The sequence below is a fragment of the Vreelandella sp. 162(4c) genome (assembly GCF_058152265.1).
The window spans coordinates 2,241,343-2,298,294 of the sequence record NZ_CM176981.1; the positions used below are offsets into that span (position 1 = coordinate 2,241,343).

The following is a 56,952-nucleotide window of genomic DNA, read 5'->3' on the forward strand; positions in this document are numbered from 1 at the left end:
CGCCAGCGCTGCCTCCAGGTAGGCAAAGCTGCTGAAGAACGCTAAATAGTGGCCTGATTTGCGCTGATACTGCTGCGCCATGGTCGCGACGATAGGATCGATAGAGGCGTCCCGATCCCGAAAACGCGTGGAGATATCCGTGCGTATACGCACCTCTAACTGACACGCGGTAAAGGGCGATGCCACTTCCCGCCATACCGTGTTTTCCGGCAAGCCCAGCAGGTCCCGGTAGTAGTGGGCAGGGTTTAACGTCGCCGAAAACAGCACCACTGAGTGCGCCGCGTTAAACCGTGCGGCCAAAAAATCGGCGGGTATCAGATTGCGTAACCCCAACACCGCCCGACCGCGCCCATAGCGGGTAAGATCACACAGGGAGTGCTCACCAAAGCGCTCCGCCAGGCGGCAGAATGCCAGCGCTTCAAATAACAATTCCTGTAGTTCCAGGCTGGCATCTTCGGGGTGCTCACCCAGGTGGTCGGTGATGGCGGCGCCCACCTGTTGGGCAGCGATGACTAGCTTATCGGGCAGTGCCGTAAGCAGCCGGTAGGCCGGTTTCCTGGGGTCGCCCTCCTCTTCCAGCCCTGCTTCTTTAATCACCGCTTGCCATTGGCGGGACAAACGACCCAGGGGCCGGGAGAGCGCTTTGGGCGCAGCACGGCGAACCCGGTTGAAACGCTGCTGATCGAGCTCGGCGCTGTACATGCCGCGGGCGCGCTCAATCAGATTATGCGCTTCGTCGACCAGCACGCCCGTTCGCCAATCGTTGGCCTGGGCCAAACCGTGCAGCAGGGCGTGGCTATCGAACCAGTGATTGACGTCACCGACGATCACATCCGCCCAGCGCGCCAGCTCCTGGCCGAGATAATAGGGGCAAACATCGTGGGCCAACGCCACTTCGCGCAGCGCGTCGCGATCCAGCCATCCCTGATCCACCGCCGCTTGGCGTGCTGCAGGCAGGCGATCGTAAAAGCCGGCGGCCAATGGGCACGACTCGCCGTGGCAGGCGCGATCAGGGTATTCGCAGGCCTTCTCACGCGCCACCAGTTCCAGCACCCGCAGAGGAAGTGTTTCATCACTAGTGCGCAGTGTAGCCAGGGCATCCAGCGCCAAACGGCGGCCAGGGGTTTTCATGGTCAGAAAGGCGATCCGATCGAGCTGCTGGCGGGGCATGGCCGAAAGCATTGGAAACAGCGTGCCCATGGTTTTACCAATACCGGTGGGCGCCTGGGCGAGCAGGCAGCGCCCGGTACTGGCAGCTTTGTAAACATCTTCAGCGAGTTCGCGCTGGCCGGGGCGAAACGCAGCATGGGGAAAGCGCAGGGTCTGCAGGCCACTATCGCGATCCTGACAGTGAACGGCCTCCTGTTCTGCCCAAGCAAGGAAGCGTTGGCACTGCTCGGCAAAGAACGCCTGGAGTTCGTCGGCAGTGGCTTCCTGGCTGATCAGGGTCTCTTTGCCGCTGGCAATATCCAGATAAACCAACGTCAAGGTAATCTGTTCCAGCGCACGCTCAGCACACAGCAGCGCGCCGTAGACTTTTACCTGCGCCCAGTGGAGGGCGCGCTGATTATCCGCCATGCGCTCCAGGCTGCCACGGTGGGTTTTGATCTCCTCCAGGCGGTTGGCCGTGGGGTCGAAACCATCGGCGCGGCCGGTAACTATCAGCCCTTCAAACTTCCCCGACAGGGGCAGTTCAGCGAGATAGTCTTCTCCCCGGCGGCTGGTCACCAGCGTATGCCCTTCCATCCCTTCGCGCGCACTGGGCGCCGGGGTAAAGCGGTGATCGAGATCCCCCTGCCGAGCAGTGAAGTCGCACAGCGCGCGCACTGCCACGCGATAGGTCGCGCTCATGGTTCAGGCTCGTCGCCAGTCGACCAGCTCACGTAACACACCGCCACGGGCATGGCATGGCGGTGAAAAAACGTAAGCCAGCGGCGCTGGTTATCCTGCAGCCGATCGCCGGGGCCTTTGACCTCAATCATCCGATAGCGTGGCTCGCCAACGGGCGCATCGGGCATAAATTGAATTAAATCCGGTAGCCCGGCCCGGTTGGCTTTCAGATCCCCCAGCAACCGCTCAAAGCACAGGCGTAGGTGCACGGCGGGAATGCACGTCAACGCCAGCTCAACCAGCGGTTCATCGACAATCGCCCAGTGCACAAAGGGAGATGCCAGGCCGTGTTTCTCCCGCCAAGTCGTCCGAATCACCTCTTGATAGCTGCCGTCGTTCAGGTGTGCCAGGCAGGCATCGAAGGTGTCTTGCCGCCGCGCCACAAAATCGTCGCGGTATAAATCCGCCGGGCCATTGTGGAAAGGATGGAAAAAGGCCCCTGGCAGTGGGGCGAAAATCGCTGGCCAACAGAGCAGACCAAACAGCCCGGTCAGCAGCGCGTTTTCCACGTAGTAGACCGGCGTCCCAGGCTCGCTGAGTGCCTCGACCACGGCGCGTTCGACCCACTGCGGCCCAGGCAATGATAAGTCCCAGCGCTCATGAGTGGGTTCGGGGTCGCTCGGCTCAGCAGGCAATTTAAGCCGCCGCCGTAAGCGGGGCAGAATCCGCGCCAGCGCCTGGTGCTCGGTTTCGTTGGGGCTGCTATTAAGGGCTTGGGTCGCCAGCTCAAAGGCCGCGGTGTGTTCGCCTTGGCGCTCCAACACACGTAACTGCCGAATGCGAGCTTCGCTACTGGCGGACTCGCGATACAGTCTCAGCGCTAGCGCTGCGTCTCCGCTACGCTCTGCCTCACGGCCCAACTGGAGCAGTAACCGCGCGCGCCGTGTGGCTAGCCAGCGGTTATCCGCAGGCGGTGGCATTTCAGGGAATAGATCGGCGGGCAGCTCGCCGTCGTCCAGACGTTGGCGCAGACGATGGAGCGCTAAATACGTATCCACTTCATGGCGCGACTGGAAAGCGCGGGACTCTGGCGTGAAGGGCACACTTTCAAAACGCTGGAGGCCAAGCTCGGTTAACACGAACTCGGCCCAGTCCTGGCGCAGGTTGCCAAAGAACATCAGGCGCAGGCGGTCGCAGGTTTCCATGACTGTTAGCCGCAGAACTGGATCGTTTGCCTCGGGCCACCACTGGCATAACCGCTTGGGTTCATTGAGTTGGCTCGCCAGCGTGTCGTAGAGCACGGTTTTAGCGCTTGAGGCGCTCAGCCCGGCAGCGCGTATCTCCGCTACCAACGCCAGGCGCAGTTCGGCCAAGCGTAGCTGGTTAAACAGCTCATCAACGCTAAGCACCGATTCACTATCGACCCAACCTAGCGACATCAAGGGCGCCATGGCGCTGGCACTGTCGCCAACCTCGGCGTAGCTTAATTTGCTGAGCCGAAACAGCTCGCCCTTGCGCATCACCATGCGCACCAGCAGCGCTTGGGAGGCTTGCGGTAAGCTCTCAAACTGTTCAAGAAAAGCGAGCTCGTCTGCCGCGAGCAGATCAGCGTGGCGCTCCCCCACCCAGGCCAAAACGAAGCGGAAGTTCGTTAAGTAATAGAAGGGGTCATCAAGGGAGGCAGTAGGTGTCGCGAAAGCACTGTTCATTTATCCATTGTATCAGTGCGATGCTATTTTGACAGTCTCGCCGTCATTGAGATTAAGCAGCACTATGTCAGTTGCCAGTCTGCAAGCTCTGACTACTCAAGCTTAATAACTCGTTACTGTCATTCCTTCGGCACAAGGTCAGCCGTGTTCTGCTGGTACTGGCGTGGCGTCATGCCCTTTAGCTCACGAAAGTGACGGTTGAAATTGGAGAGGTTGTTATAACCAACCTCGAAACATATATCGGCGATGGACTGCTTACCTTCAAGCAACAGCCGACAGGCATGACCAATGCGGATCCTCCTGAGAAAGGCAACGAAGGTGTCGCCGGTGGCATGCTTAAAAAAACGCGAAAAGGTGGAAGGCGTCATGCCGTTATTCTCAGCCATTGTCGACATGCGCAGCCCTTCATGAAAGTGGTCGTGGATATAGAGCAGTATGGCATCGACCTGCTCGGAAGAGGCGCCCTTGGCATCCAGGCCGTACTCTCGACCGGCCAGGGTATGGTATTCGCTTTGCGAGAGCCTGCGCAGAATGGTCAACATGGTCAGTAGCCTGCCAGCATTATCCTGCTCGCCCATCCTGATGAGCAGTTCGGCACAGCGTGCCGCTTCTTCCCCCTTGAACTCCACTCCCAAGGCCGAGTCCTCGATGAGCGTCGACAGGCAGTTGAGCTCCGGGCAGAGCGCCATCATGTGTTCCAGCCACTCGCCCTTGAACTGGAGGACAACGTCACGGCCCTTGATCACCGGTTGCACGTCATCGAGCTCGCTAAACCAGGCGTGCGGAATATTCGGTCCCACCAGCACTAAATTACCGGGTTCGAAGCGGCCAATATAATCCCCTACAAAATAATGCCCTGCCGAATAACGGATGAGATGTAACTCATATTCGGGATGGTAATTCCAGCGGGCAATAGGGGCGGGGAAATCATGGCTGTGCCAGTAGAAACTAAATTTCGGATCCTGACTGATGCACTCGAAAACAGGCGCACCAAGAGGAGTATCGTTGAGATGCGAAGTAATCATAGTTTATCAGTGCCTCTTTCAGCTATCAGCGATGTCTGGATAAGACGCCCATGCCTGATCTCTTACTATCCTGAATTAAAGTGAGCCGTTGGCCTTTTATACTTTGGTCACAAAAAGTCTTTCGTCTTTCCAACAGCACCACCCAGGCATTATGGAAAGTGCCATTTAAAACAGACCATTACCTACCACGCTAAGAAAGCCTGCAAAAAAGTATCAGTCCCAAGCAAATTATAGCCTAGCGGTTTTTTCCACATGGCGCGTAGATTTGTTTCAAGCCTGAAGCGAGGTTAACTAGACCAAAAAAAGGCCGGTTCTCGCCCCTTTAAATACAATTCGAGAATAGCGTCATGAAAGCAAAAGCTCTGGTGCTGGAGAAGAAACGCGAGCTGTCGTTACGAGAGATCGAGCTCCCTGACCAGCTCGGCCCGGAGGACGTTCGCGTGCGCATCCATACCGTCGGCATCTGCGGTAGCGACGTGCATTACTATACCCACGGCCAGATCGGCCCCTTTGTAGTCCGTGAGCCAATGGTACTCGGCCATGAAGCATCCGGTGTAGTGACTGACGTCGGCCGAAACGTAAGCCATCTTCATGTGGGCGATCGGGTGTGCATGGAGCCTGGTATACCCAACCCCAGCTCGCGCGCCGCCAAACTAGGCGTCTACAACGTCGACCCGAGCGTAAGGTTTTGGGCCACGCCACCCGTGCACGGTTGTCTGACGCCCGAAGTCATCCACCCAGCAGCATTCACCTTCGCACTTCCCGATTCGGTGTCCTTTGCCGAAGGCGCCATGATTGAGCCGTTCGCGATCGGCATGCAGGCGGTCATTAAAGCGCGCATGCAGCCAGGCGATATCTGCGTCGTGACCGGCGCAGGGCCGATCGGCCTGATGGTTGCCCTGGCCGCGCTTGCGGGCGGCGCCAGCGAGGTGCTGGTCTCCGACTTGGTTGAGGAAAAGCTGGCAATCGCGGCTCGTTATAAGGGCATCACGACTGTCAATGTTTCGCGGCACTCCTTGCGAGAAGCCGTCGACAGGTGTTGCGGCCACGAGTGGGGTGTCGATGTGGTATTCGAGGCCAGTGGTAGCCCCAAAGTCTACGACGACATCTTGGCCTGCGCCCGACCTGCCGGCACGATCGTGCTGGTTGGTATGCCTGTCGAGCCGGTCACCTTCGATATCGTGTCGGCGCAAGCCAAGGAACTGCACATCGAGACCGTGTTCCGCTACGCCAACGTTTACGACCGGGCGATCGACCTGATCGCTTCGGGTAAGGTAGACCTCAAACCATTGATTACCGAGACCTTTGATTTCGAACACAGTATCGATGCGTTCGAGCGTGCCGCAAGCGCACGGCCCAATGATGTCAAGCTGCAGATCACGCTTGATACCTAACCCCGCCAGACCTGAACCCAAGAGAGGAAAACAACAATGACCCAGTTCAAGCGTCGCGACATATTAAAAGGAATGGGTGGACTCGCCAGCCTGTCGTTGATGGGCGCAGGCCCACTGCGCACGGCCCTGGCCCAAGGCATGGCCAGCGATGAGGCCTGGAAGCAAGCCAGTGGCACCACCATCCAATTCATCTCCGAGAACACGCCGCCGACCACCGCCATCGCCGCCAACCTGGCGTCTTTCCAGGAACTCACCGGCATCACTGTCAACATCACCGAAATGCAGTTGGGTGCCTTGGTACAGAAAGTTGCGTTGGACTTCGGCGCTGGGCGCAGCGCCTTCGATGTGATCTATGCTGATCCTTACCAAGTACTCGCGCCATATCATCGTGGCCTAGTGGATCTCAATACCTTCATCAACGACGACCAGCAGCTGGTCGTGCCCCAGGGCATCGAGGACTTCATCCCCTCGCAACTGGCCGCCGCGGGCCGTTTCAAAGACAGTGAAAGCCTGTACACCCTGCCCTACGACTGCCCGACGATGATCTGGATCTACCGGCGTGACCTGTTCGAAAAATACCACGACCAGATGCAACAGGATCTCGGCTTCGACCCGACCCCCTCGGACAGCACCACCTGGGAGCAGTACTACCAGATCGCCGAGTGGTTTAGCCAAGGCAACGCCAGCGAGGTTCAGTACGGAACCGGTCATCAGGCTCAGCAGTACGATTCACTGATGTGCGACTTCTCCAACGTGCTGTTCGCCTACGGCGGCGATTACTTTGCCAACGGCCAGCAGGTCGGCCTACTCGGCACCGACTCCCCTGGCGCCTGCCAACTGACCAGCGAGCCCGCGCTGGAAGCTGCGCGCTTCTATCAGAAGCTGCTCAAGGTCGCCCACCCCGGCAGCACCAGTTGGGATTGGACTGGTGTCGCCAACGCATTCCAGAACGGCGAGTTCGCGATGATGCCAGAGTGGCACGAGTTCGCCGGCTCGCTGGAAAGCTCTCAGCTACAAGGCAAAATCGGCTACGCCCCGCTGCCCAAGGGGCCAGCACGCAGCGCCAACCTGTGGGGCGGCACCGGGATCGGCATTAACGCCAACGCCTCGGCCGAAAAGCAGAAAGCGGCCTGGCTATTCCTAGTCTGGGCGACCTCACCACAGACCCAACTGATGGGGCTAAGAAGCGAGGTCGGTGGCGGCACACCGACACGCCAATCGGTTTACGACATGCCTGAGGTCAAGGCCGCCAGCACCCCACCCACCGACATGCCCAACATGCTCACGGCGGACACCATGCTGACCGCCTGGCAGGACGACCACATCGGTCTGAGGCCCAAGATCGCCCAGTGGAACGAGGTCGACACGGTCATCTTCACCGAGCTTTCCAAGATGTTGGCGGGGCAAATGTCCCCCGAGGAAACCATGCAGAGCGCCAAGCAACGCATCGATCGCATCGTTGGGGCGTAACCCATGGCGCTGACGACCAGAAAACCCTCGGCGCGGCGACAGGGATTCGAGCTGGCGATGATGTCGCCAGCGCTTTTTCTGCTCGCCCTGATCACGCTGGTCCCGTTCTTCTCGATCATCTGGATGAGCTTCAACGACGTCAGCCTGATGGGCGGACTGGCCTTCGAGTTCTCGGGCCTCGATAACTGGCAGCGGGTGTTCACGGACCCGGACATCCGCTCCAGTTGGCTGATCAGCCTGGTCTATTTCCTGGCCACGGTGGGCCTGGAAATGGTCATCGGCACCGTGATGGCGCTGCTGGTTTATAGCCTAACGCGGGGCAGCAACATCATCATCTCGCTGCTGTTGATCCCGATGTTCATCGCCCCGGTGATCGTCGGGCTACTGGGGCGTTTCATGCTCGACCCCAGTCATGGCCTGTATGCCTGGCTGCTCAATGAAAGCGGTCTGTTCGACGGCAACATCCTGGGCAGCGTAGGCTCCGCGATGGTCGCAGTCATCCTCATGGATGTCTGGGAATGGACGCCGCTGGTCGCGCTGATCGTCCTGGCGGGGCTTGCTTCAGTACCCGAGGACACCCTGGAAGCGGCCGAGATGGACGGCGCCAAGTACGGCCAGAAACTTCTCTATATCATCCTGCCGTCTATCTCCAATATCCTGCTGGTGGCGCTGCTCATCCGCGCCATGGACGCGATTCGCTTCTTCGCGATCATCTTCATCACCACCAACGGCGGGCCCGCGGATTCCACCAAGATCATCCCCATTAGGCTCTACGACATCGCCTTTCGTTTTTTTGATCTGGGCTATGCCGCCGCCGTGGGCATCACCATGCTGGTGTTCTCGATCATGGTGGCTACAGCGTTTACGAAACTGCTCAAACGCCAGGAGACGAGTTCATGAATACCTCCAAACGCTGGCTGCCCCACACGTTAAAAATCGCTCTGTTAACGCTCCTGCTGTTATGGACGCTGATACCGATTATCTGGATGGTGCTGTCCTCTTTCAAGTCGAACGACATCATCACCGCCGGTACGCCGCGAGTCTTCTTTACCCCTACCCTGGAGCATTACACCTCGTTGTTCAGCAGCGGCAACAGCCTCTGGCCTTACCTGCTCAACAGCCTGTTCATCGCTGGGGTCTCGACGCTGATCGCCGTAGTGCTCGGCTGTATGGCCGGCTTCGGGCTGTCGCGGATAAGAATCAAGGGCAAGCAGCATCTGGCCTTCTGGATCATCAGCACCCGTATGGCGCCGATCGCCGCAGTTATCGTGCCGCTGTACCTGCTGTTCCGTTACCTCTACCTACTCGACACCCACGCCGGCCTGATCGTCGCCTACCTGAGTTTCAACCTGCCCTTCGCCATCTGGCTGATGACCGCATTCTTCGACGACCTGCCACCTGACCTGGAGGAAGCGGCGATGATCGACGGTGCCACCAAGCTCCAGGCGTTCCGCTACGTCGTGCTGCCACTGATGACCCCTGGGCTGGTGACCACCGCTATCCTGTGCTTCATCTTCGCCTGGAACGATTACGCCTTCGCCCAAACGTTTTCCGGGCCCAGCACGCAGACCATTCCCATTGCCGCAGCGCAGTTGCTGACCCAGACCGGCATCGATTGGGGCAAGCTGCTGGCGATCGGTACCATCGTGGTCTGCCCAATGGCGATCGCCGGACTGCTGGTCAAGCGCTGGCTGGTCCAAGGGCTGACCCTGGGCGCGGTGAAATGACTGGCCCTAAGACAACGGATCTACGGTAAAGGCCCCGACAATAACGGCTCTACAATAAAAACAGGGAGAAAACCATGAACGTGATGTCACAGTTCGATCTCAGCGGCAAGGTCGCCATCGTCACCGGCGGCAATGGCGGGCTCGGTGAGGCATTCGCCCATGCGCTGGCCGAGGCCGGTGCCCAGGTCGCCATCGCCGCCCGGGGGCACGCGCGCAGCCTGGAAGTAGTCAAGGCCCTGCAGGACGCCGGGCATCGCGCCATGGCGGTGGAAGTCGACATTACCCAACCCGAAGCGGCTGACACCCTGCTCGACGAGGTCGAGGCCACCCTCGGCCCGGTCGATATCTTCCTCAACAACGCCGGCGCCTGCCAGCACGCGCCGGCGCTGGATGTCACCCCGGAGCGCTGGCAGGACATCTTCAATATCAACGTCCACGGGCTCTGGTACTGCGCCCAGGCCGCCGGACGGCGGATGCAGTCGCGCGGCGGCGTGATCATCAACATTGGCTCGATCTCGGCGATGATCGTCAACCGCCCACAGATGCAGCCCGCCTACAACGCCTCCAAGGCCGCGGTGCATCAACTGACCAAGTCGCTAGCCGCGGAGTGGGCCCCCTACGGCATTCGCGTCAACGCGCTGGCTCCCGGCTACGTCAAGACCAGCATGGCGCCGGTCGACGACCCCAGATTCAAGCCACGCTGGATCGACGACGCGCCCATGCAGCGCGCCGCCACTCCCGAAGAGCTCGGCCCCACCATCGTCTACATGGCCAGTAATGCATCGAGTTTCATGACCGGCTCCATCGTCGTGGTGGATGGCGGTTACACCCTCTGGTAACCACAATTCGAGTATCCGCCCGACCCGCAAGGAACCCGACATGGCAACGCTACAACTCAACAATATCGTCAAAGACTTCGGCGGCACCCAAGTCATCAAGGGGGTCAATTTAGAGGTCAAAGACCGCGAATTCGTGGTCTTCGTCGGGCCTTCGGGCTGCGGCAAGTCGACCTTGATGCGGATGATCGCCGGGCTCGAGAGCGCCACCAGTGGCGACATCTCGATCGATGGCAAGCGCATCAACGACGTTGGCCCGGCCGACCGTGGCCTGGCGATGGTCTTCCAGAGCTACGCGCTTTACCCGCATATGACCGTCGAGGACAACATGGGCTTTAGCCTGCGCCTAGCCAAGGTGCCCAAGGCCGAGCGTCGCGAGAAAGTCCTCGCCGCCGCGCGCATCCTGCAACTCGAAGAACTTCTCGACCGCAAGCCCCGTGCGCTGTCCGGCGGCCAGCGCCAGCGCGTGGCGATCGGCCGGGCAATCGTGCGCAACCCAAGCATTTTCCTATTCGACGAGCCGCTCTCGAATCTCGACGCGGCGCTGCGCGTACAGATGCGCATTGAGCTGGCGCGGCTGCACGAGGAGCTCGACGCGACGATGATCTACGTCACCCATGACCAGATCGAGGCCATGACCATGGCCGATAAGATTGTTGTGCTACAGGGCGGTGTAGTCGAGCAGATCGGTTCGCCGATGGCACTCTACCACCACCCGCGCAACCGCTTCGTGGCCGGCTTCATAGGCTCGCCGAAGATGAACTTTCTGGATATCGAGGTTCGTGGGGCTGACACCGAGGGGGTCGATGCTGTGCTGCCTGGCGGCGATTGTCGAATACCGGTGGAGGGCGACGGTATCAGCACCGGCGACACGCTGACGCTGGGCATCCGCCCCGAGCACCTCAAACTCGATGATCAGGGACCGTTGACGGGTAAAATTTTGGTCATCGAGCGACTCGGCGGAGCCACCTCACTGTATCTAGAGAACGGTGACAGCCAATGGATCCTGGTAGCCGACGGCGATGTCGCTCACCGGGTGCACGATCAAGTACGCTTTTCCTTCAATCCGGCCTGCGCGCACCTTTTCAATGGCAGCGGCGAGGCACTGCCCCACCGACACCGCCATCCACTGGTCGCCATTGACCGTAAGGAAAACCGTGCACCGCCAGCCTGAAGATTTCTACTGGCCCTACCCCACCCGATGCTGCTTGAGCACGGTGAGGCTTCTCTCTTCCTCGCTTTGCGGCTGGGAAGGTGCTTGACGGGTGCCGACCAGCACGTACCACTCGGCCTCTGAAAGGTAGGTTTGGCACCAGCGGCCAAGGTCGGCTGCGCTCTCTTCGCGGCTAGAATCGCCGCAGCGGTAGTCGTTCGCCAAATGAAGGAGGTCTTGACGGGCGGTACGCGCACGGGCGTTGCCACCGTGTACTTTTACCAACGGGCAGCGCCGGTCATAGGCGGCGTTGGTTAACGCATTAAGCCAACGCTCCAATTCATGTGCCTGAATTCCACCATACACTGCCACGCTTGAGCTCCCTGCCCCGTTTAAAGGGCAATAGCCTGCCCGATTTAGGGGCCGCTGTCACGGTTAACCTTTACCCTTGTTAAGATGCAGTTCCAGACCTTTTTATAGCGCCTGTTCAAAACCTTGTAACACGTTGACTACATTGACACCTATTTCATCTACCGCATAGCCCCCTTCCATCAGAAACACGCTGGGTAGGCCTGCTTGGGCCAGGCGCTCACCTAACGCTGTGAAATCTGCGCTGGTAAAGGTGAAGGCACTTATCGGGTCACCTTCGAAGATATCGACCCCTAGCGATACGATCAGGCACTCACACTCCGCAGCTTTAATTTGCGCCAAGGCTTGTTCAAGTGTGGCCATCCACGTGGTAACGCTAGTGCCCGGCGGCAACGGGTAATTGACGTTAAAGCCCTCGCCTTGCCCTTCACCGTTTTCATCAGCGTAGCCCAAATAGTAAGGAAAGGTGACCTCAGGGTCGCCGTGCAGTGAGATAAACAGTACATCGTCACGCTGGTAGAAAATCTGCTGCGTGCCGTTGCCGTGGTGAAAGTCGACGTCAAGAATGGCGACCCGGCGTTTGCCTGCATCCAGCGCGCGCTGGGCGGCAATGGCGGCATTGTTAAAGAAGCAGTAACCGCCAAACTGATCAAACGCGGCGTGGTGGCCTGGCGGCCGGCATAAACCAAAACTGGGTTCGCCGGTTTGTAACGTATGCTCTACCGCGCCTAACGCCACGTCTTTGCTCGCCATGGCGGCTTCAAAGGTTCCTTCTGAGATCGATGTTTCCGCCGCCAAAGCATAGTAGCCTAGCTGACCGCTAACCGATCGCGGGATGCGGTCACCACGCATGGTTCGTGCGGGCCAAATATTGGGAATCGCCTCCCCCTCGTGCCCAGCCGCCTGCCACTCTTGCCAACAGTTGGCTAGAAACCCCACGTACTCTTTGTCGTGCACCGCTAATACCGGCGCTAACCCATAGGCGCTAGGAGTACGAATATCCCCAAGCCCGGACTGACGAAGATGCTTCAGCACTAGATCAAGGCGTTCGGGGCACTCAAACGGAGTCACCAAAGCGCCATCGTGCAACTCCGTGCGCGCTTGGCGTAAACGGCTATCCTCTGAATAAAACGTCAGCATGTGGGTTCCTTAATCTACGCCTAACGGTAAAGATACTAGTTAGCTTCTAATTGTACAGGCCACTGCTTGGCCCAGCGGCGCTTTTGGCTCGGCGATTGTTGCTTTAACTGATATTCAGCCCGGCTTGCAGCGGCGCGGTCTTCAAACGGTTCGGCACCCAACAGCGCAACGGGCGGATTCGCACGAGTATAACGCGCCCCTTTGCCGGTGCAGTGCGCTTGATAACGCTTTGCCAGGTTATTGGTAATGCCGGTATAGGTGCCGCGCTGGCACTCCAGCAAATAGAGATACCATTGCGGTTCGGCTTTGTGAGGCTGAACGATGCCACTATTCACCGCAACATACCTTTAATTTACGCCCACTACCACATAAGCACGGGTCGTTGCGGCGTGGTTTCAGGCGGGTAAGCGTGGGTGTTCCGTCTATATACCACCAGCGTTGCTGGTCTTTAACGAAGCGAGAGGCCTCTTCTAATACATGCCAGCCTTTTTGCACTCGCCCCCTTTCATAAAAACAGGCACGAAAATGCACGTAACCGATATTGTCGAGCGGCGGTTCTGCGGAGACGATAGATAGCGACTTCCACTCAGCGTCAGGATCAGGCGCAAGCTCTGCAGGGCGGGTAGAGGGGTACCATGTCGCCAACAGGTAGTCGCTACGCCCTAGCACAAAAGCCACATAGCGAGAGCGCATCAAAGCTTCAGGCGTGGGGGCAAGCCCGCCTTGGTGATAACGGCCACAGCACTTATCAAGCGTTAATAAGCTACCACAGGGGCAACTTGGATTAGTTGTGGAGGTCATAGAAAAGCTCGTTAGTCACATCTTTTATAGCCTAACCGATACGCCCTATGCGCGTCGCCCGACGCGTATCACTATTGTTCGATATTTATGCTGCGTTAGGTATATAGTAGTGGGGCAATACATTCAGACGATGGGGTACGAAACACGATCGATCATTCTTTCCAAAATTTTTGGAGGTTCTCCTATGAAGGTCTTTAAACCGGAATGGCAGTGCACGTTTAGCGTAAACGAAGGCGCGGAAGAATCAGCAACTTGGAAAGAGAAAATCGCGTGGCGGCTCAGGGGAGTTGCGGATCGGCTGGAAGGTGGTGGGCGCACGGTAAAAATCGATTACCGAGTGACGCCAGCGGTTAGCCAACAGGAAGTCGACACTTGCTTAGGCAAGGGCTTCGAAGTAACTCAACGCCTGCTAACGCAGTTAGCCCAACAGCAGGCGTGCGAAGATGTGATGCGCCATGCCAAAGCTGAGCTGTTTGAACAACATCCTCAGCACTGAAAAAGCGATATGGTATGAAAGCACTACAAAAAATCCCACCCCATTAACCGGGTGGGATTTTTTTGGGCAGTTATTAGCTAGTTAGACAGTCTTCTCTAACGCTTTACCCATCTTCGTTAGAAAATCCTCGCACGCTTCAAGCTGCTCAATATCGACATATTCATCGGGCTGATGCGCCTGGGCGATGCTGCCTGGGCCAAGAATTATTGTCTGCAAGCCCTGGCCCTGGAACTGCCCCGCTTCCGTGGCGTAAGCCACCGCGTGGTCGCAGCACCCTGCTGGCAAATGGTCTTTGGCTAAGCGAAGTACCTGGTCGTTTTCGCGGTCGGCCAAACCTGGCACTGTCACGTTTAGCGGCTCAGTGGTGATTTCAACGTGCTTGCCTTTGGCCTGCAGCTCAGCGCTTAGCTGAGCGCAATAGGCCTCAAAGCGCGCGTATATTTCGTCGAAGGTGTCCGTGGGCAGATGGCGAATCTCCCATTCGAACTGGCACTCCCTGGCCATGATATTGATCGCCGTACCGCCTTTTATTTTGCCAACGTGCAGGCTGGTGTGCGGCACGTTAAAGGCTTCATCAACGCGGCCCTCTTCTACCAGCGCCGCCATGATGTCCTCTATAAAGGTGACTAGCCTTGCCGCCACATGAATCGCCGAGGTGCCCTGATTAACCTGACTGCTGTGGGCTTCGCGGCCAATCACCGTGGTGCGTAAATTGGTTGCGCCTTTCTGCGCCACCACCGGCTGCATGCTGGTGGGCTCGCCGACAATCACATGGGCGGTGGTGGAGTAGTGCTCGTAGAAGCGCTTAATCAGGCTCGGCGCACCCACGCAGCCGATCTCTTCGTCATAGGAGAAACCCAGATAAATCGGCTGCTGCAGAGGCGCTTTCGTCCAAGTGGGCACCATCGACAATACGCAGGCGATAAAGCCTTTCATATCGCAGGTGCCGCGCCCGTATAAGCGGCCATCGCCACCATCGCGCAGGGTGAACGGATCGCTCGACCAGGGCTGCCCTGCCACCGGCACCACATCGGTATGCCCAGAAAGCATCACACCGCCCGGCGCCTCTGGGCCAATTCTTGCGATCAAATTGGCCTTGGTGCCACAGGGACTCATCACCCGCTCGGCGCTGACGCCGTACTCGGCCAAATAGCCTTCCACATACTCAATCAGCGCCAGATTGGATTCACTGGAAGTGGTATCGAATGACACCAGCTTCGTCAGTAAAGTGGTCACGTCAGTCATACTGCTCTCGTTAGTTGGACTCTTCCTATCACACTATCATCGCCCTCTTCCTTTTCCTACTCAGTAGGCCTGCTGGCAGCGCAATGTTGACTGTCACGGCAGGTTCATCGTGCATTCACTAAAACGTCATCTACACTTCTTAATGTTCAGTGCATCTAAAAATCTCAACAAACGCATTGCACGCCTGACTAAGTTCAGGCCTATAAGGAGCTTGTTATGTCTCGTTTCACACTGCACGCGCTTGCCGTAGGGGTGGCGACGGCCAGCCTAAGCCTGTCTGCTCAGGCGGCAACAGAGATTAGCTGGTGGCACGCCATGGGCGGCCAACTGGGCGAAATTCTCGAAGAGATGACCGAAGAGTTTAACGCTTCACAGGACGACTACCACGTCACACCCAGCTACCGCGGCACTTATACCGAAACGATGACAGGCGCAATCGCTGCCTTCCGCGCCAATGAGCAGCCGCATATTCTGCAGGTGTTTGAAGTCGGCACCGGTACCATGATGAACGCCAAAGGCGCCATCTACCCAGTGTACGAGTTGATGGAAGCGCATGGTCGCGCTTTCGATAACGAAGCTTTTCTGCCCGCCGTCGTGGGTTATTACACTGATACCAACGGCAATATGCTGTCGTTCCCGTTCAACTCCTCTACGCCCATCATGTATTACAACCGCGACATGTTTGAGGAAGCGGGCCTGGATCCCGAGCAGCCCCCCGAAACATGGGAAGAAGTGGCCGATTTTTCACGCCAAATCGTCGAGTCTGGTGCGGCCAGCTGTGGCTTTACCACCTCCTGGCCTAGCTGGGTGATGCTGGAAAACTTCTCCGCTTGGCATAACGTGCCGCTAGGTACGCTGGAAAATGGCTTTGGCGGTATGGAAACCGAGTTTACCTTCAACAATGAGCTGGTCGCTCGCCACTGGGACAATCTCCACGACTGGCAGGAAGAGGGTGTCTTCAAATGGGGTGGCCCCGGTTCTGGCCCCGACTCTGAGCCGATGTTCTACTCCCAGGACTGCGCGATTTTCTTCGGCTCTTCTGCTTCACGTGCGGATGTCGCCGCCAATTCAGAATTTGAAGTGGGCTTTGGCATGCAGCCCTACTACGACGACGTAGACGGCGCACCGCAAAACTCGATTATCGGTGGCGCCACCCTGTGGGCACTGCAGGGCCATAGCGACGAAGAGTACGAAGCCGTTGCAGCGTTCTTTGAGTACCTCTCTCAGCCCGAAGTACAGGCACAGTGGCACCAGCAAACCGGCTACCTGCCCATCACTCAGGCCGCTTGGGATCTGAGCAAAGAGCAGGGCTACTACGATGAGAATCCCGGTGCAGATATTTCGTTGAAGCAGATGACCCTCAACGAGCCGACCGAGAACTCCAAAGGCCTACGCTTTGGTAACTTCGTGCAGATTCGCGACATCATCTCCGAAGAGATGGAAGCGGTGATGACCGGCGATAAATCGGGTCAGGAAGCAGCAGATGACGCAGTGGAACGCGGCAATGATCTGCTCCGTGACTTTGAAGCTGCCAACCAGTAAATAAGCACTTACTTCGCCGCCTGCCCACTTGGGCAGGCGGCGATGTTGTTTATTGATGCTTATATTTACTCACCATTCGCAGAGCTGCCCATGCAAACCAAACGCATGACTTACCCTGGTCGCTTTTTGCCCTACGCCCTGCTGGCGCCCCAGGTGATTGTAACGCTGATTTTCTTTATCTGGCCTGCAGGTCAGGCGCTGTATCAGTCGCTGTTGCGCGAAGATGCCTTTGGACTTAAAACGACGTTTGTAGGCCTTGAGAACTTTGCTCGCCTGTTCCGCGACGGTAGCTATCTCAACTCTCTGTCGGTCACCGCGGTATTCGCCATCGGTACCACACTGCTGTCAATGACGGTGGCACTTTTAATGGCCAGCACCGTCAATCGAATGATTCGCTCACGCAGTACCTACACCACCCTACTGGTGTGGCCCTACGCCATTGCCCCCGCGCTGGCGGGCGTGTTGTGGTGGTTTATCTTCAACCCCTCCATCGGCATTGTGCCCTACATGCTGGAAATGGTGGGTTACCGGTGGAACCACCGTAACTCCGGCAGTGATGCCATGCTGCTGGTAATTTTTGCCGCCGCCTGGAAGCAGATCTCCTATAACTTTTTGTTTTTCCTGGCGGGCTTACAGTCCATTCCGCAATCGCTGATTGAAGCCGCCTCCATCGATGGCGCCAGCCCAACGAAGCGCTTTTGGACGATTATTTTCCCACTGCTCACGCCGACCACTTTCTTCTTGCTAGTGGTTAACGTGGTGTATGCCATGTTCGACACCTTCGCGATCATCCACGCCACCACCGCAGGCGGCCCAGCTCAGGCGACCAATATTTTAGTGTACAAGGTCTACGCCGATGGTTTTGTGGGCCTCAACCTCGGTTCCTCGGCAGCTCAGTCGGTGATTCTGATGGTGATTGTGGTGGCATTAACGATGATTCAATTCCGCTTTATTGAGCGCCGAGTCAATTACTAAGCCTTAGGGAGAACGTTAATGGTTGAAAACCGCCCTTGGGCTAACCTGATAGCCCATATTGTTTTGATCTCTGGTGTCGCGCTGGTGGTTTTTCCGGTGTATGTCGCGATCATCGCCTCTACCCACTCCCTCTCGGGCTTGCTGCAGGGCACGCTACCACTGCTGCCCGGTGGCCACGGGATCGAAAACTACACGCGCATGTGGCAGTCGGGCGTCTCCAATGCCGGCGCACCGCCGGCCGCCCTGATGCTGTGGAACAGTTTTATCATGGCCATGGCGATCACGGTGGGTAAGCTGTCTATTTCGCTGCTTTCCGCCTTTGCCATCGTCTACTTCCGTTTCCGCTTTCGGATGTTCTTCTTCTGGGTGATCTTTGTCACGTTGATGCTGCCCGTAGAAGTGCGCATTATTCCGACTTTTCAGGTCGTTGCGGATCTTAAAATGCTCAATAGCTTTGCCGGGCTATCGATCCCGCTGATTGCCTCGGCTACCGCAACCTTCTTGTTCCGCCAGTTCTTTATGACCATTCCCGAAGAGATGCTCGAAGCCGCCCGGGTCGATGGCGCCGGGCCACTGAAGTTTTTTAAAGACATCTTAATGCCGCTGTCGGTGACCAATATCGCCGCGCTGTTTGTGATCATGTTTATCTACGGCTGGAACCAATACCTCTGGCCGCTAATTATCACTACCGACCCTGATTATTACACCATCGTGATGGGCATTCAGCGCATGACCTCGGAAGAGAACCCACAGTGGCAATTAGTGATGGCCGCGGTGGTCATGGCAGCGCTGCCGCCTGTATTAGTGATTCTGTTTATGCAACGCCTATTTGTGAAAGGCCTGACCGAGACGGAGAAATAAGATGGCCAGCATTACCTTGGAAGGGCTAAAGAAAACCTATAGCGGCGATGTTCATGCCGTCAAAGGCATCAACTTACAGATTGAAGATGGCGAGTTTGTGGTGCTGGTGGGGCCTTCCGGCTGCGGCAAATCTACCCTACTGCGCATGGTGGCGGGGCTTGAAACCATTACCGAGGGCACGCTCAAAATCGGTGACCGGGTGGTCAATAAGCTGGAGCCCGCCGAGCGCGATATCGCCATGGTATTCCAGAACTACGCGCTCTACCCGCATATGACGGTGTACAACAACCTAGCTTACGGCCTCAAGAACCGCGGGTTTAACAAAGAAGATATTGAAAAGCGCGTGCGAATTGCCGCCAAAATGCTCGAGATCGAAGAGTTTCTGGAGCGCAAACCGCGCAAGCTCTCTGGAGGTCAGCGCCAGCGGGTAGCCATGGGCCGCGCGTTGGTGCGCGACCCGGCAGCCTTTCTATTCGATGAGCCGCTTTCCAACCTGGATGCCAAGCTGCGCGTGCAGATGCGCGTGGAGATCAAACAGCTGCAGCGGCGCCTGAAGACTACCAGCCTGTATGTGACCCACGACCAGCTGGAAGCCATGACACTGGGTGACCGTTTAGTGGTTCTTAACGCCGGGCAGATTGAGCAAGTGGGCACACCCATGGAAATCTACGCCCGCCCCGCCAGCATGTTTGTCGCCGGGTTTATCGGCTCCCCCGCCATGAACATGCTGCCAGTGGATTACTTGAACGAACAAGGCGCCAACGGCCTGCTGGATAACCTGCCCGACGGCACCGATGTCGTCGGCATTCGACCGGATGATATGCATCTAGCGCCGCCGACCGCGCCTCACCTAATTGTCGACTCAACGCTGGCGCTGTTTGAAGCCGCGGGGGCCGAAAGCCACCTTTATGTGACCCTCGCCGATAGCGACCAGCCTACAGTCATCCGCGTTTCGGGGCAGCCGCCCGTTGCCGAAGGCGAAACCCTGCGATTTTTTGTGACCCGCGACGCCCTGCATCCTTTCAACAGCGCCACGGGAAAACGCACCGGGGATTGAATACCTATCCCCCGAAAGACAAAACAAGAAAAACAAGAAAAACAAGTCAACGGAGAAACCATGCGCTACGTTTGAGATAAAGCTTACGGATCTCCCTTGATGAGTACTGAACCTTCATACGTCGATGACCTGTATCGTGAGCACTCCCGGCGCGTGCAGGCGACGCTGATACGCCTGCTGGGGGATTTTGAACTAGCCGAAGAAGCCATGCAGGATGCCTTTGTGGCGGCGGTTCAACAGTGGCCGGTTAACGGCAAACCTGACAACCCCACGGCATGGCTAATTCGCACCGGCTACCACTGCGGAATAGACCAAATTCGCCAACGCAGTACTGCTCGCCGTCGGGCTCACTTGCTATTACCCACAGATGAAGCGCTGGATCTTGAGCCCACCACCATCGAAGATGACGCCTTGCGGCTGCTATTCACCTGCTGCCACCCAAGTTTGAGCATGGAAGCACGGATTGCCCTGACGCTTCGCGAGATGTGCGGTTTGACCACTGAGCAAGTAGCCAGCGCGCTACTGATGAAGCCTACGACGCTGGCACAGCGTATCGTACGAGCCAAACGCAAAATTCGCGATGCGCATATCCCTTATGCCGTGCCTACCCAGGAAGAGCTGCCCGAGCGTTTACCCGATGTGCTCCAAGTCATCTATCTGGTCTTCAACGAAGGCTACTCGCGCAGCACGGGCGCCAGCGTGGTCGATATCAGCCTAACAAAAGAAGCCATGCGACTGGGTAATGAGCTGGCGCGGCTACTGCCCCAGGGGGAGGTATTTGGGCTGATGGCTTTGATGCTGCTTAATGATGCCCGCCGGGATGCGCGCCAGGATAGCGACGGTGAGCTGGTAACCCTGGATGCTCAGGACAGACGCCTATGGCGCCAAGAGGATATCCAGGTCGGAATAACGTGGCTAGAACAGGCGCTGGCGCTCACCCCCACCGGGTACTACACCCTTCAGGCGTCGATTGCCGCCGTACACGCCCAGGCTAGCCACGCCGAGCAAACAGACTGGGGGCGTATCGTCAGGCTCTACGATGCTCTCTGCCGACGTTTTCCATCGCCGATTCTGGCGCTGAACCGTGCGGTGGCCATTGCTATGAATGGTGCACCCGACACCGGCCTGAAGTTGCTCGACGACATCGCGCATCACCCGCAACTATCCCGCTATCATCTGTTCTATGCCGCTAAAGCGGATTTACTGCGGCGCCAAGGTCAGCATGAGGCCGCGCGCAGTGCCTATCACCAGGCGCTGCAATTGGTCACCCTGGATCCAGAAAAACGCTTTTTGCTAAAGCGGTTAAACGAACTAGAGCCAGCTCCATAAACATTCATTAGCCCCGCATAGAGATCGACATGTCGCCATAGATATTTGCCTGAACCGCCGGGCGCCGCAGGTACTCATGGGGAAATCCTAGAGGCACCGCGCTGACCTCGTCGAGCCGTGCCAGTTGGTCACCTGTCAGTTCCAGTTCGAGTGCAGCCAGATTGGCGTCAAGCTGACTTATCGATCGCGCTCCAATGAGCGGTGCAGCCATACCAGGACGGGTGAGCAGCCATGCTAAAGCCACAGTGGCAGGTGATGTATTTTGTTCCATAGCGACCTGTTTCACTTCGTCAATAATGCGAAAGCTACGTTCGGGGACGGGCCCCGCCTCGGTCGCGATGGCGGCACGGCTGCCGCTGACCACATTTTCGGGTGCGAGTTCGGCACGGTTGTACTTCCCCGTCAGGAGTCCACTCGCCAGCGGTGACCAGGGCATGATACCCATCCCCATTTCACGCGCCATCGGAACCAAGTCACCTTCCACGCTGCGCTCAATCAGATTGTATTCCAGTTGCATTGCAACCATTGGCGACCAGCCCCGGAGATCGGCGATAGCCTGCATCCGTGAAGCCTGCCAGGAAGGGATATCCGACAGCCCCAGATAAACGACCTTTCCTGCTGCCACCAAATCATCCATGGCGCGCAGAATCTCTTCCACGGGAGTGGTGAAATCCCAGGCATGCAGATACAGCAGGTCGATATAGTCGCTGCCCAGGCGCGTCAGGCTGTCTTCTACCGAACGAACCATACTACGTCGACTGTTGCCTCCAGAGTTGGGGTCATCACCGCGCATCGGCAAGGTGTATTTTGTGGCAATGACCAAGCGATCCCGTTTCCCCTGGGCGAAACGGCCGACAAAGGACTCGGAAGTGCCACCCGTATAGTAATTCGCCGTATCAATGAAGTTGCCGCCGTGATCGACGTAGCGATCAAAGAGCGCGCGGGAGGTCGACTCGTCGGCGCCGAAGTTCCATTCCGTACCGAAAGTCATGGTGCCTAGCGCCATCGGCGATATTTTCAGGCCCGAGCGGCCCAGCAAGCGGTAATGGTCGAGCTGCATGGGATTCTCCCTAAGCTGTTGGTTTCCGCAATGGTAGGCTTGTTCTTAAACTGACAGAATACACCGATATATTCATGGACTATGAAGCTGAAATGAACAATGAAAGGTAGCGATGTGGCGGAATTGGGTGCCTTCGTGGCAATCGTTGAACATGGCAATTTCGCACGAGCGGCGGGATGGCTCGGTGTTTCGCCCTCGGCACTCAGTCAGACGATCCAGCGGTTAGAGGCACGCTTAGGACAGCGCCTTTTGAACCGAACCACCCGAACCACGCGGCCAACGGAGGCGGGCCAACAGTTGTATGAGCGAGTTCGGCCCGCTCTGGAGGAGATTTCAGCGGCTCAAGCGCAGTTGCTGGAGCAACAGGACGAGCTTGGCGGACGGTTGCGAATCAATGCGTCGCGCGCTGGGGCTGCTTATGCGCTGGCACCACATCTGGCTAGCTTTGCCGAGACTTACCCTGGAATTGAAGTCGAGATCGTCGTCTCTGATCGTTTGGAAAATGTGGTGGCTAGTGAGTGTGATGCCGGGCTGCGGCTCGGTGAGAGCCTGGAACAGGATATGGTGGGAGTGCCAATGAGCGAGCCGCTACGTTGGATTGCGGTGGCATCGCCGCTCTATCTGGCTCGGGCAGGGACACCGGAGCATCCCGCTGCTTTGAAGGAACACACCTGTATCAATATGCGCTGGCCCAGCGGAGGACATCTGTTCCATTGGGAATTCGAGTGCGAAGGTCAGTCCGTTCGGGTGGCTGTCACCGGCCCGCTGTGTACCAACGATGTGGCAACGCGACTGCGTGCGGTCAAGGATGGACTTGGTATTGGTTATTTCCTTGAGCCGGAGGTGAGGGGCCTGCTATCGGCCGGCGATGCCGTTGAGGTGCTGGCGTCTTGGTGTCCAAGGGAACCAGGTTTCTACCTCTACTACCCAGGCAACCGGCTGGTCACTCCGCAACTTCGGGCTTTCCTCGATCATGTCATGGCGCGGCGTCGGAAAGTCGTTGCTACGTAATAAGATCATTTAACCTGCATCCGATGGCAGAAGGAAATCAACCAGATATGCCGATTACCAAAAATAATATCTAGGCTGTGTCGATTCGTGAGCACGTCAAACGACTACAGAGAGTTACTACCCTGAACAACCAGGAGGCTCTCAATGAAATTCATGCTGATACGCCGTGCCGATGCCAACACCGAGAATGGTGCTATGCCATCCCAGGAAATGTTTGCCGCCATGGCTGCTTATAACCAGCGCATGACCGAGGCAGGCGTGTTTTTGAGCGGCGATGGCTTACATCCGACCAGTGACGGGTGTCTGATCCGTTTCAAAAACGGTGAGCCCACCATCATCCCCGGGCCTTTGTCTCCAGCCAGTGAGCGTATTGCTGGCTATAGTGTGCTCGAAGCCCCTTCCCTGCAGGCGGCCATTGAGTGGGCCCAGCAGTGGCCCACCCAGGATGCCGATGGCAACGTGACCCTTGAATTACGGCGCTACTTCTCGCTGGAGGATTTTGAGCCCGGTGCCGGAATTGAGCAGCACCGTAACCTTGCTCGTATACCGGATGCCATGAACGTGCACGTTGCCTTTCCCGGCACCTGTCGGGAGGCCATGCAGTTCTATGCCGATGTCACCGGAGGGCATTTGGAGTGCCTGTTGACCTATGCTGACACACCCGCCGCTGAACACACGCCGCCCGACCTTCATGACCGCATCATCCATGCCTCACTGAACCTGCGTGGACGCCGCTTGATGGGTGCCGATATGGCGGCTGACTGCTATACACCACCGCAAGGGATAGAGGTTCAATTGGAGTATCAGGATATCGAGCAGGCCGCACGAACCTTTGCTCAACTAGCGGAAGGTGGAAAGATGATCATGCCGTTCGAAGCGACCTTCTGGTCACCAGGGTTCGGCATGACGGTAGATCGTTTTGGCGTCGGCTGGATGGTAAACGTTCCGTCAGACAACTGCCCCTTGGCCACAGAAGGAGACTCCCCATGAAGTACGTTGCGCTGGTCTATTACCAGGAACAGATTATCAACGCCATGAGCGAACAGGCGTGGCACGACCTCAACCAAGAATGCATTGCTGGGGTTGAGCGCCTGAGCGCCAGCGGCCACTACCTGGCCGGGCAGCCATTACAACCGACGGAGACCGCCACCACCGTACGCGTGCGCGATGGCGAGACGTTAATCTCCGATGGTCCCTTTGCGGAAACCAAGGAGCAGTTGGCCGGTTTCTACCTGCTCGAAGCCCACGACTTGAATGAGGCGCTGCAGCTGGCTAGCCGTATTCCACCAGCCCGGCTGGGCAGCATTGAGGTACGCCCCGTTCGAGAACTCCCCTCTAAAGCAGAATAAAACAGTAATAGGAGAACAGCCATGAGCAAGCTTACACACCCTTATGTAGATGGTTTCGTCGCTGCCGTGCCCAGCGCTAATAAAGATGAGTTTATTGAGCATGCCCGTGCCGCGGCCGTTGTTTTCAAGGAACACGGCGCACTGCGGGTCGTGGAGTGCTGGGGAGACGATGTCCCCGAAGGGGAAGTGACCTCCTTCACCATGGCGGTCAAGCGCAAGGATGACGAAAGCATCATCTTTTCCTGGATAGAGTGGCCATCGCGCAGCGTGCGCGATGAGGCCATGCCGAAAGTCATGCAAGACCCGCGCTTGCAGATGGACGTTAACCCGATGCCCTTTGATGGCAAGCGGCTCATCTTTGGCGGCTTTGAAAGCATCATTGATGAGTAAGCGCTACCCGTGGCCCGGAACTCACTACGACGCTTCCTGGGCCACATCCTCTGGCACCACACCTTCTTGAGCTACATCAGTAATCCGCCCTTCCACCTGGTAGAACACCTCTTTACGTTCCACCATATAGTCGCGCAGCATCTCCCAATCCGTATTGCCGACGATGGTGTTGCGCCCATCTTCATAGGCAGCGCCAAGTACCGTATGACCGTCGCCGCCAGCAGCGGTAAAGTTATTGGTGGCGATGGTGTAAGTACGCTCGGGGTCAATCGCCTGCATTGCGCCTTCCTGGGCAACGCTTAGGCTAACCACCCGCTCGCCCGACGGCTCGCCGCTGTCGTATATCAACTCAACGCCTGCCGACACCTGCAGAAAACCGCCGTCTTCGCCGGGTGCATTAGCCAGGGCGATCTCGAAGGTTTCCAGCAGCTCGGCGCCGGTGACATCAAGCAGCGTCAGGCGATTGCCAAATGGCTGCACGGCGATCAAATCACCCACAGACACATCACCACTCTCAATCGCTTCACGGATGCCGCCGCTATTCTGAATCGCCATAACCGTGTCGGGTGCCACCTGCTGCGCAGCATGCAACTGGGCATCGGCGATTAAATTGCCCAGCGCTGTTTCATTGGCACGCACGCTCCGTTCATCGCCACGCCCGTGGCGCGGGTTGGGTAGCGTGGAGATTACCTTGGCGCCGACCTGGGTATCCCGCAGTGTCTCAATCTCTGCGGTGTAGGATTCAAGCCGCTTGGCGGCATCAGCGTCCGCTTCCCGATCGTCGGCAGCGAGCAGTTCACCGCTGGCATCCACCACCACGCCGTTTTCGTCGAAGGTGACCTGCATAACGCCCAGATGCTGGCCATACTCGCCTGCCTGGCCAATCACCGTCGGTGATAGGAGCTTCTCTCCAGCGCGGCTCTCGCTCAGCAGCCTGGGGGGCGACACTTGAGTATGGCTGTGGCCACCAATAATAATGTCGATGCCTTCGACATGCTCTGCCAGCAGCAGGTCATTACCTACGCTGGGGTCACTGTCGTAGCCCAAGTGGGTAAGGGCAATAATCTTGTTAACGCCCTGCTCTTCAAAGCTTGCCACCATGGCTTCAGCCGCTTGGCGATAATCGCTGATGGTGACGTGGCCAGGGCTGGAAATCGTCTCACTGTCCTGAGTGCTTAACCCAAAGATGCCGATTGGCTCGCCGTTATGCTCAACGATCATGCCGTCATAAAGCGTCCCCGCCTGCGGCTCAGCGCTGACTGAATCACCCAACATGTCAGCAAACTCCGGGCCTGCGGAGAAGTCCAGATTCGCCCCTAAAATAGGAAACTCGGCGCCTGCGAAAAACGCCGCTAGCGCTTGGTGCCCCTGTTCCGGGTCACCCAAATCGAACTCATGGTTGCCGGGCACAAAGGCGTCGTAGCCCATTAAATTCATAAATTCGAGGGCATCCTGGCCTTGAAACTCTGTGAAGTAGAGCGTGCCTGTAAAGATATCACCGGCATCCAGCAGCAACCCTTCGCCAAAGCGCTCCTGCGCCTCATTCAGCGTGGTAATTAGATAGGGGTACTGATCGGTACGCCCATGTAGATCGTTGGTGTGAAATAGCGTCAGGGTGTAGTTATCAGCAAAGGCAGGAGGAACGGTGGCAAATAGCGCTGTCCCTAGCGCCAAGCCATAGCGGTGAAAACGCATTTAAATGACTCCTTTCATAACAGTGTTCAGACACTTTAGCAGCAAAGATAGCCTACCAGCGACATTTCGTCTCCATGGTAAAAGTATTGCCTTACCCCCCTCTCCCTAAATTTATATTGAGAGGAATAACTCACCGAGAAAAAGAGCGCCTCTTTTAAGGCAGGCAAGTAAAGCATAAAATATAAAAACGCTAAAAACCGGTGTGGAATTATCCACACCGGTAAAGATCGAAACATGCGAGCTAACTAAAAGCTAAAGAACTAATGCAAAAAACTAATGCAACACTACCGCTAACATCACTCTATTAATTAGAAGTGATAGCGAGCGCCTAATGCGTAGTACATATCTTCTTCGAAGTCATTAACAGCATCCAGGTTACGATCGTTCAGCTCAAGGAACATATCGAAATTGCTAGACAGCTTGTACATTGACCCTAGCGCCCAAGCGTTACGCTCATCGCTAGCGCCGTCTACGTCGATGTTGTAGTAATCGGCGAAGAACTTCCAGGAATCGATGGCGTACGTAGCACCAACGCCGATTTTATCGAAACCACCACCGTTAACATCGTCATCACCGCGGGTTTCATAACCTACACGAGCAGCGAAAGCATCTGTAACAGCAAACTCGCCCGTAGCGCCATAACGCACTTCACCGTTACCGCCACCACGTACCGTATCTTCCACATAGCCAAGCGCTAAACGAGCTGGGCCTGTTTCGTAGACAACACCACCCTGAGTGGCGATAACGGATCCTTCGGAAGTCTGCTCGGCTTCAGTCAAACCACGCTCAGAGAAGTGCTTGGCAGAAATAACCGCCTGAAAACCACTCATTTTAGGCGTTTTATAGCCAATAGAGTCGCCGCGTGCCTGGGTACCACCACCCGCAAACTCGTAGCCGCGCTCAACGTAAACATCGAACGGCGTCATCACGTAGTTATCGTAGAAACTGTTGTAGTTCCCGGCCATAAAGGTACCGAACTGCTGGCTTTCCAGGCCTAGGTAGCTGTTACGTACCTCATCGAAACCAGAGGATGTATTACGCTCATCACCCGTAAAACGCCACTCTACACGGGCGAATGCACGCAGGTCAGAGGAAATCTGGTGGCCAGCGGTAATCCGTAAACGCGAGCCGAAATTACGGAACTCTTCGCCGTTATCAACACCGTTGTCAACACCACCGCCTTCAAGACCCATAGCGATGCGACCATAGATTTCGAGATCGGTACCGTCTTGGTCATAAACGGTTGCTGCTTGTGCTGCAGAGGCTGCCAATAAACCGCTAACGGCTAGGGCCAGTGTCGTTTTTTTAAACATGATCGTTCCCATTGAAGTAGTTAATGCTTGCGCTTGCGAAGGCACAATGAAGGACGAATAACGCCTCAACACAGGGAACCTTAAAGGAGTTATGTTTCATTAATCTTAAAGTTTTATTTTTTGGGAACTTATTTTTTTATGCGATATTAAATAAAACTGCCATCCAAATTTAACATTGAACTGATATTAGAACAGATGGCTGTAGCACTTTGTCTACTAGCCTATTTATTTAAGCGTGTCATCACTTATTCACCTGTTTGTCTCGGCAGTGTCATTCACCCCACCCACACTGTACGAAAACGTGATAAAGGGATGAATCGCTCATGCGGCTCTGCATCGTTAGTGAGACATGGTCACCGGACATCAATGGCGTTGCCCATACGCTGAGCCGGTTAAGCTATGAACTTAACCGGCAAGGAGTGCCGGTGGATGTGATCCGCCCTCGGCCACGATCTGCGGGTAATGCAACCGGTATTAACCGCGAGCTACAGGTGCAGCGCCTTGCCCTACCTGGCTACACCGATGTGCAGGTAGGGCTGGTTAGGCCCGTTACACTGCGCCGCTTTTGGCGCCAACATCGCCCCGATATCATCTATGTAGCGACCCAAGGCCCTCTCGGCTGGGCGGCACGCCAAGCGGCACGGCAACTCAATATCCCCCTGGTAGCGGGCTGGCACACCAACTTTGACCACTACTGTGAAGATTATGGCGTCAATTGGTTGGCCTCGACCACACGCCGCTACCTGCGCTACTTCCATAACGGCTGTGACCTAACGTTAGTGCCTACTCATCAGCAGGCTAAAGCACTGCAGCGTCAAGGGATTCGGGGGGTTCATGTGCTGTCACGCGGGCTGGATGGCGAGCGCTTTTCACCTGCCCACCGTGACCCTTCATTACGCGAACGCTGGGGAGTTAGCGAGCATCAGCCGGTGGCCCTTTACGTTGGCCGACTAGCCGCAGAAAAAAATCTCACCTTGCTCCATGAAAGCCTTCAAGCCATGCGTGAGGTGCGGCCCGATATCGCCCAAGTGATCGTCGGCGATGGCCCCGCACGGGCACAGTTGGAAAAGGCGCTGCCCGACGCCCACTTCACCGGCTTTGTGGGGCAGGGATCGCTTGCTCGCCACTATGCCAGCGCCGACCTGTTTATTTTCCCCTCGCTTTCAGAAACCTGGGGCAATGTGGTGGCGGAAGCCATGGCCAGCGGCTTAGCCGTGGTGGCCTATGATCATGCAGCCAGCGCTGAGCTCATTAGCAGCGGCCACAACGGTGTCACCGTACCCGCTGGCAATAGCACCGCTTTTCAACAGGCAGCAGTTGAGTTGTGCCAACACCCAGCTGACTACGCTCGTTTAGGCCGAGTAGCGCGTTTACGCGCCCTTGAGCAGAGTTGGACAGGTATTGCCGAGCAGTTTTTGCGTTACTTACACCAAGCCCAGGAGGCTCATCATGCGCCCGCGTCCGCTTGTCGTATTCGATCGTCTTGACCTGCTGGAGTGGCAGTTCTGCCAGCGCATTGCGCGGCTATCGATCTACCGCCCCTGGCGAATCACGCTTCAGGCCGCCAGCCGCTTAGGCGATTGGCCTATTTGGGTGCTGCTGATTCTCGCCCAGCCCTGGCTTCAACCCAATGGCGCCTGGCGCGTACTGCAGTACAGCGTTATCGCTCTATTTGCCGTGGCGGTTTATCGACTGGTGAAAACTCGCTTATGCCGTGAGCGACCCTTCATTACCTATAGTGAAGGCATCGAGTGCTGTGAACCTGCCCGCGACCGTTACAGTTTTCCCAGCGGCCACACCATGCACGCGGTGATGTTTAGCGTCTTGGTCGCCGCCCACACGCCCTGGCTACTACCGGTGGTATTGCCATTAACGCTTCTAATAGCGGTCTCACGGGTAGGCTTAGGGCTGCACTATGTCAGCGATGTACTGGCAGGGGCAGCGATGGGCTACGCTTTTGCCTTGGCCAGCCTGTATTGGATGGGGTAAAGCGCGTCCTGCCCCCTTAATAGACAACCCTTTGATGGACAGCCAGCGCAAAAACGCCCGCATAAGCGGGCGTTTTACTTTCAAGGCAGATAGTTAAACGTCGGGCGGCATGTCATCGCGTTCATCAATACTGGCCGTAAACGATGTCTTAAACATCATATACACGCCCACGCCTGAAAACCCTAAGAACAAAACAAACATGCATAACATCAATGCCATCGCCATAATCTTGTCCCTGATCGTGCGCGGTCGTTACGTTGACGTTTTCTAACCGCTGCATTTTGGTTTCATCGAAGGATAGACCAAAATCACACTTTTTTCTGTACAAAAGCTGTGCAAAAACCAGAGCCTTATAGAAAGTACTTATCTATCAAATAATTATTTAAATCACACATGCGAAAAAACCACCTCACTTGCATGAGATGGTTGATTCGCATCGGTCCGCTCCCTGGTTTGATGAACAGCGCCTCCTTACGCTGCAACCAGTGAGTGGGCTAATTGTCCCTTAAACATCCTGTTCGTTTTTCGGCTTCCTGCCTTCCATTTTGCTGTTAGCCCACTCACTCAGTTACTGGTGAAAAATGTTAACTCGACTAGCGTTAAGTGACTGAATTTAAAAATGACTTACTTTATTCATTTGCGAGTATTTACTTGGTTTCTTGCTGGATTCTACTTAGTAACTGCAGGCAATGAGCCAAACCATGCCAATAACGAATATAAACATTAAAAAACAATTACTTAAAACAATAAAAAGTGAATGACAAAGCACTCTCCACCTCTATTTTCCATGTATAGAAGTGGCACATGCGACATAAACATACGGTTTCGAGGCACACTGCTATGCTTCCTTGTGTTTAAACGTATTGAAAACCGTAGCGTATCGTCACGACAGAGGGTATTTTTGCTTTCTACTCCTTTCACTAACGGTATGCCTTCGAAGGAGGCTTTTATGAAACGCACTATCGCCCTCGGCTTCGTGATGGTGGTGACCCTGATGCTGGTCAGTGGCTGTAATACCATTCGCGGTGCGGGTGAAGACCTTCAACAGGGTGGCGAAGCTATCCAGCGTGCAGCGAGCTAACCGTTATGATGACCGTTTATCTATCCCATGGCCTTGAGAGCGGGCCAGGCGCACTGAAAACCCAGGCAATGAAAGGTGTTGCGCAAAAGCTGGATGACTGTGAGCCGGTGGTCATGGATTATCGAGGCATAGCAGAGCCACAGCAACGCCTTGAATACCTGCTGAGAGTATTAGCCGAGCGCGGAGATGATCCTGCCCAGTGTGTGCTGGCAGGCTCAAGCTTGGGGGGTTGGCTAAGCGCGGCAGTTAGCGCTCAGCAGCCGGTGTTGGGCTGCTTTCTGCTGGCGCCTGCGTTGGGACTTGCCGACTATCCGGAAACGTCACCGGTTATTCAGGCGCAGCACAGCCATATTATTCACGGCTGGCGGGATGATGTGGTTGCCCCTGAACCGGTGATCGAACGTGCTCGTCTTCAGCGCCTATCGCTGCGGATGGTTGACGACGATCACCGCCTGCACGCGAGCCTGGAGACTATTTTATGTGATTTTGAGCGCTTCTTATGCCAGTGCGCCACGCCTAATCACTACGATTAGCAAGGCTAGTTAAAGCAAACATTCGACACGAGCACTTCAATCCTATACAAATAGTGTACAAGAGACATTGATAGCGAGGAGATTGCTCATGTTAGGTATGTTTAAGCGTGACCCCAAAAAGAAGCTTCAACAAGAGTATGAGCGCAAACTACAAGCCGCCATGGAGGCTTCACGCAATGGCGATATGCGTGCCAATGCCACACTTACTGAAGAAGCAGAAGCGTTACTTGCCGAAATCAGGCGCATTGAAGCGACACAATAACTGCCATAGACAACGCTGTTGCTGCCCAGCGTCACTTCGGCAGCCTACCCAAGCCCAGGGTAGTGGTGGCAGGATGAGCAGCCACTCACCAGTAGCGACTGCACTTTGCCCAACCCCACCACCCTAGCCGATGCGGTATATATACTCGCTGGCGACTAGGAGCCTGTCTGGCTTGGCCGATCGTCGCGAGAAGCACGAATTTTGAGCCAAATTTATCGATCGATTGAGGCGAATAGCGTGCTATTTAACGAAATCGATCGAATAAAGTTGGCCAAAATACCGGGATTCGCAGTAGATCAGTGTTAAGCCAGACAGGCTCCTAACGTTTACTCGTCAGCGAGTGCCGGTAGCAGTGTTTTCAGTTTACGCGTGAGCGTATTGCGCCCCCAGCCCAGCAGCTCGGCGGCTTCCCCTTTGCGCCCGCCGGTATGTTTTAGCGCTGTCTCAATCAGAATCCGCTCAAAATCGGGCACCGCTTCTTCCAGTAGATGGGTATGGCCTTCGGCCAGGGCATGATCCGCCCAGTCACGAAACGCCGTGCGCCAATCGCCGTGGGCGCTGCTTTCAGAAGCGCTGGGTGAACGCAGCTCCGGCGGTAGATCTTCAACCAGAATCTCACGCCCTGATGCCATCACGGTGAGCCAACGGCAGATATTTTCTAACTGCCGCACGTTGCCGGGCCACGGCAAACGCGTTAGGTGGGCTTCCGCTTCGCTGGTCAGCACCTTGATATCGGTCGTCAGCTCTTTCGCCGCTTCAGCTAAAAAGTGCCGCGTTAAACGAGGGATATCTTCGCGGCGCTCGGCAAGCTTGGGCAGGTGAATACGGATCACGTTCAGGCGGTGGAACAAATCCTCCCGGAAGCGGCCGTCATCCACCAACACTTCTAGGTTTTGGTGGGTGGCAGCAATAATGCGCACATCCACTTTGACCGGCGTATGCCCGCCAACGCGATAGAACTCTCCATCGGCCAGCACGCGCAGTAGCCGCGTTTGGGTTTCAGCGGGCATATCGCCTATTTCGTCTAAAAATAGCGTACCGCCGTTGGCTTGCTCAAACCGCCCCTGGCGCTGCTGGGTCGCCCCGGTAAAAGCCCCCTTCTCGTGACCAAACAGCTCAGACTCAATCAAATCACGGGGAATCGCCGCCATATTGAGGGCAATAAACGGCTTGCCCGCACGAGGGCTATGCTGATGGAGTGCCTGGGCAACGCGCTCTTTGCCGGTTCCCGACTCCCCATTAATCAACACCGTGATGTGGGAGTGCGAGAGGCGACCAATGGCACGGAACACCTCCTGCATGGCGGGCGCTTCACCGATAATTTCGGCGTTCAAGCCTTCCGGCACGGTCACCGGACGCTGGCGTTCACGGGCGTGAGCCACGGCGCGACGTACCAGCGCCAGGGCCTCGTCAACATCGAACGGCTTGGGCAGGTATTCAAATGCCCCGCCCTGATACGAGGCCACGGCGCTGTCCAGGTCGGAGTGCGCGGTCATCACGATCACCGGCAGGTCAGGATGCGCTTCGCGTACCCGGGACATTAGATCCAGCCCGTCGATACCTGGCATACGAATATCGGTAACCAGCACGTCGGGTGGGTTTTCCAACAAACGTGTCAGGGCAACGTCGGCGCGCTCGATACACTCAACGTCAAGGTCGGGTTGCGCCAAGGCGCGCTCCAGCACCCAGCGGATAGCGCGGTCATCATCGACAATGACCACCCGCGCAACATCATTACGTGCAGCCTCAGTCATGACGCTTCTCCGGTGAAATTAATAACCATGGGAATCAGTAAACGAAATTCGGTGTGTCCAGGACGTGAATCGCATTCAATCAATCCTTGATGTTGGTGCAAAATCGACTGGGCAATAGAGAGCCCAAGGCCGCTGCCTTCCGCGCGTCCCGACACCATGGGATAAAACAGTGTTTCCTGCAGCGTATCGGGAATGCCGGGGCCGTTATCGATCACGGCGACTTCACTGACCAGCCGGTGACGTTCGGCGCCAAGCGTAAACTGGCGACGGGCACGGGTGCGTAGTATTAAAGTGGGCTCCGGCGTTTGTGCATCGCTCATGGCCTGTACCGCATTGCGCGCCACATTGAGCACCGCCTGAATCATTTGCGATTCATCGCCGGAAAGATCGGGCAAGCTGGGGTCGTAATCACGGCTGATTGTCACACTAGGGTGTTCGGCAATCAGCAGCGCCCGCACTCGCTCCAGCACCTTATGGATGTTGACTGGCTCGTGTTTAAGCATCCGGTTAGGGCCGAGCATGGAGTCGACCAGGTCGCGCAGCCGATCCACCTCTTCAACAATGATATGGGTATATTCGCGCAGCGCCGGGTCGTCTAGATCACGCTCTAGTAGCTGTGCTGCCCCGCGAATGCCACCCAGCGGGTTTTTGACTTCATGGGCGAGCCCGCGGGCGAGCACCTTGATGGTCTCCTGGCGTGTGGTTAGCGCCTCTTCTCGGGAGATCTGCATCAGCCGATCCCGCGGCTCTACTTCCAGTAACAGCTCATCGTCGGATAAGGGCGTCACCGTGTAGTCCACCGTGAGCGGTTCGCTATTCAACGGGGTAATGCGTGCTTCACGCTGGGTATAGGGGTGAAACGCATCCCGCGCCTTGGCCAATACTTCGTCAATGCTTACATCCCCGCCAAGTAGCGTATCCAGGCTGATGCCGTGAACACGGCTAAGGCTGACCGCTAACAACGCTTCAGCGGCAGGGTTCATCCATCGCACACGCAGTTCGCCGTCTAGCAGCAATACCGCTGTGGTGAGATGCTCAAGCAAACGCTGATGCATGGTGGTGTCCTGAAAAATCGCGTCTTCCATCGCCGATACAGACCTACAGGTGGATGATCAATGAGGGAGCTGCAAAAAGCGCGCCAACTATACGTTTATGTCCATTTGCACGGCTTGCGGGCATCGCAGCGAAAGAGCGCGAATCGTTTTAGCGCACTTGCCGTGCCAAATGCTCCTGCTCATGCACCACTTTAGTGCACCCAGGTTTTGGTAGGTAATACTTAGGGCTGTTTTTTTGATCGCGTTTATTAAAGCGCTCTTAAGGAACCGTAATCGTCACCGCTGCCGTGCGGTGCTGTAAACGCTGGCTGCTCTCCAGCATTCTGCCTGGATCTCGTGCCCCCTTGCGGCAGGCACGTTAACCAGAAGACATCGCTGTGCGCGCTTTCTGGCTAATCTCGCCATTCACCAACAGCCGTACCTGATGGTCGTCGCGCAACGGTGGCGCAATAACCACCTCCACCACGGTCATTCCCTCTTCCACCTGTGCGCCTTGCTGGGGCAGAGCGATGGAAAAGTGGTCGCAGGGCATAAAGGGCTGCTTGGGTTATCGGTAAAGGTAACGTTGCCGTGCTGATCGGTCACCCGATACACCGCCTGCCCGAACGCCGTGCCACCCACTCCCCCACGCCCAAGAGAGCTACCAGCACACTGCTCATCGCCCCTCTGGCACGCTTCTCAGCCTCCCAGCAATAAAAAAACCCCGCCGTAGCGGGGTTCTATTGGCAATCATTGTTACCACCGCCTGGCTGATAGTAACAGCCAGAGGCGAGGAACGCTGATTAGCAGCTGTACTTAACAGCTGTACTTAACAACTGTAGTACATATCAAACTCGATGGGGTGAGTGGTCATACGAATACGCTCCACTTCTTCCATCTTGAGGTCGATGTAGGCATCGATCATTTCGTCGGTGAACACGCCACCTTCGGTCAAGAACGCACGGTCAGCGTCGAGGGCTTCCAGTGCTTGATCCAGGCTGTGCGCCACAGTCGGTACTGACTTGCCTTCTTCTGGCGGCAGGTCGTACAGGTTTTTGTCCATGGCATCGCCAGGGTGGATCTTGTTTTTGATACCGTCGATACCCGCCATCAACATGGCAGAGAACGCCAGGTAAGGGTTGGCAGTCGGATCAGGGAAGCGCGCTTCCACACGCTTGCCTTTCGGGCTGGCGGTGTAAGGAATACGGATTGAAGCCGAACGGTTGCGGGCACTGTAGGCCAGCATGACCGGCGCTTCAAAGCCAGGAACCAGACGCTTGTATGAGTTGGTAGAAGCGTTAGTAAAGGCGTTCAGGGCACGGGCGTGCTTGATGATGCCGCCGATGTAGAAAAGCGCCATTTCAGACAGACCAGCGTACTCGTCACCGGCGAACTGGTTGTTGCCATCTTTCCAGAAAGACTGGTGAACGTGCATACCCGAACCGTTATCACCGACCAGCGGCTTCGGCATAAAGGTGGCCGTTTTGCCATACGCGTGGGCCACGTTGTGGATCACGTACTTCATTTCCTGAACTTCGTCAGCTTTCTTCACCAGCGTGTTGAACTTAACGCCGATTTCGTTCTGACCTGCGTTGGAAACCTCGTGGTGGTGTACCTCGACGGTCTGACCAATCGCTTCCAGGGTATTACACATTGCGCCACGAATATCGTGGAAGCTATCGACCGGAGGAACCGGGAAGTAGCCGCCTTTAACGCGCGGGCGGTGGCCAAGGTTGCCGCCTTCAACGACACTGTCGGTTGCCCAAGCGCCTTCGTCGGAGGTGATTTTGTACATGGAGCCCTGGATATCAGACTTCCAATGCACTTCGTCAAAAATAAAGAATTCAGGCTCAGGACCGAAGAACGCGGTGTCGCCCAGGCCAGTAGACTGCAGGTAAGCTTCTGCGCGCTTAGCGATAGAGCGCGGGTCACGATCATAGCCCTGCATAGTGGCCGGCTCGATGATGTCACAGCGCAGCACCAGCGTCGCATCTTCGGTGAAGGGGTCAAGGTAGCCCGTACCATCTTCCGGGCGCAGAATCATGTCGGATTCGTTAATGCCCTTCCAACCTTCAATAGAAGAGCCATCGAACATTTGGCCATTCTCGAAGAATTCTTCGTCTACATCGCGCGCAGGCACGGTCACGTGCTGTTCTTTACCGCGAGTGTCGGTGAAACGCAGGTCTACCCATTTAACATCGTGTTCTTCAATTAGCGCGAGAGTCTTGGCTGACATAGTGTCCTCCGGTATGAGCGTGGCTTAAAGCTAACGACAGTAAGCTACCGATAAAAGTGTTGTTCGACAAAATACGTGCTAAACCGCACGTTTGTCATTCTTGTTCGCTCAACGTTTGCCTGACATTGGTTAACAAATCGCTCAGCGAGCATTTCAGACCGGCTATCGTTTTAGCACGCCGCAGGGCTTATGCCTACGGCCCGCTAGCCGCTTGCAAATACAATGCAGAGAACATGCCAACACTGCACCAATATGGCATAAAAAAACAACAACTATCTGTTTTATAAACATTAAAAAATGGCTTCGAATGCCTCTTGATGACGCATAACGGCGCAACAGGCTATTCTGAACCGTCTAAAAAACCTCTTATGCACCAAAATATAACAAAAATAATGCCGCGCGCCCCATTAAAGTGCACAAGTCATACTTAGCGCTGTTTTTTAGCTCGCAAATTTTTTTACTTGCTACGCAAATAAACCAGATACTACAATAAATTACAATTTGATAGATTTGCTCACAATCGGAGTCGGCAAATGGGATCGGTCTGCTTTATCGTTGATGCCATGGTGACGGGTGAAATGTTGCCACGCCACTTAAAATCCATACGTGAATCCGGTGTCGCCGACCACTTGCTGCCCATTTTGGTGACAGCCACTCAAGCGCAAGCACGCCTGAGTGCTATTGAACAGCGCTACCATGCTCATTCGCTGATTACACCATCAAGGCCGCTGGGGGCTCGCTTGAATAAAGCCGCGTTTACCAGCCAAGCAGAGTGGCTCATCATTGCGCTACAGAAAAAACCACTGCCTGCGGAGCTTTGGTGTGCACTCTATTCACAGCTCAACACTTACACCCTTGACGCCTTGATTATTGGCCTCACCCGGCCATCGCTGTCGGAACGCATCCTGAGGCGCTTATTGGCCAGTGCTTTACTTTTGCCGCCCTACATTGCCGTGAGGCGAGCCTGGCTAGAACGCTTGGGTGGGTTTGACCCTGAGCTGGACGATAACAGCGCGATCGACGATTTTCTGCAACGTTTACACGCCTGCCCTACGCGTTTAAAAACCTACAACGGAAACCTGCTTAGACTAACGAAAGAGCCAGAAAACCCTTTTCTGGCTAACGCCCCGGTTACGGCTTTCACTCCACGCCCATAATGCGTTTTCTGCCGCTATCTACCGATATCATCCACAGATACCATCCACCGCCACTCTCTGACTAACTTACCTTTAGTCGCTTGCCGAACAGCATGGCGCCCAGTGTCGTGGTATTGGCGAGCTTATTAAGCCCCACTGACCCCACCACACCAACCGCCATAAGCGCCAGTGCATACACGCCAATGGGCAACGACAACGGCTCGACAGCCAGATCAGCGAGCACAAAGAACATGGGGTGAGCCAAGTAAATGCCAAACGAATACGCATTAATGTGGCGCACCCACAAAGGCGCAGGACGCCCGGCCAAGTAGCGCATGGCACACAGCGTGAACAGCACGAAGAAAGGAATGACCCACACCTCTTTGGAAGAGAAGGCCAGCCAACCTGCAAAGGTCGCGGCAATAATCAGCGCCACCATTAGCACCAACCAGACCGGGCGGGCCATTTGCTGCATCCAGGCAGGCCGCGCCAGCATCACGCTCTCAGGGGGTAGCGGGTAGTAGCGCACCAGCACCAGGGCAAGAAAAAACACATAGATCCAACCCAGTGGAGCAATCCACAGCAGATAGCCGGGCAGGTCAACCTCAAACCAGTAAGCCAACCCCCAATACGCCATGCTGATCACACAAGCGCCCCACAGCCACGGCACCGGGTTCAAACGCCACAGCTGCCAACGGGTAAACAGCCAATAGGCCACATAAAACTGCATCGCAATAATCAAAAAATAGCCATGCCAGCCCGCGTACACATAATACTCAATGGCGTTGGCCACGAACCCCACCGGCTCATCCGATGGCTGTTGGCTTAGCCATTCAGCCGTCGAATAAATAAAGCCATACACAAAATAGGGCACCATTACATACTTCACGCGCTGGGCAAGGAATCCTTCCGGCACGGATTTATCGTAGCGAACGGCAAACACAAAGATCGCAATAAACAGGAAAATCGGGGTACCCAACACCAGCGGTATGCGCATCAAATCGGTGGCAACGTTATCGAGGCGCTGATTGACATGATCTAGTAAGTGAAACAAAAAAACGGCTATACAGCCGTAAGCACGCAACCAATAGATCTCTTCAATTTTGCGCATTGGGCCTCCCGCCTCGACCTACTCCTACCCTGGCATTTTGCATGGCGATGATGAATGACTATGCTAACTGACTGTCTTATATGGCTATGATGAACAATAAAAGCCTTCGCGCTGTCCGACCCCATTGAACAGTTTTAATTCCCGGAGGAAACGTGTTCATCCCCAAGCCACCAGTATTCTCGTACCGATTTCACGCCCTACTTACGGCATTTATTGGCTGGCTAACGTTCAGTGGCCATAGCTTAGCCAGCGAGGTTGAACACCATCAGTTTTTCTCGCCCACGCTAGGTTACGACTACCCCTACAGTATTTATTTACCCGACAATTATGACGCCCAAGCGACAGACGCGTATCCGGTCGTTTATATGCTGCACGGCTCATTTAACACTGACCGCGACTGGGTTTCTCGCGGCAACTTGCAGCAGGTGGCGGATAGGTTAATCGCTGCCGGGCATATTCCTCCGGCCGTTTTCATTATGCCCGGCAGTCGCAGTTGGTGGGTAGATGGCCACAACGAACCCGCCCGCAGCGCATTTTTTAACGACCTAATGCCACATGTGGAAGCAACCTACCGCGTGGGACAAGAGCGCCACCTGCGTGGCGTGGCAGGCTATTCCGCTGGCGGTTACGGTGCACTCAACTTTGCCCTGGAACGGCCTGAACTGTTTGCCGCGGTAGCCGCGCTAAGCCCCGCCAGCTACGCCCCCCTGCCGCCGCGTAACTCCACCGCCTGGCGCCACCCCTCATTTATCAATGACCAGGGCCGATTTGATCGCGAGCTGTGGCAAAACCTTAACTACACCAACTATTTGGAAGAGTATCGCCTGCGCGTAACCCCTCGCGGTACCGAAGATGAGGGCGACCTTTCCCCCGTACCGCTGTATATCAGCGCCGGGCGAAGCGACGTTTATGATGCTGAATTTCACGCCCGCATACTGCGTCAAGCCATGGAACGCATCCAGCCCAACGATGTGCGCCTCGACCTCTACCCCGGTGGCCATACATGGAAAGTATGGCGCGCCAGCCTACCGGCAGCGCTAAACTTTCTCTTTCAATACGTGGGGCAAGAAAACAGCCCAGTGGTGGAGACCAACAGGGCGGAGGATGAACAGCATACATAACCCCATTGAAGGCACTACACTGAAACTACACTCATCACGTCATTCAGCAAGACAAGGAAGACAGCGATGCACCAGCATATCGAATGGGACGAACCTGGCAGCGCCAGTGTTATGCAGTACTTTAAAAAACACCCGGATCAAAGCAGCCAACCCGACCCGGGCGACATCATTTCCGCACGCTACCAAGGCGCCATGGTGCGCGTCAAAGTAGAAGCCTACCGAGAAGATGACGCCGTCAGCATCGGCGAAGTCGCCGCCATCATCGACACCAACGGCGGCCGCCACCAAAGCCACGACAAGCTGGAAGTCGGCCACATCGTCCGGGTACCCGACGACAAACGCGCGATGGAAAAATGGGGAGACGACGAAACATAAGCATGAAGAGTGGCGCGGTTCTCGATACAGCGTTAACAGCCTTTAATCGCAGATCGCTTGCAAGGCCGCCCATTCAGCTGGCGTTAGAATCGCAGTAGTACCGCCTTGGCTTTCAGCTAATTGCTGGGCCTGGGTACCGCGCCAGCTGGAATCAGGGTGTGTAGATAAATGCTCGGGGGTAGCAATATCACCGTCCTCCAGCCCCTCGATCCGCGTAAAAAAGTTTGCAAACCCAGCTGCATCAACTTCCGCCGTAGCGAGCATTTCGAGAGCAAAACGGTCTGCCTCGACTTCAGCCTCCCGGCTATAAGAAGCAGTAAGCAAATGCTCACCCACCACCGCGGCACCCGCAAGATCGCCAAAAACCATGCTAAGCAGCCCCGCAGCCCCCGCCGCCCGTAATGCTTGCCGCATTGGGTCTCGCCGCTCCACATGACCAATTTCATGAGCCAGAACCCCCGCCACCTCCTCGGGGGTCTCAGCCTCTTCCAGTAATGCACTCAGGATTATCACCTGCCCGCCGGGAGCGGCAAACGCATTGACTTCAGAATGATCGAAAACCTGAATGTCTATGGCGTAGTGCATATCACGCCCTACAGTCAGCCTCTCCAGCATCGCATCTAGCGCCGCCACCCCCTCAGGAGAATCGCAGCGCTGCATGCTTGCATTTGAACTACTTAGCACCCATTCGATTTGCTGGGTAACGGCTTTACCAAACGCAACTTCGCGCTCGATCGGAATAGCCTGAGCCAGGATATTGGCCATGCCCGGCAAAATAACGAACAGCATCAACGCAATGGCCGCCACCGCGCCCGTTCCCCATCCTGCCATGCGCAGCCAGGTTCTTTTACGGACATCACGGCGGAAAAGATCAGGCTGTGTGGCACGCAACCAAGCAATAAAGTCGTTATCAGTGACAATAAGCCGTGCCGGATCTCTCTCGTCAACAGACGAGACATAACGGGTCAAGGTCAGCTGTGTTGCACTCGAACTATCACGAAGAGCACGAAGATCGGCGAGTTCCCAGCGAGCAGGTTCAGCTAGCGTTTCTGCGTGGATGACCAGCGCCTGCTGGTCATCTAACACCGAAATGCACACCTCATGACGATAGGCCGTCACGCCGTCAAAGAATTGCGCCTGCAACATTAAAATGCGCCAGCGACATCGAGTGCATCCGCCACGCCCTCAGCACCAACGGCATCATCTGCCTGACGCTGCTGGATTTGATGTAAAGGCTCGGGGTTTATGATACTAAACGTCTGAACATAATGACCCAGTATAGGCTGAGTAATCATCACCATTTTCATTGCCTGAAACAGCAAGAATAAAAAGATATAGCTCAGCGCACCACCGACGAGGGCAAAAGTGACTGACGAAATACCAAAATCAAAAACGGCCGTCATAACGCTTATTATAAATAACGACATCACCCCCATCCCGACACCTGCAATTAAGTAGATCCGGATAATAGCCCCCGTTCTAGGCTCAGCCTTAAAGCTAACCTCCTCGCCTAACGTCTTGTGAGAAGTCATATAAGCAAAACTCTTAACCTGGTAATACACAACACCGATAGCCACCCAAATGCTACCAACAAAAAGAATGGCTGACGCCAAGCCGTCATAACCCCAAGCAAAAACACCTCCGCTTACCAGCAGAATGACGATGCCTATAAACAAATGCGTTAGCGACGAGTAAAGACGCGGCCAAGACCCACCTTGCTTAATACGAACATCACCATAGTAACTCCGCTCAGCCATATACTGCTCTAACTTGAACGTAGCCAGCGGGGCCAGCGCACCCAATGTTATGACCGTCAGCAACCTGTAGCCGATGGCACGGATCACATACCCCCAAGCGCCTTTTTCCATACTAAAACGAATGCCGCACCACCGCGTTCGACTCATCATGTATCGGCGTTTCTGATAACTGGCATAAAAAAGAAGAGGCAAAACAGCAATGACATGCATATACACAACTATTAGATAGCGGACTTGCTCCGCCGGATTAGTAGCACTCGACGAGACGTTAAACATCGAAAGGCCGAAGTAGAAGAGCAGCATCTGGAGAACGCCGAGATACAACGCCAGGATAACCAGGGCAATGAGAAAGCCAATAAACTTCTCAAGCCCTGTTCCCGTGTACTCCAAGGCAGAATCATTGGCGCTTGTAGAGCCCCAAAGATACTGACGGATGCGAGTCGTTTGCCAGAAACGGTAAATCCCCAAAGTAAGGATAGTGAGTAAGCCGGTCTTAAAAACCAGAAAGAAAAGCGAGAGACTATCGGGCTCTTGACGAGCGGCCACGCTTTTCGGTTCAGACGCTAAGTGATGAGTGTCCATGCGGGAAAGATCCATGTCTTTTAACGTTAGTGATATAGCTTAATTTGACGTCTAGCTAAATAAGTATATCTCAACGCTGCACAAAAACTAAGTAGGCTTTGCCATTAATTGCAATTAGATAACCAGAAACCGGCAGAAGGACTCAATGCTCGCCACTTATGACGGTTCATGCACATTTCGAGTAGCGCGGCGTAAGCGTTAGCGCACCCGCGACGGCGGCCCGGCGCGAAAGCACCGCGCAGCGGTGCCATGGGCACATATCTTTAAGCCAGCTTTACAACTGCCTTGGCTGAAACGCACTGTAGATGGGGAGACTCCAACTCCCACACCTTCTTCTGAGCTGCCTGGGCGGCAACACCCACTTTGTCACTCATTACGGATCATGCACATTTCAAGTAGCGCGTATATGGACTCCTCCTCGTCTGCAAGCACAAAAGGTTATAGCGGCACGGTCGACTGCTAGCGTATATCCGGTCTCGTAAAAGATGCCTAACGTGTGGGCATCGGACCTTAATGGGCTATTCGCACGTCGGGTACCCTCAGCGTAAACGAGCTCTATGGCTCTACGCGCTACACGGTATGGCCCGACGTCGGTTCGACCTGTTCGCCATCTCTCTTTTGGTGGTGCAGTCGGGGCGGTAGGAACACCGGTTAAAGGTTCAACATTGATGGTCGCGTCGCCTGCTTAAGCGGCGGCGGACAACTCAGGGTTATACGGGACCTCGTAACGTGTGACGGCCCACGCCATACGCGCTGTCTTATTGGCGAGAGCCACGATCGCCACGTTGCGATGTTTGCGCACGGCAAGGTGCTTGATCCACTGGCTGAGTCCGTCGTCTTTTTTCACCGCATAACGAAGGACGGCGCGGGCGCCATGTACCAGCAGCTTGCGTAAGTAACTATTGCCACGTTTACTGATCCCCAACAGGCGCTCTCGTCCGCCCGTGCTATGTTGACGCGGGGTCAGCCCTAACGAGGCGGCAAAGTCGCGTCCTCGCTTGTATATAGCGCCGTCACCCAGCACACCCGATAAGGCACTGGCGGTGATGGGGCCAATGCCGCGGAGGGTCATCAAGCGCTTGGCAACCGGGTCGGTATTGGCATGCGTTTCAATGGCGGACGTTAACTGCGCAACACGCTCGTCTAAATAACGTAAGTCATCCGCTAAGTCGGCCAATAGGCGGCGAAAGCGGTCACTGAGCCCGTTGGTGGCATCCTCCAGCCAAAGAGGCAGCGCCCGCCGTAACTGCTGAATACCGGTGGGGGCAATAAACCCATACTCACTGATGAGGCCACGGATTTGATTGGCCTTCGCTGTGCGCTGGCTAATCAGCTCTTCACGGATCCGGTGGGTGGCCTGGCTGTCCTGTTGATCAACGATTTTTACGGCCACGAAGCGCATCGTGGGACGGCCTAATGCTTCACAAATCGCTTCAGCATCTGCCCGATCATTTTTATTCGTTTTAACGTAAGGCTTCACGAATTGGGCCGCAATGAGCTTCACATGGTAGCCACGCGCTTGAAGTTCGCGCGCCCAATAATGCGCCGCTGCACATGCTTCCATGCCGATGGTGGCGTCTTGAGGAACGCGCCGACAGACAGCCTCCAGCCACTTGGCCCGGGTATATTTACCTCGCCATTGAGGCTTCTCATGCCGGTCAACGCCATGTACGTGAAAGACAGACTTTGCGATATCCACACCAACTCGGCTAATGTTCATATGGGCTTCTCCTGACTCTCAAGCTGATAGTTTTCCAACCACCTACCAGTATGGCGCACTGACGCCGGAGTAGGGTGAGGAGGAGTCCATCCCATTGCGTAAGCGTTAGCGCAGCGGTGCCAAGGGAAGCCAGCTCCAAAACTGCTTGGGCGGCAACGCACCAGTTGTACCTGCAGTGAATGCAATCTGCATTAAAGATCCTATATGGCCTAAAAATCTCACCGAGCGGTATTATCTGCTGCATTTTCAATGCAAGTAGCAACAGCTACCTGACTATTTCTGAAATCAAACAAAATGCAAAGCCATCTACCCTGTCCCCACAACGCACATTATCTTGCATTTCTTTGGGAAGAAAAATCGGCTCGGAATGGCGAGCCGATGAATCACTGTTATGGCCAGGTACTGATATCTTTCAATGTAGGTAACGGTGTTCTCGCACGCCACTCACTCGCTATGTGTTGTCCTTCAGTGAGCTGTTCACGCGAAAGTTCGTTAGCAATGGCCTCACGATTTTGGTGAGCCTGTCCATGTCCTTGCGCCGCTGCAAGATTGTTCAGCACATTAGCCATGACTGGATTACGGCTTACCCCTTCGCCATTGTAGTAGCTGACCCCAAGGTTGTACTGCGCGTCAGCATGTCCCTGTTCGGCGGCTTTTCGGTACCACTCGGCGGCCGTTGAGGCGTTTTGAGGGACTCCCTCGCCGAGGTCGTACATGACCCCAAGGTTGTACTGCGCGTCAACAATGACGCCAAAAGTGTACTGCGCATCGGCATCGCCCTGCTCAGCGGCTTTTCGGTACCACTCGGCGGCTGTTGAGGCGTTCTGGGTAACTCCCTCGCCAGTGCGATACATATTGCCAAGATTGAACTGCGCCCGGGCTTCTCCCTGTTCGGCGGCCCGGCGATACCACTCAACGGCCGTTGAGGCGTTCTGGGAGACCCCCGCACCGTTGGCATACATACTGCCAAGATCGGTTTGAGCGATGGCATTGCCCTGCTCAGCGGCCCAGCGATACCACTCAGCGGCCGTTGAGGTGCTCTGGGGAACTCCTTCGCCGTATTCATACATGAGGCCAAGACTTAGCTGCGCGTCGGCATCGCCCTGTTCAGCGGCTTTTCGGTACCACTCGGCGGCTGTTGAGGCGTTCTGGGTGACTCCCTCGCCGAGGTCGTACATGACGCCAAGAGTGTACTGCGCGTCGGCATCGCCTTGTTCAGCCAACGGCTCCAAATACTTCAGAGCGGTGGCGTAATCACCATTGTTATAGGCCTCGGTTCCTGCCTTCACTGGCTGACCCAGTATAGGAGGCGCCAGAGTAATCGCGGCGGCGAGAACAATGGCTTTATTCAACGAGTGCATAAGTGGAAATCCCTTTTTAAAGAATGCTCCTATGCTATCAATTTTAATTAAGAAAAGGTTCAGCTATTCAGGGATGAAGTACGATACTGAGCCAGCAATAAACTCAGTATCCCGCATTACCTTGAGTTTTTTTGGAGCTTTCTGGGCTGCCTGAGCGGCAGCGCACACCTAAGCAAGGGTGCCAAGCATCCATCAGAATTTTCTGAGCTGCCTGCACGGCAGCGAACCAAAAAGCAGATAATGGTCAGCCGCAGCTTTGTTTCTGAGCTGCCTGCACGGCAGCGAACCCCGGCGGTCAAGGCCCATAGCTCCCCTTTCATTTCTGAGCTGCCTGCACGGCAGCGAACATCGGTCGTGCGGGTAATGCGCGATTGAATCTTTTCTGAGCTGCCTGCACGGCAGCGAACATGGTCGTTGCGCCTATTGCGGGGAAGATCTATTTCTGAGCTGCCTGCACGGCAGCGAACGAGCCTGTGCGGGGGTTATTGCCTTGAAGATTTTTCTGAGCTGCCTGCACGGCAGCGAACGGTATGTAAACGCGCATCGTCTAGCGCCTCTTTTTCTGAGCTGCCTGCACGGCAGCGAACAACGAGATCCAAGCACTAATGTCCCGCGTGATTTTCTGAGCTGCCTGCACGGCAGCGAACGGGCGCGTGATGATTTTCGATTGCTCGCCCAGTTTCTGAGCTGCCTGCACGGCAGCGAACGCTGGGTGCGAAATAGCCACGTTATGCGCTCTTTTCTGAGCTGCCTGCACGGCAGCGAACACAGTAAGTGCCGCCTGCTTAGACCTCCCTGATTTCTGAGCTGCCTGCACGGCAGCGAACGATGCCTACATCCGTCGTTACACCGACATTCATTTCTGAGCTGCCTGCACGGCAGCGAACGCGTCCACGTTGTCATCGTTTAGCCGCCTCCATTTCTGAGCTGCCTGCACGGCAGCGAACAGATCCGTGATGCCCTGTTTGACGCCTTAGAGTTTCTGAGCTGCCTGCACGGCAGCGAACGCCTCGACTACCTCGCTGATTACGCTGTCGATTTTCTGAGCTGCCTGCACGGCAGCGAACTAACAGCCGCGAATCTCATTTTCTCCGTTGTATTTCTGAGCTGCCTCCACGGCAGCGAACCCTCGCCTTTATAGAAAATCCCTACCCGATAATTTCTGAGCTGCCTGCACGGCAGCGAACGTCAGCATCGGTTAGCTCTTCCCATTTGAGCATTTCTGAGCTGCCTGCACGGCAGCGAACCAATGGGCAGATCTTTATCGGCTCCCCCAATTTTTCTGAGCTGCCTGCACGGCAGCGAACTCCTTGTAATCGTGCTGCCGCCTCTCTCATGCTTTCTGAGCTGCCTGCACGGCAGCGAACTCCTTGTAATCGTGCTGCCGCCTCTCTCATGCTTTCTGAGCTGCCTGCACGGCAGCGAACACACTGAATATAAACACGCCTATCACCGAATATTTCTGAGCTGCCTGCACGGCAGCGAACAGGTACTCTTTGCAGCCATGCTCGGTGAAGCATTTCTGAGCTGCCTGCACGGCAGCGAACCCTGCGCTTGCTGAGAGCAATCGCGCTGTTAATTTCTGAGCTGCCTGCACGGCAGCGAACGCCAAAGCCTCGTAAGCCTCGGACTGCTCTGATTTCTGAGCTGCCTGCACGGCAGCGAACACCCTACGCCCCGGCCCCGATGCGGAGCTGGTTTTCTGAGCTGCCTGCACGGCAGCGAACTAAAGAGCTGCGGCGGCAGCTTGTTTCAATGATTTCTGAGCTGCCTGCACGGCAGCGAACTGACCACCGGCTACCAAGGGCGCGGCGTATTTTTTCTGAGCTGCCTGCACGGCAGCGAACTCATTAAGCGGCAAGCCAATTCGGCCATCATGTTTCTGAGCTGCCTGCACGGCAGCGAACTGGCCGTTGGGTGGAGGTGCTTTACACACCCATTTCTGAGCTGCCTGCACGGCAGCGAACTGATGCGAATCGTATTCACCATGCTTTTCGCATTTCTGAGCTGCCTGCACGGCAGCGAACGATCAAACCTCTCGTTTGATTCGCCCGTCTCGTTTCTGAGCTGCCTGCACGGCAGCGAACATGTTCCTAACTGACTTTGGCGACAGGATGAATTTCTGAGCTGCCTGCACGGCAGCGAACGGGGAGAGCGCAGCGTTTACGCGCCCTACTTTTTTCTGAGCTGCCTGCACGGCAGCGAACATTGCCTTCCCTCGCTTCGAGGAAGTGCTGACTTTCTGAGCTGCCTGCACGGCAGCGAACAACTGGTCGCGGGTTTCGCGCATGGCTTGGGCTTTCTGAGCTGCCTGCACGGCAGCGAACATCGACTACGACTACACGCCGGTGCCGCCGCTTTTCTGAGCTGCCTGCACGGCAGCGAACCCGAGCTCGCCCGCCGCATGGTCGAGTACGAATTTCTGAGCTGCCTGCACGGCAGCGAACTGCATTTTCTGCTCGGTGAACGGTGAGTCATTTTTCTGAGCTGCCTGCACGGCAGCGAACCGAACGCCGCGACCGTTGCGCTGCTGGATGCTTTTCTGAGCTGCCTGCACGGCAGCGAACATAAGGGCCGAAGCCCCGGTATTGCGCAGGATTTTCTGAGCTGCCTGCACGGCAGCGAACACGTCAGCGTTTGCGTTTCCACACGGGTCAACTTTCTGAGCTGCCTGCACGGCAGCGAACGCTTGCCAGCTTTGGCAACAGCATCGGCTCTTTTTCTGAGCTGCCTGCACGGCAGCGAACGCACAACTTGGCCAGCAGGCGCACTCCCTGATTTTCTGAGCTGCCTGCACGGCAGCGAACACTCCTGATCTGTCATACCAGTGCCCTTTTTTTTTCTGAGCTGCCTGCACGGCAGCGAACGCCGTCGCTTATGCTCATACAGTGGCACTCCGTTTCTGAGCTGCCTGCACGGCAGCGAACGGCGCGGGAGCCTATGAAACCGCGAGCAGCATTTTCTGAGCTGCCTGCACGGCAGCGAACGCCGACACACCCGAACTGCCCAAGCACTATGATTTCTGAGCTGCCTGCACGGCAGCGAACGCCCGCATCGCTTCCAGCTCTTCGGGGCTGGTTTTCTGAGCTGCCTGCACGGCAGCGAACGGTGATACTGGTATCTGCTGCGAGAATCGGCTTTTCTGAGCTGCCTGCACGGCAGCGAACAAGCAGTCGCGAATCCAGAGCTTGCAGAAACATTTCTGAGCTGCCTGCACGGCAGCGAACGGCAACACAACTTACATTTGAGGAGGCCTAATTTTCTGAGCTGCCTGCACGGCAGCGAACATCACTGCTCATTGGCGTGTCCGGGGCGGATTTTTCTGAGCTGCCTGCACGGCAGCGAACGTTGGCGACCCGGTCGCCTGCGGTTCGCTGGTTTTCTGAGCTGCCTCACGCATCAAGGCGCTAGCCGAGAATTTCTGAGCTGCCTGCACGGCAGCGAACTTACGTAGCACCCGTTTGGCACCTATCTCCGTTTTCTGAGCTGCCTGCACGGCAGCGAACGAGCTGTACGACCAGTACAAGCGACGGGCCTGTTTCTGAGCTGCCTGCACGGCAGCGAACGGTGAGCGAAGGGTTGGAGAGGCGTGGGATCATTTCTGAGCTGCCTGCACGGCAGCGAACAGCGCTGGGCTCCCAGTGGAACACCATGGCTATTTCTGAGCTGCCTGCACGGCAGCGAACGACTTAACTGGCTTATCCAACCTGCCTAGCAGTTTCTGAGCTGCCTGCACGGCAGCGAACCCTTTTCTTCGGGTTCGCTCTTATCCGCCTTTTTTCTGAGCTGCCTGCACGGCAGCGAACTGATTGGTACAACCGTCACGGCGCCCGGTTTGTTTCTGAGCTGCCTGCACGGCAGCGAACTAAGCAGGATTCTATTTCGAGTTTTTCGGACATTTCTGAGCTGCCTGCACGGCAGCGAACCAGTCATAAACGCATGGCGGATGTCGCAGTAGTTTCTGAGCTGCCTGCACGGCAGCGAACGCACCACAGGCGCTGGAGGCGGTTTTGGTCAATTTCTGAGCTGCCTGCACGGCAGCGAACACGGTCGCCTGATGCTTTCCCTAAGCGGTCGATTTCTGAGCTGCCTGCACGGCAGCGAACGTCAGCCAGGCGTAGCTTGATGCCGTCGAAGCTTTCTGAGCTGCCTGCACGGCAGCGAACCTCGCCGATAAGAAAAAGCCGCACCGCATCGATTTCTGAGCTGCCTGCACGGCAGCGAACGTGATCTGCTCTTTGACAACAGTGGTTTGCCCGTTTCTGAGCTGCCTGCACGGCAGCGAACCCGAGCATGGCCGACGTGCGGCGGCCACTGGTTTTCTGAGCTGCCTGCACGGCAGCGAACGGCTTGCTGCCGCGTGAGCGCACAGCCTTGGATTTCTGAGCTGCCTGCACGGCAGCGAACGCGACATGATGGACCGCCCGGAAGAAGAAGGCTTTCTGAGCTGCCTGCACGGCAGCGAACCCGAGCATGGCCGACGTGCGGCGGCCACTGGTTTTCTGAGCTGCCTGCACGGCAGCGAACGATCCAATTCGACTTCTTTTTCAGCAGCTCCATTTCTGAGCTGCCTGCACGGCAGCGAACTAGAGCATATCAAAATTAACATGCTGATTGTTAAAGAGCTTTAGCCAAAAAAAGCGGTATCACCCTTTTTCGAGCGATACCGCTAAGTGATTGATTATTGGTCGCCTATTTTCATGCTAGAAAAAAGGGTCAAAACCACGGCACTGTGGCGTCAGGGCTTAAGCCATAGTGATTAAACGAACCCGCCACCGGTTTTTCCTGAGGCTTGCCGTGTTCAATAAACAGACTAAAGCGCTGCTGGGTGGAGCGGCTGTTTATTTGCACGAAGGGTAGCTCAATGCGCCGCGCCGCTAGCTTGGCATAAATCTGCTGCGCTTCATCTTCCGAAATGTCATGCCGCTTGGCATAGCGTTTGGCACGGCTTGGGCTGCCCGTATTGAACTGCTTGCGCGCGACGTTGAAGTGCTGTGCATTAGCGGGCACGGCAAGCAGCTCGCTGACTTGGGTGTGATCGCGCATGCCGGTGAGCCAATCAGCGCCTATCAGTTGCTCTAGCCGTGCCTGGGTGCCATGCAAACGCAGGTGATCGCCTAACGTGCGAGCGCGGGCACCGTGTGTATGGGCTGGAAAGCTAACGCCTACATCCGTTGCCTGCAGGTCAAATAATGCTCGGTGCAACTTGTTATAAAGCGCCCCCATAAGCATAGATTCGGGAAAGTCTGGGTCGGGCCTTAGCCGAATATCAATATAGTGATCCATGGCTTACTCCACATCGCCGAAAACGCCGCCGCGAATTAGGGTTGCCATGACAAAGTGCTGCTGTTCCACCGGTGGTACTTGACCTTCCTTAGCCCATTTATCCAGCAGTGAATAGAAATCCACCTTTTGTTTAGGCTGGCGGTAAGCACTGCCCCGAGTGGTTACGGAGCCATAGGGCTCGACGGCAATAGGGCCAAGGTCACTGCCATCTTTCGACACCGGATACCAAGTATCAATGGTGCGCAAGGCATTGCCGAGCTTTTGGGAGTGGATACCAGCGATACCATTGACTTGATAGAGCGTCTTGCTCTTGTCGCCGCGACCACGATCCAGAATCAGCTCTTGCGAGGGGAATACTTCCTGACCGGCACCGACATGTGCAAATGCAACAATATCGAGCAATAGATAACGTTTACCTGCCAGTGCATCGGCGATCAGCTGTGCCAGTGCAGCGGTCTGCCCATCGTCATCGAAGTCACGCAACGAAAGGGATAGTGCGTCGAATATCCACTCCTGGGCAACATGACCACGTTCCATATGCCGTATGCGCACTTCAACCTGCTCAGCACCGACGCGGTTGCGCCACAAAAAGCGCCCGTTGGCTAGGTTGTGAGCATAGCGTCGTGCGAGTTCGCCAAAACCGTGTTCATTTACATAACCCTCTACGGTCTGCTGGAGCTTAGCCTGATAGTCGGCATTGTTACAGGCCGTGGGAGTCCCAGCACCGCTCAACACCCGCAGAGTGAAACGTGCCATCAACGTGTCAGCCTCATGAGGCAAGGTGGCAACATCGACGGTCTGCAGATTGGGATTCTGGATGCTGGCGTCCAGTTTGCCCGGATCCTGATCCTTCGTCTTGAGGCGGTTGGAGATGGTGCCACGCACGGATTTTTCGCGCACTTCGATCGACTGCCAAGCATTGAAATCACTTCGTTGCGCCCACTGGCCAGCGTAAAGCAGCGCATCAGAGGGATCGAGCTTACGCTCAAAAGCAAGTACAGTAGTTTTTAATGCATCGTTTTTAGCCATGATGAAATTCCTTGTCTAGTCAGTCGAGATCGAATTCGAAGTGATAGGGCTCTTCGTTATGAGCGGTTTGGCCATAGTCGTTGCGGCAACGATACAAATCATTCTCCGGCTGACTATCGGGGTACCAGAGGAACTGCTGAGGAGACTGGATACGGTGAGGGCTTATCCACTCACCTACGGAATAGAGGCTTTCAACAAAATGAAATGGAATGCTAGCGTCACGCGCATTGCTAACGCTGCCTGCCGGATGTAGCTCGCCAAGCGCACCGTAGCCAACTGGAATCGGCACGATCCAACCCTTCCCACGACGATCGTTAAGCCATTTGCCCTTACCCGCGTCCTCATCTACTTCGTAATGCCAGTTAATGCGCGACAAGGAAAGCCATGCATCTAGTGGGCTAGCTTCTGGGTCGTTCGTTTGTATTTCGGACAAGCGCTCTTTCAACCGGTCATCGCGAGATATCAAGGTAAAACCGGGCAGCAAATGCATGCGAGCCTTACGGAAAACGGCATCACGGTCGGCTTCTGTACCGGTCAAGTCGAGTACATAGGGTTGAAAGCGACGAAGCCAGGGTTGGGCCGGAGGTATCAGCGTACCGCCAGCAATGCGCATGCTAGCAAGCAACTCTGACACGGCCGCAGCATCACTTTCGCAAGCGTCCGGCTCCTTTTTCCAATGGTCACTTTCGACCGCCAGCACCAAGCTCAAGCTCAGATGGATGCGACCTTCCTCGACAATGCCGGGAGGCTTGCCATCCTTGCCTACTGGATTACGAGTCAAACGGAAAGCTTTTACGAATCCGCTCTCAGTAACGAGTTCTTGATAGTCATGGCAAACTACACCGACCGCCTTGAACTTGAGGTGCAGCCCCGACGAACGCACCTTACGCTCCAACGCCCACATCAAACCTAGGAATGCGGTCATCGAGGGAAAACCGTGGGTCAGTGGGCTGGAAACAGCGTTTGCGTTTTGTACCTGCAGGCGAGGCAGTACCAATAGGTGACTGAAGTTCGGGCAGGTGCTCATGCTTCACCTCCCAAGGGTGCACGCCGTTCCATAGGCACTGGCCAAGCGGTATCAATAATGGCCTGCTTAGCCCAATGCCAGTACTCGACTTCGCTTACTGCCGTAAGCCCGGCTTCGCGCAGCCGCTCATTGACCCAATTGGCAAAACGGCCAACGATCTCATCCGGCCAGTCGCCAAAGGTATAAGCTGCGTTGAATGCGCGATCTTCATCAGCCTGCTCGGGATCGCTGCTAAGGGGAAGTTCAATGCGCTCCGAGTCCAGCCACAGTTTTTCGCACAAGGGCAACTTGCAGTCTGGGTCTCGGGACCAGCCCGGTTCGAGACTAGCGCGGATGGATACGGCAAAAAGGGCTAACTGTTGCCCCAATGCCTGCTCAATGGCTTCCCGCTTCTCGACGATGTCCATATTACGTGGCTTGTCGGCAATGGATTTCAAAAAAGCTGCCAATTTGCGTAGTAGAAAAGGCACTCCCTCGAACCACGCGAACCGCTCTATAGATGATTCCAGATTGAGCAGCCTTGGTTTGCGCTCGTGCTGCCATTTGGGAGGAAGCGATGCCAGCAGATAGTTCACCCCACCACGTTCGCTGTTACGCATGCTTATGTTTTGAGGCTTTGTGCCGCCCAATTTGCGCGCAACCAGATCACGATAGTCGAGATATTTTCTATCGTGCGCCTCTCTCGTATAGAAAGCATGACGTGCCAGCTTGTTGGTTTCACCGAAGCGCGCGTCCTGAATATTGATATGAACGACATGCGCTATACTGCTGGAGAACATCGGTTGCAACAGGTGGAACTGGTTATCGTCCAGTGGCGTGTTGCCCACTAGCCAATAGATCTGTTTGGCACCCGCATGGGCTGCTGGAGACTGGCTTGTGCGAAGAATCTTCTTGAAATCCAAGGCTATTTGGGTGGCTTGTTCATGGTCGGCACTGAATGCCGCAAATAGGTCTGGATCATCATTCAAAAGCCAGTGAACCAAAGGTCGTTCTTCGACAAGAACCTCGGTGAGAAATTTGAACGTACCGAGTGCAGCTGCATCGCCACTTCCATCAAGAAAATCATCACTTATCAGATGACTCCCGATCTCTTCATGTTGTGCTAGATCACACCCTTGAATGAAGGGACTAGTGGCCTCCTTAATTTTCGCGTCAGGGTAGGTTGCCTTGAGAGGATGGGTCACAAGCTGGATAGCGCCTGCTCGTTTTGCAGCATCGACCAGCCAGGTCACATACTCATATTTTGCAACCACTTCAACATCATCTTCCCTGCCCTTAAGCTTGGCCTCGCGTCGCGCTTCAATAAAGGCGGCAATGGCCGAGCGGAACTGCTCGGAGCGTTTCGATTTTGTACTCATTGAGACTCCATTACATTCGACCCTGACGAGTCATGCATGTAGAATCTCTACGGCAGCAAGGCGCCGTAGAGGCGTTGATAAAAGGCTAAGACTTTTATTCGGCGTTTCTGGTCATGTGTTGGTAAAACATACTTCCTCCTTTGCTCTGCTTGCGTAGGGTAGGAGCCGGGCTCAATCGACTTGCTGTTACGCCCAGGGATCGTTGACGCGATACCCTGGGCTTTCTTAAGCTTGGCACCACCTCTACATCTTGTCAACGCCACTGTATGACCACTTGTTATCTATTGTATGATCTGCTTAAATCCAGATCGAGATGTCATGCTGTACAAGCAGCTCAGAAAACTGTATGACCCGCTGTAATCTGATCTGCCGCACAGGCAGCCTGGGGCCGAAAGGCCCCTTTACCGTTTTTTCCCAAAGCCCAGTTGAGGGTGATACCGCCACCCTTCATCGTTGACAGGCACTTCCACTGTTGCCATGCGTTTAGCGCAATCGCACAGTGGCAAATCGAGATAACTGGCTTGCTCAGCCAGCAGCTCCATCAAGTCAAACTCACCCCACGGATTAATACGCTCACCGAGTTTAAGCACCACCTCATGACGCTGGTTGCCTTCGACGAGCGGGTAGAGCTTCTGCCCTCGTCGAGCCTTGTCATCTTCGATGCGATGCAGCTTCAACGTCTCTTCTTCGTCATCCGGTAGGAAGGCCAACGTGGTGGTTTGGGAAGGGTCGTCACGAAAGGGCTGTTGCTGAGGAAGTACGCCTGTCAGGGCCGCGCTTGGGTATTTCCAAGTAGCGAAGGCTGCCTCCAGCTCCAAAGGGGGCGCTTCGGAGCCGGGCTTCCGGGCAGGTGGCAGCATACTGGTGGCCGTTCTAGCCTGTTCGAGATCGACCAAGCTGCGGTTAGACTGCCAAGCCACTGCTGGGCGAGGGGATACACGCGGCAACGCATTGATTGCCCCGTACTCCTCCTCCGTCAATAGTTCACTTAACCGATGGGTAGCCAACTGAAAACGGCGGGTGCTTTGTTGATTTCCCTGTTTTTCGAAACCTGGCCGGATATACGCCAAACCATCGCGAGAGCCTTTCTTGAAATGTTTTAAGTTGGTGTCGAAGATCAGCATATTGGGTTTATTGCCACACTTACCACGATGTCGCTGCACGCGCCCCGCCAACTGAATTAAAGAGCGCATTGATGAAGGCTCAGCAACGGCCCAATCTGCATCCCAATCCCGACCGACTTCACATACAGGACTCGCTATCACAATGAATAAATGATGTTTTTCGGGATAAACATCCAATGTATTGCGAATACTGGGCAACTCGTATATCGCTTGGCCTTCCTTGCCACGCCGATTGAAAGCGGTATCGAGTTGATATTCGATAGCCGAGCGCTGTACCAGTGGAAAGCGAGCATGGTAAACACACAGATGAATACGGGTATCATCGGGCGCACTGAGGGCGAACAGGGTTTGCGCAACATCGAACAACGGCTCGATGTTGGCCATACGTACTAAGCCAAAGCTGACTTGCTTACCACTAACGGGGTCAGTTTCATAGTGGTCGTGATGCAGCCGCAGACAAGCATCCCGCACCTGCCGAGCGAACTCTGCGTGTACCTTTTCGTCTGGAAGATTGGCGGCAATATTCAATGGAAGGATTGCGCCGCGCCGCAACGGACCACTTTTCTTTTCTGCATTTGTCAATTGTATGGCGCGTTTACCGATGAACCTATCGTGCTCATTAAGGAACTCACGGCCGTTGAAGCAAGAGGCCGTATGCACACCAAACTCATCGGCCCACAGGCAAGGCACTTCCACAGTTGCGTCGGTACGGCCGCCATCGCGGCCTCGGTTCCTTTGGTATTGTTGACGTCCGGTTCGATAGGCCTGATACATGCCCGTCACCAGCGAAGGTGGCAGAGTCGCAGAAGAAAGCACTACCCGGGAGCCCAGCATGCCAGCCCAGTGCACCAATCTAGTGAGTGCTGGTAGGTCGTTGAGGTCGTAGTCATCTAACTCGTCCAGAATCAGATCGCTACTCATCAGACGCAACATGGGTGCAATCTGTCGACCGGCACGCAACGATTCGGTAGCGGGTACCATGTGGTCCACGGTACAGACCAACATCGGAGCAGACAGTAGTTTACGGATGTGGCTATCGCGCATTGCACGCGACAGCATTGGATGATCAGCTACAACGCCCTCATAGAGAACATAGCTGTCTTCCTCTATCAGGTTCTGCACCGATGCCGAGCCATTCGCTTCCGCCTGCTCCTCGTAAAACTCGAACAAACTACGACTGGCTGAACCACCAACCTGAACAGCTAATTCGTCATCACCGAGATGAAGATCTGTATGATAACTACGACCTGTTTGAAGAGTTAGGGTACGCAGACCGAGAGCATAGGTAGCACGCATGCC

At 55.7% G+C, this 56,952-nt stretch carries 51 protein-coding genes and 2 CRISPR repeat arrays (2 of these 53 cut by a window edge); of the genes, 25 read left to right on the plus strand and 26 right to left on the minus strand.

The window, feature by feature from the left end; genetic code table 11:
• From AC4EYZ_RS10230 to AC4EYZ_RS10240, 3 genes are all read right to left on the minus strand, one after another.
• Window positions 1-1,851: the 5' portion of an ATP-dependent DNA helicase gene (locus tag AC4EYZ_RS10230; protein ID WP_490204254.1), read on the minus strand. The gene continues 423 nt to the left of window position 1, outside the view; 1,851 of the gene's 2,274 nt are visible here — the first part of the coding sequence; the start codon lies at window positions 1,849-1,851; the stop codon falls past the left edge of the window.
• Entirely contained in the window at window positions 1,848-3,539 is a 1,692-nt protein-coding gene (locus AC4EYZ_RS10235) for a VRR-NUC domain-containing protein (RefSeq protein WP_474191675.1), read from the minus strand. The genes AC4EYZ_RS10230 and AC4EYZ_RS10235 overlap by 4 nt, the downstream gene beginning before the upstream one ends.
• 119 nt (window positions 3,540-3,658) lie before the next feature.
• Window positions 3,659-4,564: a helix-turn-helix domain-containing protein gene (locus tag AC4EYZ_RS10240; RefSeq protein WP_027958183.1), complete on the minus strand. Its 906-nt coding sequence runs from the start codon at window positions 4,562-4,564 to the stop codon at window positions 3,659-3,661.
• 347 nt (window positions 4,565-4,911) lie between these two features.
• Here AC4EYZ_RS10240 and AC4EYZ_RS10245 point away from each other — a divergent pair, with 347 nt between their 5' ends.
• From AC4EYZ_RS10245 to AC4EYZ_RS10270, 6 genes are all read left to right on the plus strand, one after another.
• Window positions 4,912-5,958 carry an NAD(P)-dependent alcohol dehydrogenase gene (locus AC4EYZ_RS10245; RefSeq protein WP_027958182.1) on the plus strand — a complete coding sequence of 349 codons (1,047 nt, stop codon included), beginning with the start codon at window positions 4,912-4,914 and terminating at the stop codon, window positions 5,956-5,958.
• Between the two features lie 36 nt (window positions 5,959-5,994).
• The gene (locus tag AC4EYZ_RS10250; RefSeq protein ID WP_027958181.1) at window positions 5,995-7,428 is read left to right on the plus strand and encodes an ABC transporter substrate-binding protein; all 1,434 of its coding nucleotides are present in this window, start codon (window positions 5,995-5,997) and stop codon (window positions 7,426-7,428) included.
• 3 nt (window positions 7,429-7,431) lie between these two features.
• Window positions 7,432-8,328: a carbohydrate ABC transporter permease gene (locus AC4EYZ_RS10255; RefSeq protein ID WP_474191676.1), complete on the plus strand. Its 897-nt coding sequence runs from the start codon at window positions 7,432-7,434 to the stop codon at window positions 8,326-8,328.
• On the plus strand, window positions 8,325-9,155 hold the full coding sequence (locus AC4EYZ_RS10260; RefSeq protein WP_027958179.1) for a carbohydrate ABC transporter permease: 831 nt from the start codon (window positions 8,325-8,327) through the stop codon (window positions 9,153-9,155). The genes AC4EYZ_RS10255 and AC4EYZ_RS10260 overlap by 4 nt, the downstream gene beginning before the upstream one ends.
• A gap of 74 nt (window positions 9,156-9,229) precedes the next feature.
• The gene (locus AC4EYZ_RS10265; protein WP_027958178.1) at window positions 9,230-9,994 is read left to right on the plus strand and encodes an SDR family oxidoreductase; all 765 of its coding nucleotides are present in this window, start codon (window positions 9,230-9,232) and stop codon (window positions 9,992-9,994) included.
• A gap of 40 nt (window positions 9,995-10,034) precedes the next feature.
• Entirely contained in the window at window positions 10,035-11,165 is a 1,131-nt protein-coding gene (locus AC4EYZ_RS10270) for an ABC transporter ATP-binding protein (RefSeq protein ID WP_474191677.1), read from the plus strand.
• Window positions 11,166-11,180: 15 nt separating this feature from the next.
• Here AC4EYZ_RS10270 and AC4EYZ_RS10275 read toward each other — a convergent pair whose 3' ends face one another.
• The 4 genes from AC4EYZ_RS10275 to AC4EYZ_RS10290 all read right to left on the minus strand — a co-directional run bounded on the left by AC4EYZ_RS10275 (window position 11,181) and on the right by AC4EYZ_RS10290 (window position 13,454).
• Window positions 11,181-11,516, minus strand: coding sequence for a hypothetical protein (locus AC4EYZ_RS10275; protein WP_022520776.1), 336 nt, complete (start codon window positions 11,514-11,516; stop codon window positions 11,181-11,183).
• 102 nt (window positions 11,517-11,618) lie between these two features.
• Window positions 11,619-12,653 carry a histone deacetylase family protein gene (locus AC4EYZ_RS10280; RefSeq protein ID WP_474191678.1) on the minus strand — a complete coding sequence of 345 codons (1,035 nt, stop codon included), beginning with the start codon at window positions 12,651-12,653 and terminating at the stop codon, window positions 11,619-11,621.
• 35 nt (window positions 12,654-12,688) lie between these two features.
• Window positions 12,689-12,988: a GIY-YIG nuclease family protein gene (locus tag AC4EYZ_RS10285; RefSeq protein ID WP_052475668.1), complete on the minus strand. Its 300-nt coding sequence runs from the start codon at window positions 12,986-12,988 to the stop codon at window positions 12,689-12,691.
• Window positions 12,981-13,454 carry a YchJ family protein gene (locus tag AC4EYZ_RS10290; RefSeq protein ID WP_474191679.1) on the minus strand — a complete coding sequence of 158 codons (474 nt, stop codon included), beginning with the start codon at window positions 13,452-13,454 and terminating at the stop codon, window positions 12,981-12,983. Before AC4EYZ_RS10290 ends, AC4EYZ_RS10285 begins: the two co-directional genes overlap by 8 nt.
• Window positions 13,455-13,638: 184 nt before the next feature.
• Here AC4EYZ_RS10290 and AC4EYZ_RS10295 point away from each other — a divergent pair, with 184 nt between their 5' ends.
• Window positions 13,639-13,950, plus strand: a complete 312-nt coding sequence (locus tag AC4EYZ_RS10295; RefSeq protein ID WP_022520780.1) for a hypothetical protein — start codon at window positions 13,639-13,641, stop codon at window positions 13,948-13,950.
• 81 nt (window positions 13,951-14,031) lie between these two features.
• On the opposite strand, the gene argE is transcribed toward AC4EYZ_RS10295, so the two are convergent.
• Window positions 14,032-15,195 (minus strand): acetylornithine deacetylase, encoded by a 1,164-nt coding sequence (gene argE / locus AC4EYZ_RS10300; protein ID WP_474191680.1) that lies wholly within the window; start codon window positions 15,193-15,195, stop codon window positions 14,032-14,034.
• A 216-nt stretch (window positions 15,196-15,411) separates the two neighbouring features.
• On the opposite strand from argE, the gene ugpB reads away from it, so the two are divergent.
• The 5 genes from ugpB to AC4EYZ_RS10325 all read left to right on the plus strand — a co-directional run bounded on the left by ugpB (window position 15,412) and on the right by AC4EYZ_RS10325 (window position 20,959).
• Window positions 15,412-16,737, plus strand: coding sequence for a sn-glycerol-3-phosphate ABC transporter substrate-binding protein UgpB (ugpB, locus tag AC4EYZ_RS10305; RefSeq protein WP_474191681.1), 1,326 nt, complete (start codon window positions 15,412-15,414; stop codon window positions 16,735-16,737).
• 90 nt (window positions 16,738-16,827) lie between these two features.
• The gene (gene ugpA / locus AC4EYZ_RS10310; RefSeq protein WP_088702119.1) at window positions 16,828-17,712 is read left to right on the plus strand and encodes a sn-glycerol-3-phosphate ABC transporter permease UgpA; all 885 of its coding nucleotides are present in this window, start codon (window positions 16,828-16,830) and stop codon (window positions 17,710-17,712) included.
• 18 nt (window positions 17,713-17,730) lie between these two features.
• Window positions 17,731-18,573, plus strand: coding sequence for a sn-glycerol-3-phosphate ABC transporter permease UgpE (gene ugpE, locus AC4EYZ_RS10315; RefSeq protein WP_022520784.1), 843 nt, complete (start codon window positions 17,731-17,733; stop codon window positions 18,571-18,573).
• Between the two features lies 1 nt (window position 18,574).
• Entirely contained in the window at window positions 18,575-19,630 is a 1,056-nt protein-coding gene (locus AC4EYZ_RS10320; protein ID WP_490204255.1) for a sn-glycerol-3-phosphate import ATP-binding protein UgpC, read from the plus strand.
• A 99-nt stretch (window positions 19,631-19,729) separates the two neighbouring features.
• Window positions 19,730-20,959, plus strand: coding sequence for an RNA polymerase sigma factor (locus tag AC4EYZ_RS10325; protein ID WP_457547903.1), 1,230 nt, complete (start codon window positions 19,730-19,732; stop codon window positions 20,957-20,959).
• A 7-nt stretch (window positions 20,960-20,966) separates the two neighbouring features.
• Here AC4EYZ_RS10325 and AC4EYZ_RS10330 read toward each other — a convergent pair whose 3' ends face one another.
• Window positions 20,967-22,019, minus strand: a complete 1,053-nt coding sequence (locus AC4EYZ_RS10330; RefSeq protein WP_474191496.1) for an aldo/keto reductase — start codon at window positions 22,017-22,019, stop codon at window positions 20,967-20,969.
• Between the two features lie 99 nt (window positions 22,020-22,118).
• On the opposite strand from AC4EYZ_RS10330, the gene AC4EYZ_RS10335 reads away from it, so the two are divergent.
• The 4 genes from AC4EYZ_RS10335 to AC4EYZ_RS10350 all read left to right on the plus strand — a co-directional run bounded on the left by AC4EYZ_RS10335 (window position 22,119) and on the right by AC4EYZ_RS10350 (window position 24,769).
• Window positions 22,119-23,030: a LysR family transcriptional regulator gene (locus AC4EYZ_RS10335; RefSeq protein WP_474191497.1), complete on the plus strand. Its 912-nt coding sequence runs from the start codon at window positions 22,119-22,121 to the stop codon at window positions 23,028-23,030.
• 144 nt (window positions 23,031-23,174) lie between these two features.
• Window positions 23,175-24,020 (plus strand): YciI family protein, encoded by an 846-nt coding sequence (locus tag AC4EYZ_RS10340; RefSeq protein ID WP_009288112.1) that lies wholly within the window; start codon window positions 23,175-23,177, stop codon window positions 24,018-24,020.
• Window positions 24,017-24,379: a YciI family protein gene (locus tag AC4EYZ_RS10345; RefSeq protein WP_022520788.1), complete on the plus strand. Its 363-nt coding sequence runs from the start codon at window positions 24,017-24,019 to the stop codon at window positions 24,377-24,379. Before AC4EYZ_RS10340 ends, AC4EYZ_RS10345 begins: the two co-directional genes overlap by 4 nt.
• Window positions 24,380-24,400: 21 nt before the next feature.
• On the plus strand, window positions 24,401-24,769 hold the full coding sequence (locus AC4EYZ_RS10350) for a DUF1428 domain-containing protein (protein ID WP_022520789.1): 369 nt from the start codon (window positions 24,401-24,403) through the stop codon (window positions 24,767-24,769).
• A 24-nt stretch (window positions 24,770-24,793) separates the two neighbouring features.
• Here the strand turns inward: AC4EYZ_RS10350 and AC4EYZ_RS10355 are convergent, their stop codons facing one another.
• Together AC4EYZ_RS10355 and AC4EYZ_RS10360 are read right to left on the minus strand one after the other, a co-directional pair.
• Window positions 24,794-26,464: a bifunctional metallophosphatase/5'-nucleotidase gene (locus AC4EYZ_RS10355; RefSeq protein WP_474191498.1), complete on the minus strand. Its 1,671-nt coding sequence runs from the start codon at window positions 26,462-26,464 to the stop codon at window positions 24,794-24,796.
• 308 nt (window positions 26,465-26,772) lie between these two features.
• A complete protein-coding gene (locus AC4EYZ_RS10360) occupies window positions 26,773-27,777 on the minus strand; it encodes a porin (protein ID WP_022520796.1) in 1,005 nt (334 codons plus the stop codon).
• 323 nt (window positions 27,778-28,100) lie between these two features.
• Between AC4EYZ_RS10360 and AC4EYZ_RS10365 the strand changes: the two genes are divergently transcribed.
• From AC4EYZ_RS10365 to AC4EYZ_RS10385, 5 genes are all read left to right on the plus strand, one after another.
• Window positions 28,101-29,264 (plus strand): glycosyltransferase family 4 protein, encoded by a 1,164-nt coding sequence (locus AC4EYZ_RS10365; RefSeq protein WP_022520797.1) that lies wholly within the window; start codon window positions 28,101-28,103, stop codon window positions 29,262-29,264.
• On the plus strand, window positions 29,227-29,766 hold the full coding sequence (locus tag AC4EYZ_RS10370) for a phosphatase PAP2 family protein (protein ID WP_022520798.1): 540 nt from the start codon (window positions 29,227-29,229) through the stop codon (window positions 29,764-29,766). Before AC4EYZ_RS10365 ends, AC4EYZ_RS10370 begins: the two co-directional genes overlap by 38 nt.
• Window positions 29,767-30,715: 949 nt before the next feature.
• Window positions 30,716-30,847: an entericidin A/B family lipoprotein gene (locus AC4EYZ_RS10375; RefSeq protein WP_027958157.1), complete on the plus strand. Its 132-nt coding sequence runs from the start codon at window positions 30,716-30,718 to the stop codon at window positions 30,845-30,847.
• Window positions 30,848-30,852: 5 nt separating this feature from the next.
• Window positions 30,853-31,380 (plus strand): YqiA/YcfP family alpha/beta fold hydrolase, encoded by a 528-nt coding sequence (locus AC4EYZ_RS10380; protein WP_027958156.1) that lies wholly within the window; start codon window positions 30,853-30,855, stop codon window positions 31,378-31,380.
• Window positions 31,381-31,468: 88 nt separating this feature from the next.
• Window positions 31,469-31,642, plus strand: a complete 174-nt coding sequence (locus tag AC4EYZ_RS10385) for a DUF6435 family protein (RefSeq protein WP_007111925.1) — start codon at window positions 31,469-31,471, stop codon at window positions 31,640-31,642.
• Between the two features lie 326 nt (window positions 31,643-31,968).
• Here the strand turns inward: AC4EYZ_RS10385 and ntrC are convergent, their stop codons facing one another.
• The 4 genes from ntrC to AC4EYZ_RS10405 all read right to left on the minus strand — a co-directional run bounded on the left by ntrC (window position 31,969) and on the right by AC4EYZ_RS10405 (window position 35,072).
• Complete coding sequence (gene ntrC, locus AC4EYZ_RS10390; RefSeq protein WP_022520802.1) at window positions 31,969-33,396, minus strand: nitrogen regulation protein NR(I); 1,428 nt, start codon at window positions 33,394-33,396, stop codon at window positions 31,969-31,971.
• Window positions 33,393-34,451 (minus strand): nitrogen regulation protein NR(II), encoded by a 1,059-nt coding sequence (gene glnL, locus AC4EYZ_RS10395; RefSeq protein ID WP_027958155.1) that lies wholly within the window; start codon window positions 34,449-34,451, stop codon window positions 33,393-33,395. The genes ntrC and glnL overlap by 4 nt, the downstream gene beginning before the upstream one ends.
• A 358-nt stretch (window positions 34,452-34,809) precedes the next feature.
• Window positions 34,810-34,983, minus strand: coding sequence for a hypothetical protein (locus AC4EYZ_RS10400; protein WP_022520803.1), 174 nt, complete (start codon window positions 34,981-34,983; stop codon window positions 34,810-34,812).
• A complete protein-coding gene (locus AC4EYZ_RS10405) occupies window positions 34,920-35,072 on the minus strand; it encodes a DUF4124 domain-containing protein (RefSeq protein ID WP_309599327.1) in 153 nt (50 codons plus the stop codon). Before AC4EYZ_RS10405 ends, AC4EYZ_RS10400 begins: the two co-directional genes overlap by 64 nt.
• Between AC4EYZ_RS10405 and AC4EYZ_RS10410 the strand changes: the two genes are divergently transcribed.
• Entirely contained in the window at window positions 35,022-35,147 is a 126-nt protein-coding gene (locus AC4EYZ_RS10410) for a hypothetical protein (RefSeq protein ID WP_255200397.1), read from the plus strand. The two genes, AC4EYZ_RS10405 and AC4EYZ_RS10410, sit on opposite strands and share 51 nt — an antisense overlap.
• Window positions 35,148-35,259: 112 nt before the next feature.
• Here AC4EYZ_RS10410 and glnA read toward each other — a convergent pair whose 3' ends face one another.
• Window positions 35,260-36,666, minus strand: coding sequence for a glutamate--ammonia ligase (glnA, locus tag AC4EYZ_RS10415; protein ID WP_022520804.1), 1,407 nt, complete (start codon window positions 36,664-36,666; stop codon window positions 35,260-35,262).
• A gap of 533 nt (window positions 36,667-37,199) precedes the next feature.
• Here glnA and AC4EYZ_RS10420 point away from each other — a divergent pair.
• Entirely contained in the window at window positions 37,200-37,823 is a 624-nt protein-coding gene (locus AC4EYZ_RS10420; protein ID WP_022520805.1) for a hypothetical protein, read from the plus strand.
• Window positions 37,824-37,884: 61 nt separating this feature from the next.
• Here AC4EYZ_RS10420 and AC4EYZ_RS10425 read toward each other — a convergent pair whose 3' ends face one another.
• Complete coding sequence (locus tag AC4EYZ_RS10425) at window positions 37,885-38,913, minus strand: acyltransferase family protein (protein ID WP_022520806.1); 1,029 nt, start codon at window positions 38,911-38,913, stop codon at window positions 37,885-37,887.
• Between the two features lie 152 nt (window positions 38,914-39,065).
• Here AC4EYZ_RS10425 and AC4EYZ_RS10430 point away from each other — a divergent pair, with 152 nt between their 5' ends.
• Together AC4EYZ_RS10430 and AC4EYZ_RS10435 are read left to right on the plus strand one after the other, a co-directional pair.
• Complete coding sequence (locus tag AC4EYZ_RS10430) at window positions 39,066-40,034, plus strand: alpha/beta hydrolase (RefSeq protein WP_138800154.1); 969 nt, start codon at window positions 39,066-39,068, stop codon at window positions 40,032-40,034.
• 66 nt (window positions 40,035-40,100) lie between these two features.
• Window positions 40,101-40,409: a hypothetical protein gene (locus AC4EYZ_RS10435; protein ID WP_138800153.1), complete on the plus strand. Its 309-nt coding sequence runs from the start codon at window positions 40,101-40,103 to the stop codon at window positions 40,407-40,409.
• 42 nt (window positions 40,410-40,451) lie between these two features.
• On the opposite strand, the gene AC4EYZ_RS10440 is transcribed toward AC4EYZ_RS10435, so the two are convergent.
• The 9 genes from AC4EYZ_RS10440 to cas3f form a co-directional block, all read right to left on the minus strand.
• Entirely contained in the window at window positions 40,452-41,555 is a 1,104-nt protein-coding gene (locus AC4EYZ_RS10440; RefSeq protein ID WP_342584545.1) for a M48 family metallopeptidase, read from the minus strand.
• Window positions 41,555-42,763 carry a DUF898 family protein gene (locus tag AC4EYZ_RS10445; protein ID WP_400672490.1) on the minus strand — a complete coding sequence of 403 codons (1,209 nt, stop codon included), beginning with the start codon at window positions 42,761-42,763 and terminating at the stop codon, window positions 41,555-41,557. The genes AC4EYZ_RS10440 and AC4EYZ_RS10445 overlap by 1 nt, the downstream gene beginning before the upstream one ends.
• A 670-nt stretch (window positions 42,764-43,433) precedes the next feature.
• Window positions 43,434-44,468, minus strand: coding sequence for an IS110 family RNA-guided transposase (locus AC4EYZ_RS10450; RefSeq protein ID WP_490204256.1), 1,035 nt, complete (start codon window positions 44,466-44,468; stop codon window positions 43,434-43,436).
• 389 nt (window positions 44,469-44,857) lie between these two features.
• Entirely contained in the window at window positions 44,858-45,829 is a 972-nt protein-coding gene (locus AC4EYZ_RS10455; RefSeq protein WP_490204257.1) for an SEL1-like repeat protein, read from the minus strand.
• Between the two features lie 138 nt (window positions 45,830-45,967).
• Window positions 45,968-49,177: a CRISPR direct-repeat array (repeat unit 28 nt; unit sequence TTTCTGAGCTGCCTGCACGGCAGCGAAC).
• A 70-nt stretch (window positions 49,178-49,247) separates the two neighbouring features.
• Window positions 49,248-50,416: direct repeats of the CRISPR family, unit length 28 nt; unit sequence TTTCTGAGCTGCCTGCACGGCAGCGAAC.
• A gap of 129 nt (window positions 50,417-50,545) precedes the next feature.
• A complete protein-coding gene (cas6f, locus tag AC4EYZ_RS10460; RefSeq protein WP_474192102.1) occupies window positions 50,546-51,115 on the minus strand; it encodes a type I-F CRISPR-associated endoribonuclease Cas6/Csy4 in 570 nt (189 codons plus the stop codon).
• 3 nt (window positions 51,116-51,118) lie between these two features.
• Window positions 51,119-52,144: a type I-F CRISPR-associated protein Csy3 gene (gene csy3, locus AC4EYZ_RS10465; RefSeq protein ID WP_474192101.1), complete on the minus strand. Its 1,026-nt coding sequence runs from the start codon at window positions 52,142-52,144 to the stop codon at window positions 51,119-51,121.
• A gap of 19 nt (window positions 52,145-52,163) precedes the next feature.
• Window positions 52,164-53,171: a type I-F CRISPR-associated protein Csy2 gene (gene csy2, locus AC4EYZ_RS10470; protein ID WP_474192100.1), complete on the minus strand. Its 1,008-nt coding sequence runs from the start codon at window positions 53,169-53,171 to the stop codon at window positions 52,164-52,166.
• A complete protein-coding gene (gene csy1 / locus AC4EYZ_RS10475) occupies window positions 53,168-54,529 on the minus strand; it encodes a type I-F CRISPR-associated protein Csy1 (protein WP_474192099.1) in 1,362 nt (453 codons plus the stop codon). Before csy1 ends, csy2 begins: the two co-directional genes overlap by 4 nt.
• Before the next feature lie 401 nt (window positions 54,530-54,930).
• Window positions 54,931-56,952, minus strand: partial view of a type I-F CRISPR-associated helicase Cas3f gene (gene cas3f / locus AC4EYZ_RS10480; RefSeq protein ID WP_474192098.1) — the 3' portion only. Its footprint extends 1,404 nt past the window's final position; 2,022 of the gene's 3,426 nt are visible here — the last part of the coding sequence; its start codon lies off the right edge, out of view; its stop codon occupies window positions 54,931-54,933.

What these genes read in the sequence shown, in the direction of transcription:
- AC4EYZ_RS10235 (WP_474191675.1), bottom strand. Translation starts at nt 3,539, where the DNA reads ATGAACAGTGCTTTCGCGACACCTACTGCCTCCCTTGATGACCCCTTC.
- AC4EYZ_RS10240 (WP_027958183.1), bottom strand. Translation starts at nt 4,564, where the DNA reads ATGATTACTTCGCATCTCAACGATACTCCTCTTGGTGCGCCTGTTTTC.
- AC4EYZ_RS10245 (WP_027958182.1), top strand. Translation starts at nt 4,912, where the DNA reads ATGAAAGCAAAAGCTCTGGTGCTGGAGAAGAAACGCGAGCTGTCGTTA.
- AC4EYZ_RS10250 (WP_027958181.1), top strand. Translation starts at nt 5,995, where the DNA reads ATGACCCAGTTCAAGCGTCGCGACATATTAAAAGGAATGGGTGGACTC.
- AC4EYZ_RS10255 (WP_474191676.1), top strand. Translation starts at nt 7,432, where the DNA reads ATGGCGCTGACGACCAGAAAACCCTCGGCGCGGCGACAGGGATTCGAG.
- AC4EYZ_RS10260 (WP_027958179.1), top strand. Translation starts at nt 8,325, where the DNA reads ATGAATACCTCCAAACGCTGGCTGCCCCACACGTTAAAAATCGCTCTG.
- AC4EYZ_RS10265 (WP_027958178.1), top strand. Translation starts at nt 9,230, where the DNA reads ATGAACGTGATGTCACAGTTCGATCTCAGCGGCAAGGTCGCCATCGTC.
- AC4EYZ_RS10270 (WP_474191677.1), top strand. Translation starts at nt 10,035, where the DNA reads ATGGCAACGCTACAACTCAACAATATCGTCAAAGACTTCGGCGGCACC.
- AC4EYZ_RS10280 (WP_474191678.1), bottom strand. Translation starts at nt 12,653, where the DNA reads ATGCTGACGTTTTATTCAGAGGATAGCCGTTTACGCCAAGCGCGCACG.
- AC4EYZ_RS10290 (WP_474191679.1), bottom strand. Translation starts at nt 13,454, where the DNA reads ATGACCTCCACAACTAATCCAAGTTGCCCCTGTGGTAGCTTATTAACG.
- AC4EYZ_RS10295 (WP_022520780.1), top strand. Translation starts at nt 13,639, where the DNA reads ATGAAGGTCTTTAAACCGGAATGGCAGTGCACGTTTAGCGTAAACGAA.
- argE (WP_474191680.1), bottom strand. Translation starts at nt 15,195, where the DNA reads ATGACTGACGTGACCACTTTACTGACGAAGCTGGTGTCATTCGATACC.
- ugpB (WP_474191681.1), top strand. Translation starts at nt 15,412, where the DNA reads ATGTCTCGTTTCACACTGCACGCGCTTGCCGTAGGGGTGGCGACGGCC.
- ugpA (WP_088702119.1), top strand. Translation starts at nt 16,828, where the DNA reads ATGCAAACCAAACGCATGACTTACCCTGGTCGCTTTTTGCCCTACGCC.
- ugpE (WP_022520784.1), top strand. Translation starts at nt 17,731, where the DNA reads ATGGTTGAAAACCGCCCTTGGGCTAACCTGATAGCCCATATTGTTTTG.
- AC4EYZ_RS10320 (WP_490204255.1), top strand. Translation starts at nt 18,575, where the DNA reads ATGGCCAGCATTACCTTGGAAGGGCTAAAGAAAACCTATAGCGGCGAT.
- AC4EYZ_RS10325 (WP_457547903.1), top strand. Translation starts at nt 19,730, where the DNA reads ATGAGTACTGAACCTTCATACGTCGATGACCTGTATCGTGAGCACTCC.
- AC4EYZ_RS10330 (WP_474191496.1), bottom strand. Translation starts at nt 22,019, where the DNA reads ATGCAGCTCGACCATTACCGCTTGCTGGGCCGCTCGGGCCTGAAAATA.
- AC4EYZ_RS10335 (WP_474191497.1), top strand. Translation starts at nt 22,119, where the DNA reads ATGAAAGGTAGCGATGTGGCGGAATTGGGTGCCTTCGTGGCAATCGTT.
- AC4EYZ_RS10340 (WP_009288112.1), top strand. Translation starts at nt 23,175, where the DNA reads ATGAAATTCATGCTGATACGCCGTGCCGATGCCAACACCGAGAATGGT.
- AC4EYZ_RS10345 (WP_022520788.1), top strand. Translation starts at nt 24,017, where the DNA reads ATGAAGTACGTTGCGCTGGTCTATTACCAGGAACAGATTATCAACGCC.
- AC4EYZ_RS10350 (WP_022520789.1), top strand. Translation starts at nt 24,401, where the DNA reads ATGAGCAAGCTTACACACCCTTATGTAGATGGTTTCGTCGCTGCCGTG.
- AC4EYZ_RS10355 (WP_474191498.1), bottom strand. Translation starts at nt 26,464, where the DNA reads ATGCGTTTTCACCGCTATGGCTTGGCGCTAGGGACAGCGCTATTTGCC.
- AC4EYZ_RS10360 (WP_022520796.1), bottom strand. Translation starts at nt 27,777, where the DNA reads ATGTTTAAAAAAACGACACTGGCCCTAGCCGTTAGCGGTTTATTGGCA.
- AC4EYZ_RS10365 (WP_022520797.1), top strand. Translation starts at nt 28,101, where the DNA reads ATGCGGCTCTGCATCGTTAGTGAGACATGGTCACCGGACATCAATGGC.
- AC4EYZ_RS10370 (WP_022520798.1), top strand. Translation starts at nt 29,227, where the DNA reads ATGCGCCCGCGTCCGCTTGTCGTATTCGATCGTCTTGACCTGCTGGAG.
- AC4EYZ_RS10375 (WP_027958157.1), top strand. Translation starts at nt 30,716, where the DNA reads ATGAAACGCACTATCGCCCTCGGCTTCGTGATGGTGGTGACCCTGATG.
- AC4EYZ_RS10380 (WP_027958156.1), top strand. Translation starts at nt 30,853, where the DNA reads ATGATGACCGTTTATCTATCCCATGGCCTTGAGAGCGGGCCAGGCGCA.
- AC4EYZ_RS10385 (WP_007111925.1), top strand. Translation starts at nt 31,469, where the DNA reads ATGTTAGGTATGTTTAAGCGTGACCCCAAAAAGAAGCTTCAACAAGAG.
- ntrC (WP_022520802.1), bottom strand. Translation starts at nt 33,396, where the DNA reads ATGACTGAGGCTGCACGTAATGATGTTGCGCGGGTGGTCATTGTCGAT.
- glnL (WP_027958155.1), bottom strand. Translation starts at nt 34,451, where the DNA reads ATGCATCAGCGTTTGCTTGAGCATCTCACCACAGCGGTATTGCTGCTA.
- AC4EYZ_RS10400 (WP_022520803.1), bottom strand. Translation starts at nt 34,983, where the DNA reads ATGCCCTGCGACCACTTTTCCATCGCTCTGCCCCAGCAAGGCGCACAG.
- glnA (WP_022520804.1), bottom strand. Translation starts at nt 36,666, where the DNA reads ATGTCAGCCAAGACTCTCGCGCTAATTGAAGAACACGATGTTAAATGG.
- AC4EYZ_RS10420 (WP_022520805.1), top strand. Translation starts at nt 37,200, where the DNA reads ATGGGATCGGTCTGCTTTATCGTTGATGCCATGGTGACGGGTGAAATG.
- AC4EYZ_RS10425 (WP_022520806.1), bottom strand. Translation starts at nt 38,913, where the DNA reads ATGCGCAAAATTGAAGAGATCTATTGGTTGCGTGCTTACGGCTGTATA.
- AC4EYZ_RS10435 (WP_138800153.1), top strand. Translation starts at nt 40,101, where the DNA reads ATGCACCAGCATATCGAATGGGACGAACCTGGCAGCGCCAGTGTTATG.
- AC4EYZ_RS10440 (WP_342584545.1), bottom strand. Translation starts at nt 41,555, where the DNA reads ATGTTGCAGGCGCAATTCTTTGACGGCGTGACGGCCTATCGTCATGAG.
- AC4EYZ_RS10445 (WP_400672490.1), bottom strand. Translation starts at nt 42,763, where the DNA reads ATGGATCTTTCCCGCATGGACACTCATCACTTAGCGTCTGAACCGAAA.
- AC4EYZ_RS10450 (WP_490204256.1), bottom strand. Translation starts at nt 44,468, where the DNA reads ATGAACATTAGCCGAGTTGGTGTGGATATCGCAAAGTCTGTCTTTCAC.
- AC4EYZ_RS10455 (WP_490204257.1), bottom strand. Translation starts at nt 45,829, where the DNA reads ATGCACTCGTTGAATAAAGCCATTGTTCTCGCCGCCGCGATTACTCTG.
- cas6f (WP_474192102.1), bottom strand. Translation starts at nt 51,115, where the DNA reads ATGGATCACTATATTGATATTCGGCTAAGGCCCGACCCAGACTTTCCC.
- csy3 (WP_474192101.1), bottom strand. Translation starts at nt 52,144, where the DNA reads ATGGCTAAAAACGATGCATTAAAAACTACTGTACTTGCTTTTGAGCGT.
- csy2 (WP_474192100.1), bottom strand. Translation starts at nt 53,171, where the DNA reads ATGAGCACCTGCCCGAACTTCAGTCACCTATTGGTACTGCCTCGCCTG.
- csy1 (WP_474192099.1), bottom strand. Translation starts at nt 54,529, where the DNA reads ATGAGTACAAAATCGAAACGCTCCGAGCAGTTCCGCTCGGCCATTGCC.